Annotated in this window: 55 protein-coding genes and 2 riboswitches (1 of these 57 only partly in view); of the genes, 24 read left to right on the forward strand and 31 right to left on the reverse strand. The window is 61.0% G+C overall.

Annotation, left to right across the window (positions count from 1 at the left end):
* Window positions 1-153: 153 nt before the first annotated feature.
* The gene (locus Q0C28_RS06990) at window positions 154-291 is read left to right on the forward strand and encodes a hypothetical protein (RefSeq protein WP_293574144.1); all 138 of its coding nucleotides are present in this window, start codon (window positions 154-156) and stop codon (window positions 289-291) included.
* Between the two features lie 25 nt (window positions 292-316).
* Here the strand turns inward: Q0C28_RS06990 and Q0C28_RS06995 are convergent, their stop codons facing one another.
* On the reverse strand, window positions 317-619 hold the full coding sequence (locus tag Q0C28_RS06995) for a hypothetical protein (protein ID WP_293574274.1): 303 nt from the start codon (window positions 617-619) through the stop codon (window positions 317-319).
* 149 nt (window positions 620-768) lie between these two features.
* Here Q0C28_RS06995 and prfA point away from each other — a divergent pair, with 149 nt between their 5' ends.
* The 3 genes from prfA (at window position 769) to Q0C28_RS07010 (ending at window position 3,629) form a co-directional block, all read left to right on the forward strand.
* The gene (gene prfA, locus Q0C28_RS07000; protein ID WP_293574276.1) at window positions 769-1,824 is read left to right on the forward strand and encodes a peptide chain release factor 1; all 1,056 of its coding nucleotides are present in this window, start codon (window positions 769-771) and stop codon (window positions 1,822-1,824) included.
* 8 nt (window positions 1,825-1,832) lie between these two features.
* Window positions 1,833-2,684 (forward strand): peptide chain release factor N(5)-glutamine methyltransferase, encoded by an 852-nt coding sequence (gene prmC, locus Q0C28_RS07005; protein WP_293574146.1) that lies wholly within the window; start codon window positions 1,833-1,835, stop codon window positions 2,682-2,684.
* Between the two features lie 216 nt (window positions 2,685-2,900).
* Window positions 2,901-3,629: a DUF4167 domain-containing protein gene (locus tag Q0C28_RS07010; RefSeq protein ID WP_293574148.1), complete on the forward strand. Its 729-nt coding sequence runs from the start codon at window positions 2,901-2,903 to the stop codon at window positions 3,627-3,629.
* A 223-nt stretch (window positions 3,630-3,852) separates the two neighbouring features.
* On the opposite strand, the gene rsmA is transcribed toward Q0C28_RS07010, so the two are convergent.
* The 6 genes from rsmA to lptF form a co-directional block, all read right to left on the reverse strand.
* Window positions 3,853-4,698, reverse strand: a complete 846-nt coding sequence (gene rsmA, locus Q0C28_RS07015; RefSeq protein WP_293574150.1) for a 16S rRNA (adenine(1518)-N(6)/adenine(1519)-N(6))-dimethyltransferase RsmA — start codon at window positions 4,696-4,698, stop codon at window positions 3,853-3,855.
* Between the two features lie 84 nt (window positions 4,699-4,782).
* A complete protein-coding gene (pdxA, locus tag Q0C28_RS07020; RefSeq protein ID WP_293574152.1) occupies window positions 4,783-5,763 on the reverse strand; it encodes a 4-hydroxythreonine-4-phosphate dehydrogenase PdxA in 981 nt (326 codons plus the stop codon).
* Entirely contained in the window at window positions 5,760-7,040 is a 1,281-nt protein-coding gene (locus Q0C28_RS07025) for a peptidylprolyl isomerase (RefSeq protein WP_293574154.1), read from the reverse strand. Before Q0C28_RS07025 ends, pdxA begins: the two co-directional genes overlap by 4 nt.
* On the reverse strand, window positions 7,025-9,247 hold the full coding sequence (lptD, locus tag Q0C28_RS07030; protein WP_293574156.1) for an LPS assembly protein LptD: 2,223 nt from the start codon (window positions 9,245-9,247) through the stop codon (window positions 7,025-7,027). Before lptD ends, Q0C28_RS07025 begins: the two co-directional genes overlap by 16 nt.
* Window position 9,248: 1 nt before the next feature.
* Window positions 9,249-10,352, reverse strand: coding sequence for an LPS export ABC transporter permease LptG (lptG, locus tag Q0C28_RS07035; RefSeq protein WP_293574158.1), 1,104 nt, complete (start codon window positions 10,350-10,352; stop codon window positions 9,249-9,251).
* On the reverse strand, window positions 10,349-11,500 hold the full coding sequence (gene lptF, locus Q0C28_RS07040) for an LPS export ABC transporter permease LptF (RefSeq protein ID WP_293574160.1): 1,152 nt from the start codon (window positions 11,498-11,500) through the stop codon (window positions 10,349-10,351). The genes lptG and lptF overlap by 4 nt, the downstream gene beginning before the upstream one ends.
* Window positions 11,501-11,772: 272 nt before the next feature.
* Between lptF and Q0C28_RS07045 the strand changes: the two genes are divergently transcribed.
* On the forward strand, window positions 11,773-13,245 hold the full coding sequence (locus tag Q0C28_RS07045) for a leucyl aminopeptidase (RefSeq protein WP_293574162.1): 1,473 nt from the start codon (window positions 11,773-11,775) through the stop codon (window positions 13,243-13,245).
* A 20-nt stretch (window positions 13,246-13,265) separates the two neighbouring features.
* A complete protein-coding gene (locus tag Q0C28_RS07050; RefSeq protein ID WP_293574164.1) occupies window positions 13,266-13,730 on the forward strand; it encodes a DNA polymerase III subunit chi in 465 nt (154 codons plus the stop codon).
* A gap of 95 nt (window positions 13,731-13,825) precedes the next feature.
* On the opposite strand, the gene Q0C28_RS07055 is transcribed toward Q0C28_RS07050, so the two are convergent.
* The 3 genes from Q0C28_RS07055 to Q0C28_RS07065 all read right to left on the reverse strand — a co-directional run bounded on the left by Q0C28_RS07055 (window position 13,826) and on the right by Q0C28_RS07065 (window position 16,968).
* A complete protein-coding gene (locus Q0C28_RS07055) occupies window positions 13,826-14,407 on the reverse strand; it encodes a TIGR02281 family clan AA aspartic protease (protein ID WP_293574166.1) in 582 nt (193 codons plus the stop codon).
* A gap of 87 nt (window positions 14,408-14,494) precedes the next feature.
* Window positions 14,495-15,115, reverse strand: coding sequence for a MarC family protein (locus Q0C28_RS07060; protein ID WP_293574168.1), 621 nt, complete (start codon window positions 15,113-15,115; stop codon window positions 14,495-14,497).
* A complete protein-coding gene (locus tag Q0C28_RS07065; protein ID WP_293574170.1) occupies window positions 15,112-16,968 on the reverse strand; it encodes an ABC-F family ATP-binding cassette domain-containing protein in 1,857 nt (618 codons plus the stop codon). The genes Q0C28_RS07060 and Q0C28_RS07065 overlap by 4 nt, the downstream gene beginning before the upstream one ends.
* 151 nt (window positions 16,969-17,119) lie before the next feature.
* Between Q0C28_RS07065 and Q0C28_RS07070 the strand changes: the two genes are divergently transcribed.
* The gene (locus tag Q0C28_RS07070) at window positions 17,120-18,319 is read left to right on the forward strand and encodes a multidrug effflux MFS transporter (protein WP_293574172.1); all 1,200 of its coding nucleotides are present in this window, start codon (window positions 17,120-17,122) and stop codon (window positions 18,317-18,319) included.
* A gap of 139 nt (window positions 18,320-18,458) precedes the next feature.
* Entirely contained in the window at window positions 18,459-18,881 is a 423-nt protein-coding gene (gene ndk, locus Q0C28_RS07075) for a nucleoside-diphosphate kinase (RefSeq protein WP_293574174.1), read from the forward strand.
* Between the two features lie 124 nt (window positions 18,882-19,005).
* Here the strand turns inward: ndk and Q0C28_RS07080 are convergent, their stop codons facing one another.
* Window positions 19,006-19,350 carry a TfoX/Sxy family protein gene (locus Q0C28_RS07080; RefSeq protein WP_293574176.1) on the reverse strand — a complete coding sequence of 115 codons (345 nt, stop codon included), beginning with the start codon at window positions 19,348-19,350 and terminating at the stop codon, window positions 19,006-19,008.
* A gap of 265 nt (window positions 19,351-19,615) precedes the next feature.
* Here Q0C28_RS07080 and Q0C28_RS07085 point away from each other — a divergent pair, with 265 nt between their 5' ends.
* The gene (locus Q0C28_RS07085) at window positions 19,616-20,512 is read left to right on the forward strand and encodes a hypothetical protein (protein ID WP_293574178.1); all 897 of its coding nucleotides are present in this window, start codon (window positions 19,616-19,618) and stop codon (window positions 20,510-20,512) included.
* Window positions 20,513-20,648: 136 nt separating this feature from the next.
* Here Q0C28_RS07085 and Q0C28_RS07090 read toward each other — a convergent pair whose 3' ends face one another.
* Window positions 20,649-21,263, reverse strand: a complete 615-nt coding sequence (locus tag Q0C28_RS07090; protein ID WP_293574180.1) for a response regulator transcription factor — start codon at window positions 21,261-21,263, stop codon at window positions 20,649-20,651.
* A 365-nt stretch (window positions 21,264-21,628) separates the two neighbouring features.
* On the opposite strand from Q0C28_RS07090, the gene Q0C28_RS07095 reads away from it, so the two are divergent.
* From Q0C28_RS07095 to Q0C28_RS07115, 5 genes are all read left to right on the forward strand, one after another.
* Window positions 21,629-22,204, forward strand: a complete 576-nt coding sequence (locus Q0C28_RS07095; RefSeq protein ID WP_293574181.1) for a molybdopterin-dependent oxidoreductase — start codon at window positions 21,629-21,631, stop codon at window positions 22,202-22,204.
* A 26-nt stretch (window positions 22,205-22,230) separates the two neighbouring features.
* Window positions 22,231-25,047, forward strand: coding sequence for a PAS domain-containing hybrid sensor histidine kinase/response regulator (locus Q0C28_RS07100; RefSeq protein WP_293574182.1), 2,817 nt, complete (start codon window positions 22,231-22,233; stop codon window positions 25,045-25,047).
* Window positions 25,048-25,345: 298 nt separating this feature from the next.
* Entirely contained in the window at window positions 25,346-26,683 is a 1,338-nt protein-coding gene (locus Q0C28_RS07105) for an FAD-dependent oxidoreductase (RefSeq protein ID WP_293574184.1), read from the forward strand.
* Window positions 26,684-26,986: 303 nt separating this feature from the next.
* Window positions 26,987-28,726 carry an ATP-binding protein gene (locus tag Q0C28_RS07110; RefSeq protein ID WP_293574186.1) on the forward strand — a complete coding sequence of 580 codons (1,740 nt, stop codon included), beginning with the start codon at window positions 26,987-26,989 and terminating at the stop codon, window positions 28,724-28,726.
* Between the two features lie 171 nt (window positions 28,727-28,897).
* On the forward strand, window positions 28,898-29,500 hold the full coding sequence (locus Q0C28_RS07115) for an acyl-homoserine-lactone synthase (protein WP_293574188.1): 603 nt from the start codon (window positions 28,898-28,900) through the stop codon (window positions 29,498-29,500).
* 69 nt (window positions 29,501-29,569) lie between these two features.
* Here the strand turns inward: Q0C28_RS07115 and Q0C28_RS07120 are convergent, their stop codons facing one another.
* From Q0C28_RS07120 to Q0C28_RS07190, 15 genes are all read right to left on the reverse strand, one after another.
* A complete protein-coding gene (locus Q0C28_RS07120; RefSeq protein ID WP_293574190.1) occupies window positions 29,570-30,229 on the reverse strand; it encodes an adenosylcobinamide amidohydrolase in 660 nt (219 codons plus the stop codon).
* Window positions 30,229-31,029 carry an ABC transporter ATP-binding protein gene (locus Q0C28_RS07125; RefSeq protein ID WP_293574192.1) on the reverse strand — a complete coding sequence of 267 codons (801 nt, stop codon included), beginning with the start codon at window positions 31,027-31,029 and terminating at the stop codon, window positions 30,229-30,231. Before Q0C28_RS07125 ends, Q0C28_RS07120 begins: the two co-directional genes overlap by 1 nt.
* Complete coding sequence (locus Q0C28_RS07130; RefSeq protein WP_293574278.1) at window positions 31,026-31,997, reverse strand: iron ABC transporter permease; 972 nt, start codon at window positions 31,995-31,997, stop codon at window positions 31,026-31,028. The genes Q0C28_RS07125 and Q0C28_RS07130 overlap by 4 nt, the downstream gene beginning before the upstream one ends.
* Window positions 31,998-32,005: 8 nt before the next feature.
* Entirely contained in the window at window positions 32,006-32,854 is an 849-nt protein-coding gene (locus Q0C28_RS07135; protein ID WP_293574194.1) for an ABC transporter substrate-binding protein, read from the reverse strand.
* Window positions 32,855-32,899: 45 nt separating this feature from the next.
* Entirely contained in the window at window positions 32,900-34,813 is a 1,914-nt protein-coding gene (locus tag Q0C28_RS07140; protein ID WP_293574196.1) for a TonB-dependent receptor, read from the reverse strand.
* Between the two features lie 169 nt (window positions 34,814-34,982).
* Window positions 34,983-35,216, reverse strand: a riboswitch (cobalamin riboswitch).
* Between the two features lie 211 nt (window positions 35,217-35,427).
* Complete coding sequence (locus Q0C28_RS07145; protein ID WP_293574198.1) at window positions 35,428-36,435, reverse strand: iron ABC transporter permease; 1,008 nt, start codon at window positions 36,433-36,435, stop codon at window positions 35,428-35,430.
* Between the two features lies 1 nt (window position 36,436).
* On the reverse strand, window positions 36,437-37,381 hold the full coding sequence (locus tag Q0C28_RS07150) for an ABC transporter substrate-binding protein (RefSeq protein ID WP_293574200.1): 945 nt from the start codon (window positions 37,379-37,381) through the stop codon (window positions 36,437-36,439).
* 23 nt (window positions 37,382-37,404) lie between these two features.
* Entirely contained in the window at window positions 37,405-38,184 is a 780-nt protein-coding gene (locus Q0C28_RS07155) for an ABC transporter ATP-binding protein (RefSeq protein ID WP_293574202.1), read from the reverse strand.
* Window positions 38,181-38,561: a DUF1636 family protein gene (locus Q0C28_RS07160; RefSeq protein WP_293574204.1), complete on the reverse strand. Its 381-nt coding sequence runs from the start codon at window positions 38,559-38,561 to the stop codon at window positions 38,181-38,183. Before Q0C28_RS07160 ends, Q0C28_RS07155 begins: the two co-directional genes overlap by 4 nt.
* Before the next feature lie 100 nt (window positions 38,562-38,661).
* Window positions 38,662-38,873: riboswitch (cobalamin riboswitch) on the reverse strand.
* A 207-nt stretch (window positions 38,874-39,080) separates the two neighbouring features.
* Window positions 39,081-40,364 carry a TRAP transporter large permease gene (locus Q0C28_RS07165; protein ID WP_293574206.1) on the reverse strand — a complete coding sequence of 428 codons (1,284 nt, stop codon included), beginning with the start codon at window positions 40,362-40,364 and terminating at the stop codon, window positions 39,081-39,083.
* A gap of 3 nt (window positions 40,365-40,367) precedes the next feature.
* Window positions 40,368-40,931, reverse strand: a complete 564-nt coding sequence (locus Q0C28_RS07170) for a TRAP transporter small permease subunit (RefSeq protein ID WP_293574208.1) — start codon at window positions 40,929-40,931, stop codon at window positions 40,368-40,370.
* Between the two features lie 76 nt (window positions 40,932-41,007).
* Window positions 41,008-42,045: a TRAP transporter substrate-binding protein gene (locus tag Q0C28_RS07175; protein ID WP_293574210.1), complete on the reverse strand. Its 1,038-nt coding sequence runs from the start codon at window positions 42,043-42,045 to the stop codon at window positions 41,008-41,010.
* A 4-nt stretch (window positions 42,046-42,049) separates the two neighbouring features.
* Window positions 42,050-42,952 carry a putative hydro-lyase gene (locus Q0C28_RS07180; RefSeq protein WP_293574212.1) on the reverse strand — a complete coding sequence of 301 codons (903 nt, stop codon included), beginning with the start codon at window positions 42,950-42,952 and terminating at the stop codon, window positions 42,050-42,052.
* A gap of 92 nt (window positions 42,953-43,044) precedes the next feature.
* Entirely contained in the window at window positions 43,045-43,923 is an 879-nt protein-coding gene (locus Q0C28_RS07185; RefSeq protein WP_293574214.1) for a LysR family transcriptional regulator, read from the reverse strand.
* A 203-nt stretch (window positions 43,924-44,126) separates the two neighbouring features.
* Window positions 44,127-45,026 carry a LysR family transcriptional regulator gene (locus Q0C28_RS07190; RefSeq protein ID WP_293574216.1) on the reverse strand — a complete coding sequence of 300 codons (900 nt, stop codon included), beginning with the start codon at window positions 45,024-45,026 and terminating at the stop codon, window positions 44,127-44,129.
* 128 nt (window positions 45,027-45,154) lie between these two features.
* Between Q0C28_RS07190 and Q0C28_RS07195 the strand changes: the two genes are divergently transcribed.
* The 5 genes from Q0C28_RS07195 (at window position 45,155) to Q0C28_RS07215 (ending at window position 48,155) form a co-directional block, all read left to right on the forward strand.
* Window positions 45,155-46,060: a CocE/NonD family hydrolase gene (locus tag Q0C28_RS07195; protein WP_293574218.1), complete on the forward strand. Its 906-nt coding sequence runs from the start codon at window positions 45,155-45,157 to the stop codon at window positions 46,058-46,060.
* Between the two features lie 11 nt (window positions 46,061-46,071).
* Window positions 46,072-46,560, forward strand: coding sequence for a nuclear transport factor 2 family protein (locus Q0C28_RS07200; protein WP_293574220.1), 489 nt, complete (start codon window positions 46,072-46,074; stop codon window positions 46,558-46,560).
* Between the two features lie 37 nt (window positions 46,561-46,597).
* Window positions 46,598-47,104 carry a nuclear transport factor 2 family protein gene (locus Q0C28_RS07205; RefSeq protein ID WP_293574222.1) on the forward strand — a complete coding sequence of 169 codons (507 nt, stop codon included), beginning with the start codon at window positions 46,598-46,600 and terminating at the stop codon, window positions 47,102-47,104.
* 173 nt (window positions 47,105-47,277) lie between these two features.
* A complete protein-coding gene (locus Q0C28_RS07210; RefSeq protein WP_293574224.1) occupies window positions 47,278-47,556 on the forward strand; it encodes a hypothetical protein in 279 nt (92 codons plus the stop codon).
* A complete protein-coding gene (locus Q0C28_RS07215; protein ID WP_293574226.1) occupies window positions 47,553-48,155 on the forward strand; it encodes an NAD(P)H-dependent oxidoreductase in 603 nt (200 codons plus the stop codon). The genes Q0C28_RS07210 and Q0C28_RS07215 overlap by 4 nt, the downstream gene beginning before the upstream one ends.
* Here Q0C28_RS07215 and Q0C28_RS07220 read toward each other — a convergent pair.
* Window positions 48,148-48,984, reverse strand: coding sequence for a LysR family transcriptional regulator (locus Q0C28_RS07220; protein WP_293574228.1), 837 nt, complete (start codon window positions 48,982-48,984; stop codon window positions 48,148-48,150). The two genes, Q0C28_RS07215 and Q0C28_RS07220, sit on opposite strands and share 8 nt — an antisense overlap.
* A gap of 96 nt (window positions 48,985-49,080) precedes the next feature.
* Between Q0C28_RS07220 and Q0C28_RS07225 the strand changes: the two genes are divergently transcribed.
* The 4 genes from Q0C28_RS07225 (at window position 49,081) to Q0C28_RS07240 (ending at window position 53,323) form a co-directional block, all read left to right on the forward strand.
* Window positions 49,081-50,073 (forward strand): zinc-binding dehydrogenase, encoded by a 993-nt coding sequence (locus tag Q0C28_RS07225; protein WP_293574229.1) that lies wholly within the window; start codon window positions 49,081-49,083, stop codon window positions 50,071-50,073.
* Window positions 50,074-50,377: 304 nt separating this feature from the next.
* The gene (gene dusA, locus Q0C28_RS07230; RefSeq protein WP_293574231.1) at window positions 50,378-51,370 is read left to right on the forward strand and encodes a tRNA dihydrouridine(20/20a) synthase DusA; all 993 of its coding nucleotides are present in this window, start codon (window positions 50,378-50,380) and stop codon (window positions 51,368-51,370) included.
* Window positions 51,371-51,618: 248 nt separating this feature from the next.
* Window positions 51,619-52,461: a sulfite exporter TauE/SafE family protein gene (locus Q0C28_RS07235; protein WP_293574280.1), complete on the forward strand. Its 843-nt coding sequence runs from the start codon at window positions 51,619-51,621 to the stop codon at window positions 52,459-52,461.
* Window positions 52,462-52,522: 61 nt separating this feature from the next.
* Window positions 52,523-53,323: a hypothetical protein gene (locus Q0C28_RS07240; RefSeq protein WP_293574233.1), complete on the forward strand. Its 801-nt coding sequence runs from the start codon at window positions 52,523-52,525 to the stop codon at window positions 53,321-53,323.
* 345 nt (window positions 53,324-53,668) lie between these two features.
* Here Q0C28_RS07240 and Q0C28_RS07245 read toward each other — a convergent pair whose 3' ends face one another.
* From Q0C28_RS07245 to ccmI, 3 genes are read right to left on the reverse strand one after another with little or no spacing between them, the layout of a single operon-like run.
* Window positions 53,669-53,902 carry a DUF1289 domain-containing protein gene (locus tag Q0C28_RS07245; RefSeq protein WP_293574234.1) on the reverse strand — a complete coding sequence of 78 codons (234 nt, stop codon included), beginning with the start codon at window positions 53,900-53,902 and terminating at the stop codon, window positions 53,669-53,671.
* 16 nt (window positions 53,903-53,918) lie between these two features.
* Entirely contained in the window at window positions 53,919-54,392 is a 474-nt protein-coding gene (gene ruvX, locus Q0C28_RS07250) for a Holliday junction resolvase RuvX (RefSeq protein ID WP_293574235.1), read from the reverse strand.
* Window positions 54,389-55,639 carry a c-type cytochrome biogenesis protein CcmI gene (ccmI, locus tag Q0C28_RS07255; RefSeq protein ID WP_293574237.1) on the reverse strand — a complete coding sequence of 417 codons (1,251 nt, stop codon included), beginning with the start codon at window positions 55,637-55,639 and terminating at the stop codon, window positions 54,389-54,391. Before ccmI ends, ruvX begins: the two co-directional genes overlap by 4 nt.
* Before the next feature lie 321 nt (window positions 55,640-55,960).
* Between ccmI and Q0C28_RS07260 the strand changes: the two genes are divergently transcribed.
* On the forward strand, window positions 55,961-56,046 hold the 5' end (the start) of the coding sequence (locus Q0C28_RS07260) for a sarcosine oxidase subunit beta family protein (RefSeq protein WP_293574239.1). It continues 1,159 nt past the right edge of the window; 86 of the gene's 1,245 nt are visible here — the first part of the coding sequence; it begins with the start codon at window positions 55,961-55,963; the stop codon falls past the right edge of the window.

Genomic DNA, 56,046 nt, shown 5'->3' on the forward strand with positions numbered 1-56,046 from the left:
CAAAATCACTCCGGAGCAACTCGACCTCTTCGCAACCCTGAACCTGCCAAAACCGGCCTGACAGCCTGTTGTCGTCACACAAACGCCACTTCCGGGTGAAAAATATCAAATACTTACGCGATTAACTGTCGAACTTGGGGGCAGGATGGCGATTTGCTGAAGGTTTACGCCCGCTTGCGCTTTGGCCGTTCGGATCTGGGGGTGAACAATGCCCGCATCAACCAGTGGATCGGTGCCATGGATCTTCCACCGTCGGTCACGGACCCCGCGTCACTGGCATCGGATGGCTAAGGGCGCAGGTGGCGCCGCGCGCGGGTTATGAGCGGTCAAGCGGTGGCAGATTACGGCTGGTGGATTGCAGCAGCGGCTGCACCTCTGACGACAGGCAGCCGTTCTGGATTTCCCGCCACATCGGCACATTGAGCGACATCTGGCACTGGGCGGTGAACATGCGCCCATCGACCTGCAGGCAGGTGTATTCGCCCAGCTCTATCCGGGCACCGCTCTTGTCGGTACAATAGCAATCAATGGTCCGCCCGCCTGGGCCGATCACATCTGCCGTCGCGTGATCCGCGGTGCCAAAGCCGAACAGCCCACCGATCAGCGTGCCGACCAACATGGCGCAGATGGATCTGCCCCTTGTTTGCCTGTCGCAGGCCCCGCGCTGCGCGGTGATCACCGGGATATGAAGACTGGCATGTTTCATACGGCTAGCATATCACAAGACCACGCATCCGCCAAAATCACACTGAAATGGACCCCTCCCGCATGATCCCCGAAGAGCGCCTTGAACAGATTTTGCAGCGGTTTGAATACCTTGAGGCGGCGATGTCAGATGGGGTCAGTGGCGCCGATATTGCGGCGTTGGCCAAAGAATACTCAGAATTGCGGCCTGTCGCAGACCAAATCTCGGCCTATCGACAGCTGCAGGCCGATCTGCAGGAAGCAGAGCTGATGTTGCAGGATCCCGATATGGCCGAATTGGCTGAGGAAGAGCTGCCTGCGCTGCGAGCGGCCTTGCCGGATGCAGAACACGCCTTGCAATTGGCGCTGTTGCCGCGCGATGCGGCAGATCGCAAGCCTGCGATGCTGGAAATCCGTCCGGGCACCGGCGGCGACGAGGCGGCGCTGTTTGCGGGTGATCTGCTGCGCATGTACCAGCGCTACAGCGAGGCGCAGGGCTGGACGTTTGAAATCATTGAAGAGCAGACCACAGAACTTGGCGGGCTGAAAGAGGTGGTCGCCCATGTGAAGGGCGACAACGTTTTTGCCAGGTTGAAGTTCGAATCAGGTGTGCACCGGGTTCAACGGGTGCCGGTGACGGAATCTGGCGGTCGTATCCACACCTCCGCGGCCACTGTTGCCGTTCTGCCGGAAGCGGAAGAGGTCGACCTGCGGATTGATCCGGCAGATCTGCGCATCGACACGATGCGCGCATCAGGTGCCGGTGGTCAGCACGTCAACACAACCGACTCCGCGGTGCGCATCACCCATATCCCCACTGGCATCATCGTGGTCAGCTCTGAGAAGTCCCAGCACCGCAACCGGGAAATCGCCATGCAGGTCCTGCGCACCCGGCTCTATGATCTGGAACGCCAGCGCATCGACAGCGAGCGTTCTGCAGATCGCGCCAGCCAGGTGGGATCCGGCGACCGTTCCGAACGGATCAGGACCTATAATTTCCCGCAGGGGCGGATGTCGGACCATCGCATCAATCTGACGCTCTATAAACTGGATCAGATCATGCAGGGCGATCTCAATGAAACGATTGATGCGCTGACTGCGGATGATCAGGCCCGCCGCCTTGCCGAGATGGCGCTGTGAACGGGCCCATGACAGCGGCGCAGGCGATGGCCTCTGCGGCGGCACGGTTGCGCGCGGCTGGGGTCTCTGATCCGGCGCGTGATGCCCGCGTGTTGCTGGCCCACGCCGCCCGGATCGAGGCCAGCCGGGTGACCCTGATTGCCCCTGAAGAATTGGATCTGGATATCGCGGAACGCTATGATCAGCTGATTTCGCTGCGCGCCATTCGCGTCCCGGTCTCTCATTTGATTGGCGAGCGTGAGTTTTATGGCCGTCGGTTCAAGGTCTCGGGCGATGTGCTGGATCCGCGGCCGGAAACCGAATGCCTGATCGAGGCCGCATTGGCACAGCCCTTTGACCGTGTCCTCGACCTCGGGCTTGGCTCAGGCTGCATTTTGGTCACGCTGCTGGCAGAACAGCCTCTGGCAACCGGGGTTGGGGTGGATCTGAGCGAAGCGGCCTGTTTGCAGGCCAGCGCCAATGCGGTGTTGCACCGGGTGGAGGAACGGGCCGAAATCCTGCAATCCGATTGGTTTGCCTCCGTTGATGGCCAGTTTGATCTGATCGTGTCCAATCCGCCTTATATCGCCTTGGATGAAATGCCGACGCTATCTGACGAGGTGCGCCGCCATGAACCGGAAATGGCCCTGACAGATGGGGGGGATGGTCTTGGGGCTTATCGCGTGCTTGCCGCAGGTCTGGCCCAGCATCTGACCACCGAAGGTCGGGTTCTGTTGGAAATTGGTCCGACACAAGCGCAGGCGGTGCAGGCGTTGCTGGCAGATGCAGGCCTTGAGCAGATCCAGGTCATCCGCGATCTGGATGGGCGCGATCGGGTCGTTTCGGCCAGAAAGAGCGAAAAAACTGGGGGCGATCGGTGAAAAACCACCGATATTTGCAGATTTGAAAGAAAAAACCCGGATATTTTGATCCACCCCCTTGTGTGAGAGGGCGGAAAAGGATTAGTCAAAGGTGTCGCTTGTGAGCGAGGGCGTTTACCCCTCCCGGCGACGCCAAGCCCAAAATAGTCGATGATCCGGCGCCGTTTCGCGCCAATCTTGGATCAAGACAACTACAATCAAGGCTGACGTAGGCATATGAGATCGTCAAAATCACGTTCGCGTTCCAAGTCGAACCGGAACCGCCCTCAGGGGGCCAATGTTGTCAACCGTGTCTTCGACAGCTCCGGGCCCGAAGGCAAGGTGCGCGGCACCCCACAGCAGATCATTGATAAATACAATCAGCTCGCCCGTGATGCGCAGCTGAGCAATGACCGCGTTGCGACAGAGAATTTTCAGCAGCACGCAGAACATTATCTGCGAATGCTGAACGAGGCCCAGCGTGAAATCGAGGCGCGCCGCGAAGAGCAGGAACGCCAGAACCGCGAACGTCAGGCTGAGCGGGATCGCGAGCGCGCAGAACGGCTGGAACGTCAGGAACGTGAAGCAGCCCACCGCAGCGAAGAGGCCGCAGCCGCGCCGAGCGACACGGATGTTGTCGACCCGCGCGAAGGTGACAACGACAGCGGTCTGGTGGAGACACCAGAGCAATCCGCAGCTGATCAGGACGAGCCGAAACCGGCGCCAGCGCCTGCCCGCAAGCCGCGCAGCCGCAAACCAAAGGCCGATGCCACAAAGGATGCGGCCAAGGACGCAGGCAAAGACGCAGCCAAGTCAGAGGGCAGCAAAGCCGCCGCTGAAAAGCCAAAGGCGGCCAAAGCGGAAGGCGAAGGTGATACCCCCGCCGAGCGCAAGCCTCCGGCAAAACGCGCCAGCCGCGCCAAGGCAAAACCGCCGACCGAAGACGCGCCAGAAGCTGCAGAATAATTCGATTGCCCAATCAATGGATTGGCTGTCTAAAACAGAAAACCCGGCCTTTGAAAAAGGGCCGGGTTTTTGCATCTTGGATGTTCGGTCAGAAATTTAGGCAGATGCGTTGGTCAGGCAGCCCGGTCTAATATGAGTGCCCGGTCAAGGCCGCCCGGATTGTGGGATCTCGGTCGGTGTGATTGCGGGCTGGCCGAATCTTTGGCTGTCAAATTCCAGCGAGTCAGATTTCGGATTTGACCGATCTTGCCAAGGCGCAGAACGCCTCCAGACCAACCTGTTCGGCGCGCTCTGTTGGCGGAATGCCCGCAGCGACCAGGTGATCTTCGATCGCGGGGCTGACACTCTTCAGGCTGGCGCGCAGCATCTTGCGCCGCTGATTGAACGCGGCGGCGATAACCCGGTTCAATATACCTGGATCTGCGGGAAAACGCGGCTGCTCCAGCGCCGTCAGGTGAACAACCGCGCTATGGACCTTCGGCGGTGGGCTGAAGGCTTCTGGTGGCAGGCTCAGCACGATGCGCGCATCAGAGCGCCATTGCGCCAGCAGTGCGAGGCGACCATAGGCTTTGCTGCCCGGTTGCGCCACAATGCGCTCTGCAACCTCTCTTTGAAACATCAATGTCAAGCTCTGCCAGAACGGTGGCCAGGCTTTTGGCGTCAGCCAGCGCACCAGCAGTTCGGTGCCCACATTGTACGGGAGGTTGGCGGCAACGCGGATCGGTGGGCGCAGATGCGCCAGGGGGTTGACCTCCAGCGCGTCGCCTTCGATGACGTCCAGGCGGCCGGGGTAGGCGGCCGAGATTTCGGCCAATGCAGGCAGGCAGCGGCTGTCTTTTTCGACCGCCAGAATCCGGCGCGCGCCTTCGGCCAGCAGACCACGGGTCAGACCGCCGGGACCGGGGCCGATTTCCAGCACGTCACATCCGCTCAGATCGCCGGCTTGGCGCGCAATTTTTGCGGTCAGATTGAGATCCAGCAAGAAGTTCTGACCAAGCGATTTGCGCGCGGCCAATTGATGGGTCTCGATCACCTCGCGCAGCGGTGGCAGCGTGTCTATTGCGCTCATGTCAGGGCTCTCTTGCAACGGGGCGCAGGCGGGTGCCTGCGGTTTTCATGCCTCCGGCGGGGATATTTCGGGCAAGAGGAAGTTTCAAGGGGTGGCGCCCATCCGCTGCGCCAGGCGCAGGGCTTCGATCAGGCTGGTGGGGTTGGCGATGTCCTGACCGGCAATGTCACAGGCTGTTCCATGATCAGGAGAGGTACGCACAAACGGCAGCCCCAGGGTGACATTGACGCCGCGGTCAAAATCCAGCGTTTTGATCGGGATCAACGCCTGATCATGATACATGCAGATCGCCGCATCATATCGGGTCCGTGCCGCAGCGTGAAACAGCGTGTCGGCGGGATGTGGTCCGCTGAGGTCGTAGCTGTCGTTTTGCATGTCTGCGAGCAGGGCGTTGATCCATTCCAACTCTTCGCGCCCCATGGCGCCATCTTCGCCCGCATGGGGATTCAACCCAGCCACCGCGATCCGGGGATGTGCGATGCCAAACTGATCGCGCAGCCCGCGGGCCGTGATCTCAATGGTCTGGCGCAGCTGCGCAGGGGTCAGTTGATGTGGTACAGCCGACAGCGGGATGTGAATGGTGGCAGGCACCACCCGCAATTGCGGACTGGCGAGCATCATCACCACGGGCACGTCGCCGCCGAGATGGGCCAGAAATTCAGTATGGCCGGGAAAGGCAAAATTAGCCCCATCCATCAGTGCCTTCTTGTGGATGGGCGCTGTGCAAAGCGCGCTGGCCTGTCCGCTTTGAACCAGTTTGACACCAGTTTCGATGGCCTTGATGACGCCAGCGGCATTGGCTGGGTCGATTTGGCCCGGTTCCGCGGGCGCGGCAAAAGTTAGCGGATAGACCGGCAGATGCTCGGCACTGATGGATATGGCGTCTGCGGGCTGCTCCACTTGTTGCCAGGGGCAGTCTGCTGGAAGGTGCCGGGGGTCACCGATCCAGACAAAGGGGCAGCTGTCGCGCAGTGTTTCCCAGGCTTTGACGGCCAGTTCCGGGCCAATCCCCGCAGGCTCCCCACAGCTGAGCGCGATGGGCTGGCGTGCGGTTTTCAGGCTCATTTGAAGTCAATCCGGGCGTCGGCCTTCAGCTGCTCCAGGAGGCTATCGGAGAAAGCTCCGAGGCGCTGCTGGGTCAAGGCGTTGCCAATGGCCTCGCGGCTGGCTTCGGCGTTTACGGTTGCGGTGCGGCCACACATCATCAGCACCATCAGCGTCTGGCCATTGTTGCGGGTCAGCGCGGCGGAGGTCTCATTTGGGTCGAGCTTGGCCAATTCGATCGCGACGTCCTGCGGAATGGCCACAGGGGCCAGGCTGTTGCGCTCCAGCACCGCGGGGTCCTGACCGAATGCCACGCCATAGAGATCATCACAGGTATCAACCTGGGCCATGACTTCGGCGGCGGTTTCCAAGGCTTCGGGGCTGCGACCACCCGGGATCAGATAGGTGGCATAGTCAATCGCCGCATAGCTCGGCGCGGCGCCAACGGTTTCGCGCAGGTCACGCAGCTGAAACAGGGCCACAGCCCCATCCAGCGGCAGGGGGGCGGTCACTTGACCGGGGTTCAGCTCCAGAACAACCTGCTGCAGCTGTGGCGGCAGATTTGTGAGTGGCATCCACGGCAGTCGCCCGCCGGAGGCGCGTGTCTGAGTGGCCGAAAACTGGGTCGCGGCCTGTGCAAAATCAGCCAATGTGTTGATCTGGGCCACTTGCAGCGCGATCTCTTCGACCTGGGCTGCATTTTCCGCGTTGATCGGCATGATCAGCTCGGACAGCAGCACCTCGACGCCACCGGATCCTGACAACCCCATGGCACGGTCGATTTCTTCCTCGCTCGGCCGCGCCTGTCCCAGATAGCGGGAGGCGATATATTCGCGCCAGGCCAGGCCCACGCGTGAGAAATCTCGCAGGGTTTCCTGCTCCACGCCGTTTTCGGCGAGCACGCGGACAAACTCTTCGAGCGTGAGATTGGCGCGAGAGGCCAATTCGGTCATGCCCTCGACGACCTCTTCGTCGGTTGGCGCGATCCCGGCCTGGGCCAGGATGTCTTCTTTCAGGCGGTCCAGGATCAGATCTTCGCGGGCTTTTGCAACGGGATCACCGGGTTCGCGCAGCAGCGTCAAAAAGCGGGTGCGCTGCTCCAGTTCGAAATTCGTCACCACGCCGTCATTGACGGTGATGGCCGGGGAAAACAGCCCCTGCGCCTGGGCGGCGCCGACCGGGGGCAGGACAAGAGCGGTGGTCAGGCCAAGTGTCAGGCCAAGTGTCAGGCCAAGCGCGATGGCGCCTGCGCGTTGCAGAAAGACATGTTTGAAACCGGGTGTCAGATGTTTTTGCATGATCGCCTGTAACTCTTGCTGCCGCTGTCTACGGAGAAACCGTTTAACGCGATGGTAAAGCCGAAATCGGTGGTCGGCTCAACACTTGTTGTTGATGTATAACGACGGTTTACCGAAAGATCGACCGTCACGCATTCATTCGAATAGACCAGCCCAAGGCCCGCACGGGTGGCGCGGGCGTCAGAAATATCATAGCGCAGATTGGCGCTGGCGGTCCAACCGGGCGTGACCTCATAGGAGCCATCAAACCAGAGTTCGGAGGTTTCCTCGGATCGGCCCTCGGCTGGGTCGGTGCCCAGCCAGAGATAGGTGCCGGTCAGCGTGCTGCGTTTGGTCATCCAATCGCCGCGAACCTCGGCCTTGGAAAAGTTCAATGACCCGTTCAGCAAGCCGCGGGTAGAAATCGCCAGATCGTTGTTCAGCCGCAGCTGCGCGGCCATCAGCAGATCAGAGGAGGTGCCGCCAAGGCCCGAGCTTTTGGTGAAGCGGCTGTCGCTGTCTTCGCGAAAGACCTGACCAATGGTGGCGGTGGCCTGCCAGCCGCTTGGCGCGTAGCGGGCCCAATTCAGCCCGTAAACTACAGTGACGCCATCTTCACGCGCGTCGGTGGCCGGAAAGCGCGACAGCTCCAACAGATTGCCACGGTCGAATTCGACAAAATTGCTTTCATCATTGGGCACGGCTGTATTGCCGATATCTGTCCAGCCGATCTGCAGGATGGGTTCGATGAATTGACGCGCGCCATTTTGCTCGCTGCGCGCCATGGGCAGGCGGAATGTGATCGCGCTGCGCGGGCTGAACCGGGTGCTGTTGCCGTCAAAGGCGCTGTCATCATAAACCCGGAAGGCGTCAGCCGCGGCCCCCAGCGCCAGTTCGGTGACCAGCCCATTGGTGAATTGCCAGTTGCGCTGCCAGTCCAGATCGAGCGTCGTGCGCCCCACATCACGCCCGCCCGGATCTGTCAGCGTGCCGCTGATATCAGAGGTGCGGTTGTGTCCGTGGGTCTCCAGCGACAGGCGCAGCTCACCGCCGACCCCGTCGGGAAAGAAGCGACGCTCGTAATAGACATTGCCGATGGACGAGGGGATCAGGTCCTGATTTTCGCTGTCGCGCAAGGTCTTGTAGGAAATCGCACTGGCGCGGAACAGGCTGTCGCGTTTGACCCGCGACACCACCACTTCTGAGCGCAAGCGGTCCAGGTCTTCGAGGCCGTAGTCGACCAGATAGGCATCGTCAGAGACGCTTTTGAAATCAAACCGGAGGTTGAAGTCATTGGGCAAGCCAAATGCACCCTTGGCGAAGACATATCCGCGTCCCTCACCGGGGTAGAGATCATCGCGTGTGTAGGCGCCGTTGATCTCCACATCGCCACGTCGGAATGCCTGCCGATAGCGCAGGTCCAGCGTTCTGGTCCGCGACGACAGGTAAGGGGAAATGGTCAGGTCGCGATGGGGGCCAAGCGCAAAGAAATACGGCACTTTGATCCCGGTGCCGAGATTGGAGGTGGTGCGCAGAGACGGGATAAGAAACCCACTGGCGCGTTCCAGCGTGGGATCAGGCAAGCGAATGGCCGGGAAATAAAACACCGGGACATCCATGACGCGTAATTGCGCGCTTTCGAGGTAGAGTTGTTTTTCCTGCTGGTCGTGGGTGATACGTTCTGCCCGGATCTGCCAGAGCGGGGGGCGTCCGTCATTGCAGACATGGCAGGAGGTGACGGCCGTTTTGTAGAGTTGAGTGTATCGACCGCCAACACGGGTCATCTGCAGAGAGGCAAGCTGCAATTGCTGCTGAAACACCATGCGCGCGCCCACAAGCAGACCATTGCGCATGTCGCGGTCAAGTTCCGCAGCGCTCGCCAGAATGGTGATCGTCTCGCCTTCGTCGATGCGGATCGGACCCTCGATCTTCAGGGCGCCTTCGGTTTGATCAAAGGTGATTTTCTGCGCGGTGAGCCGGGTGGTGCCCTGAAACGCCTCAACATTGCCCTCTGCCACCAATGTACGCTCTGGCGTGATGAACAGCTTATCCGCCACCAGAATGGCGGGTGCGCTTGGTGCATCGACGGTTGCACTGCCAAAGGCCCGTTGTTGCGGCAACTGTGGCGCGGTTTGGGGCAGGATCTGAGCGTGCGCGGATATCGGCAGCGCGCTTGATGCGATCGCGAGAAAAGGCAAAACAGTGGAAAGACGCAGGGCGCGGCGCATGTTATCCGTCCTCGGCATGCAGCAGCAGACCCATGGTCAGCAGGATGGCCGCAATCGGCGGCGCCCAGCCAGCCAGGGCAACGGGGATTTGACCGTTTTCGCCCAGGATCTGTGCAAAATTTCTAAGAAAATATAGGCTAAAGCCCAGAAGGACCGCAAAAAGAACCGCCAGTCCCGTGCCGCCAAACCGTGCATGACGCATGGTGAAGGCCGCTCCGACAAGCACCATTGCAATCAAAAACAGCGGCCGGGCCAATTCGACCTGCAGCCAGACCTCATATCGTTTGGTGGAAAACCCGGCCTCTGCCAGATCATGGATTGTTGCGGGCAAATCATAGACCGACACCCCGGTTGCAGTTCCCAGCGTTTCGCGGATCCGCTCAGACGTCAGCGTGGTGGACAGCCGCAGATCGGCATGCTCGGTGGCGTTGGTTTCAGGATTGACCCCCACCACCAGCGGCCAGACTTTTGCCTTGGTCAGCAGCCAGTCGCCATTGTCCAGCGCAGCGCGTTCCGCCACGGTCTGCCGAATGGGACGGCCCTCGGGTCCGTAGGACAGGATGGTCACATCATAGAGCGTGATGGCCTCTGCATCGCCGCTATAGCCGGTGGCGTGGATCACAGATTGCCCCTGGCTGCCCCCCTGTCGCAGCCACAAACCTTCCCCTGTGAGCGAGAGCGCGGCAGGCCCGCCATTTCGGTAGGTGTCTGCCAGCGTTCTGTAGTAGTTGGAGGTCGCCGCGACAATCGGGTTCAGGGTGCTGACTGCCAGGACCCCAATCAAAGCCGCGAGCAACACAGGGGCCGCCAGGGCCCGGATGCCGGATCGGCCAATGGCCCGGGTCACCACCAATTCACTGCTGCGCGCAAGCCCCACGAACAACACGATTGTGGTCAGGATCATGATCAGGGGCAAAAACTCACTGAGCGCGGCGGGTGCGTTTAGCAGCGTCAGCCCAAACAGCTGCCCAAATGACAAATCCTGCGCATCAAAGCGGCGGATCTGTTCATTCAGGTCGATCAACATCACCAGCGTCAATAAAACCGCGCAGATGATGGCAAACCACTGCAGGAACCGACGCGCATAGTAGAGATCCAGGGTCACGCGGCGCCCTCCTGCGGTTCGACCGGCTGCGACCGGCGCTGGGCCAGCAGCGCACTGATCGGACGGGCGGCCAATTGCAGGAACAGGACACCCACGGCGAGACCCACCAGCGTCGGCACATAGATCAGTGGCCAGTAGTTGGCATTCTCCAGCACCGGTTCAGATACCACTCCGCGCAAACCTTCGACAAAAATCAGCAGCACAAAGGCCAGCAGCGCCTGACGCCAGACGCCAAAGCGTGAAAAACCACCCATCATCAACGATGCAAACCCGATCAGCGTGACCGCGACACAGACGAAGGCGCGGGCAAACCGCAGATGCAGCTCTTCAGCCAGAGCACCTGCACTATAGGGGCCTGCCGCGACCAACTGGGGCATTTCAAACAGCAACTCAGTGCTCGGAATGGCGCGGATGTTGCGTGTTTTTGCTTCTGCTTTGCTGGCCAGGCTGCTGATATCATAGGAGAAGTCAGAAAAGATCGTGGAGGAGAGCTGCCGCGTTTGCGTGTCGATGCGCTGGGCCATGCCATCTACCATCACCAAATGGGTGCGGCTGTCATCACGCACCAGATAGGCTTTGCCGCCGGTGTAGGTGACAATCTGGTCGGGATCGCGCCGGTCGGACAGGAACACATCGTTCAGCGTACCATCAGGATCGATGCGCCCAATATAGAATGTCACTCCGCGTGCAGGGTGCAGAAAATCCCCCTCGCTGAGCAGTTTGGCGGTGACATTGCGCGCCACTTCAGACTCCCGCTGATCCAGCGTCGCGATGGACACTGGCAGCAGCACATGGGTCAACACTGACATCATCATCGCGGTGATCAGCCCGAAAACCAACGCTGGTTTGGCCATCTGCCAGGGGCTGGTGCCCGTCGCGCGCAGAACCGTCAGCTCGCTTTCGTTGTTGAGCCGGTTGGTGACCCAGACAGAGGCCGCAAATGCCGCCACCGGCAGGACCATGCGGATCAGATTGGGCAGCGAAAGCGCGGTGAATTCAAAAAACACCAGCGCGGATTGGCCATCCCCTATCAGCCGGTCAAACAGCACTACGGCGCGGTTGATCCAGAACACAGCCACCAGAATCAATGCAAAGAAGCCGAAAAACAGCAGGTATTGGGACAGGACATATCTGTCGTAGCGTGACACTCGATCCCCCCAGACCTAACTGCCTTCGTTTTTTGGAGACCTTAGAGGATTTGTTGGCCGGGGAAAACTGCAATTTAGCGGCGTATCGCGCGGCGGTGCCCAATGGGCAAGGCTTGGCCGGTTTGGCGCCGCTGGCACGTCGTGGATTGGTCCAAAGGCTGGGTTATCGCGCTGCGACATCAACGGTTTGCTGCAACTGCCCCTAGTCATCGGCCCATCAGCAAGCTACCTGTTGGGGGAAATGATCTTGTCCGCATGAGGAGCCGTTGCAGATGCGTCCACTGACCCCGACCCGTTTTGTTGAGTTTGACCCCAAAACCCTGTCAGAGCTGGAAGGGCGCGCCGTGGTCCAGATCACGCCAGAGGGCACTTTGGGGCAGGCGGCACGCACGGCAAACCGGCTGACCAAAGGGGCCATCGCGCGGCTGGTCGAGGCCAAATCCTTTGAAAAAACCAAAGCAGGCGATGTGATTTCCCTGGCGTGGCCTGCGGGGATGAAGGTGGAGGCGCTGGACGTGCTTGTGACCCCGCGCAAGCTCACCGCGACGGAGGCCCGCAAAGCAGGCGCAAAACTGGCCGCACTCGGCGGCGGTAAAACCATCACCGTGCTCGCAGGCTCGATGGTCAAGGCCGCAGATCTGGCGCTGGGCATGGCGCTGCGCGACTACCGGTTTGATGCGCACAAAAGCAGCCAGGACAGCACCGTGGGCGAAATCGTCATTGCCCACAAGAGCCCGGCTGAAACCGAAACCGCGTTTGCCCCGATGGCAGCCGTGGCCGAAGGCGTGCACATGACGCGCGATTTGGTCAATGAACCTGCCAACGTGCTGACCACGACAGAATTTGCCAACCGGCTTGTCGAGATGGAGGCGCTGGGTCTTGAGGTCGAGGTGCTGGAAGAGGCAGAGCTGGCCGAATTGGGCATGCGCACGCTTCTGTCGGTGGGGCAGGGGTCTGACAGCCCCTCGAAGGTCGTTGTGATGCGCTGGAACGGTGGTGCCGCCGATGCCGCCCCGTTGGCTTTGGTGGGCAAGGGCGTTGTGTTTGACACCGGTGGCATTTCGCTGAAGCCCGCCGGTGGCATGGAAGACATGACCATGGACATGGGCGGCGCTGGCGTGGTCGCTGGCACGATGCGGGCGCTGGCGCTGCGCAAGGCCAAGGCCAATGTGGTTGGTCTGGTCGGACTGGTTGAAAACATGCCATCGGGCAATGCCACCCGTCCAGGCGACGTCGTGACCTCCATGAAGGGTGGCACGGTTGAGATCATCAACACCGACGCCGAAGGCCGTCTCGTGCTCTGCGATGTGATGTGGTACGCGCAGGAGCGGTTCAAACCCGCAGGAATGATTGATCTCGCCACACTGACTGGCGCGATCATCATCGGTCTGGGCCACGAAAACGCGGGCGTGTTTTCCAACGACGATGGCTTCTGCAACGCGTTTCTCAAAGCGGCCGCCGCAGAGGGGGAGGGCGCTTGGCGCATGCCACTTGGCAAGGCCTATGATGATCAGCTGAAATCACGCATCGCGGATATGAAAAACGTGGGCGGGCGCCCGGCAGGCTCGATCACCGCGGCGCAATTCCTGCAGCGTTTTGTGAAGGATGGCACGCCTTGGATCCATCTCGACATCGCTGGTGTGGCCTCGGTCAAATCCGCAACCGACTACGCGCCCAAAGGCGCCACCGGCTGGGGTGTGATGGCGCTGAGCCGGATGGTCCAGGACCTCTATGAGGACCGCTGAGTGCAAAGCAGAGTGATCTGATGGGGGCTGTTTACTTCTACCACCTGACGCGACGGTCGCTGGCTGAAACCCTGCCTGTCCTCTTGGACAAGGCCATGGGTGCAGGCTGGCGCATCGTCGTGCGCGGAAAGGATCAGGATCGGATCACCTGGCTGGACGACCGGCTGTGGCTTGGCCCCGAAGATCACTTTCTGCCGCACGGCGTGGCAGGTGGCCCCCGTGATCATCTGCAGCCAGTGTTGTTGACCACCAGCCTGGAGCCGATCGCACAGCGCCACTGTTTGATGTCCGTGGACGGTGCAGAGGTGGGCGCGGGCGAGGTGGGCGATCTGGAACGCGTGTGCATCCTGTTTGATGGCACCGACCCGGACGCCGTGGCGCATGCGCGGACGCAGTGGAAAGCGCTGACAAACGCGGGATGTGCGGCGCAGTATTGGTCGGAGGAATCCGGCAAATGGGAGAAGAAGGCCGAGAGCGGCAGCTGATCGACTCTTGCAGATGGCATCACGCTGAAGAGGTCGTGCCCGCCGTAGCCCGGACCACTATGCCGCGCCCAGGTCTGGCCCCATATGTGCTCGGCTTATCGTGTCAGGACCATGGCGCCATTGCGGATCTCGATGCTCGACCACAGCTGCAGATAGTCCATGCCGAGCAGCGATTGATCCATCTGCCCCTGATTGACCGACACGCTGAGATTGCGATCGGTGATCCCGCCCAATGACATCGCAGAGACCCGGGTGCGAGCGGTGCGGACCTCGCCATTTGCGGTGCGCGCGCGGCCGACAAAGGCCAGGTTTTCCGGTTTGATCCCGACCCGGCGCGCATCAGCTTCGTTCAGCACCACGGAGGTTGCGCCGGTGTCGACCAGAAACTGCACCGGCACATCGTTGACCTCCACCGTCAGATAGTAATGCCCATCGGCAGAACGCGGGACATCAACACGCCCTTCGTTCAGCAACACGGTCTGCTGTGGGCGCAGCGTGCTGCGAATATCCTCCCACAGGCCAAAGGCCGCGATTGCCCCAAGAAAGATGAAGCTCCAAATCGCCAGCTGCTGAACGGTTTTGCCAATCCCCTGGCGGTTTTGCACAAACACCCACGCACCAATCGCCACCAGCAAAATGGCCAGATATATCAGCTGCGCGTAGTCGTCGCCTGTCACCGCGTGTCTCCTGTGCTTGGTCTTGTGCCAGCGCAGAATACATAGGGTGGCGCACCAGCGATTGCGAGGGCCGGTGCGCCCATCTGATCAGCTGGCAAAGCCAAAGGCACGCAACCCATCCAGCACAAACTGGACCGACAAAGCGGCCAACAACATGCCCAGCAAGCGCGTCACGACAGTGATGCCTGTCTTGCCCAGCAGCCGCTCCAAGACGCCGGAAAACAGACACAGGATCAACAGGATAGACAGGACCGCAAAGACCACGCCCATCACCATCGCAAAGCCGTAGATCCCAGGCTGCTGCCCAGTCAGCAGGATCACGGTTGCAATGGATCCTGGCCCGGCAATCAGCGGGATCGACAGTGGAAAGACCGACGGGTCTTCGAAATCGTCTTCTTCGCTGCGGTCCTCGCGCCGTTTGTTGCGTCGTTCAAACAGCATGTCCAACGCGGTGAGAAACAGCAAAACGCCCCCGGCAATGCGAAACGCCGCCATGGAAATGCCGACAAACCCCAGTACCGCCTCGCCAAGGGCGGCAAACAGCGCCAGCAAACCCATCGCCGTCAGCGTGGCCCGCAGGGCGATGCTGCGTTTTTGCTGTGGACTCATCCCTTGTGTCATGGCGATGAAAATCGGTGTCAGCCCAATCGGGTCGATGATCACAAATAACGTCACAAAAGAGGTGATCAGAAAAGCGGTGTCGATCATTGCGCTTCTGCCAGTTCCAGTTTTTCCAATGCATCCATCCACAGACCTTCCGCGCGGATGAGCGCCTCGAGGCATTCGGCGTGTTTTTTCTGCCAGACTTCGATATCGGCGGCCTTGCCACTTGCGTAGAGTGTGGGATCGGCCAGCTTTTCATCCAGCTTTTCGCGCATTTCGGTCAGCTTTTCGACACGCGTTTCGGATTTGCGCACCTCAGAGCGCAGCGCCAGCAATTCGTCGCGGCTGGCCCGTTTGGGTTTGGCGGCAGCTTTGGGCGCGGTCTTTTCCACGGGCTTTTCGCGCGCCAGCAACATATCGCGATAGCTGTCCAGATCCCCTTCGTATGGTTTGACCGTGCCGTTCGACACCAGCCACAACCGGTCCGCCACCAAAGACAACAGATGCATATCGTGGCTGACCAGAATGACCGCACCGGAATAGGCCGTCAGCGCCTCCACCAGCGCCTCGCGGCTTTCGATGTCCAGGTGGTTGGTCGGCTCATCGAGGATCAGCATATGCGGCGCATCAATGGTGGCGATCAGCAGCGACAGCCGCGCTTTCTGGCCGCCTGACAAACGCCCGACTGCGGTTTCGGCCTGCTCTGATCCCAGGCCAAACCCTGCCAACCGGCTGCGCCACCGCGTCGGCGTCTCCTCCGGGCGCAGGCGGCGCAGGTGATCCAGCGGCGTTTCATCCACATAGAGTTCATCGACTTGATGCTGCGCGAAATAGCCGATCCGCAGCTTGGCCGAACGTGTCATGGCACCCGCCATCATCGGCAGTCGATCCGACAGGAGTTTGGAAAGCGTGGACTTGCCCTGTCCGTTCTTACCCAAGAGCGCAATCCGATCATCCTGATCGATGCGCAGGTTCAACCGTTTCAGAACCTCCACCTCACCATAGCCGGTGGTGCCGCCCTCGATATGGATGATCGGCGGCGACATCTCTTCGGGCTCGGGAAACGTGAAGGCGCGCATCGCCGCTTCCTGCGGGGTGGAGATCGGCTTCATCTTTTCAATCATCTTCAGGCGGGACTGCGCCTGCTTGGCCTTGGTTGCCTTGGCCCTGAAGCGATCAACAAAACTCTGCAAATGGGCGCGACGGGCGTCCTGCTTGCGCGCCTCCGATTGCGCCGCTGCAATCCGCGCCGCGCGGGTTTCTGCGAATGTATCATACGTGCCCTGGTAAAGCGTCAGCTTGCGGTCCTCCAGGTGCAGGATCGAGCCCACCGCCCGGTTCAGCAAGCCGCGATCATGAGAGATCACCAGCACTGTATGGGGGTAGGAGGCCAGATAGCTCTCCAGCCAGAGAGCGCCCTCCAGATCGAGGTAGTTGGTCGGCTCGTCCAACAGCAAGAGATCTGGCTGCGCAAACAAAACGCCAGCCAGGGCCACGCGCATGCGCCAGCCACCGGAATAGGCCGAACAGGGCCGGCTGTGTTCGTCATCGTCAAACCCTAACCCCTTGAGGATCGAGGCCGCCCGCGCAGGGGCGGACCACGCGTCGATGTCCACCAGTCGGGTCTGGATCTCGGCAATGCGGTTGGGGTCGCTGGCGTTGTCTGCCTCGGCCAGTAATGCGGCACGTTCGGTGTCGGCGGCCAGCACCGTGTCAAGAATGGTCACTTCTGACGAGGGCACCTCTTGTGCCACGCCGCCGATGCGGGCGAGGGACGGAAGAGAAATATCGCCGGTATCCAGCGTCAGCTCTCCGCGGATCAACCGAAACAGCGTCGATTTGCCGGTGCCGTTGCGACCAACAATCCCCACCTTGTGCCCGTCCGGAATGGTGACAGAGGCATGTTCAATCAGCGGGCGGCCTTCGACCGCATAAGAAATATCTTTGATCCGTAGCATGGGACCCTCTGTTGTCCAATCCACAGCAGCGGTCAATGGCAATTGCATCGCGCGCCGGGTTCCTGACCTTGCCCGTAGCTGCCTTGGCGCCAGTAGACAAGCTCTCAGAGCGTGATAGGTCTAGGGGATCGATTTTGAGAAAGCTTATTTTATGCGCCCTGCAGGCCACCATCCGCGTCTGGTCACTCTGATCGTCAGCAGCGCTTTGTCGGTGCTGGCGCTGAACATGTTCTTGCCATCGCTGGCCAACATCGCCGCCGATTATAGGGTGAGCTATGCGCAGGCGAACCTGTCGGTGGCAGGGTTCTTGCTGATTTCAGCGCCCATGCAGCTCCTCATCGGGCCGCTGTCCGACCGATATGGGCGACGTCCGGTGCTGATCGGCGCTGCGGCGCTGTTCACTGTGGCGTCCATCGGAGCGGCTCTGGCTCAGACGATCATCTGGTTCCTGCTGTTTCGCCTGCTGCAGAGCGCGGTGGTGGCGGGCACGGTGGTGCCCCGCGCAGCCATTCGCGACATGTACGACCCGACGGAGGCCGCGCGCACCCTGGGTTATGTCACCATGGCGATGGCCGTGGCCCCCATGCTGGGGCCGATGTTGGGTGGGGTTCTGGACAGCCTGTTTGGCTGGCGCGCGTCCTTCTGGCTCTATTCGCTCATGGGGGCGCTGGTTCTGGCCCTTGTGTGGGTGGATTTTGGCGAAACCAATACGTTGAAATCCGGCACCTTCCGGCAACAGATGGCCCTTTACCCGCTGTTGTTTCGCGCCCGCCGGTTCTGGGGCTACAGCGTCTGCATCGCGTTTGGCGTTGGCGGGTTTTACTGTTTCATCACGGGTGCGCCGATGGTGGCCACCGCGTGGTTTGATCTCAACACGGCTCAGGTCGGGCTGGGCATTGGCATCATCACCGGCGGTTTTGTCGTCGGCAACTATGTCTCGGCGCGATTGGTCCGGCGGCTGCCCTTGCTGACCTTAATTCTGGCGGGGCGCGTGTCATCCTTGCTTGGGCCGCTGCTGGGCCTCGCGGCCTTTGGTCTCGGGCTGGGCAATGTGGCGGTGTTTTTTGCCTCTGCGGTGCTGGTTGGATTTGGCAATGGTCTCACCGTGGCCAATGCCAGCGCTGGGTTGATGTCGATCCGCCCGGAACTGGCAGGCAGCGCCTCTGGCCTGTCGGGCGCCTTGGGTGTTGCGATTGGTGCGCTGCTGACCTCTGCCACTGGCAGTCTGGTCACAGAGAGCAACGCGCCTTTTGCGGTGTTGGGCCTGATCGTCTTGTGCAGTGTGATCGCTCTGGCTGGCGCGCTCTATGTGCGCTGGGTCGATCTGCAGGAACCGGCCACCACGGTGTAATTTCCGCTGCAACGCCGCCCGGACAAACATCCCCCTTCCCATATCGGCGCAGCCATGTTAGGCGGCGCGAGACTGCCATTGGCTGCCAAAGCGGCTTGTGGCGACGGATTGTTCAACACCTCAATTAGGAGATCGCCCGATGGCACTGGAACGTACTTTCTCGATCATCAAGCCCGATGCAACCCGCCGCAACCTGACCGGCAAAATCAACGCCAAGTTCGAAGACGCAGGTCTGCGCGTTGTCGCACAAAAGCGCATTCACCTGACCAAAGCTCAGGCAGGTGAGTTCTACAAAGTGCACGCAGAGCGTCCGTTCTACGACGAACTGTGCGAATTTATGGCGTCTGCTCCAATTGTTGCGCAAGTTCTGGAAGGCGAAAACGCCATCGCGAAAAACCGCGAAGTCATGGGCGCCACCAACCCAGCCGACGCCGCTGCAGGCACCATCCGCGCCGAGTTCGCCGAATCCGTTGGCGAAAACTCCGTGCACGGTTCCGACGCGCCTGAAACGGCTGCAGTCGAAATCGCATACTTCTTCTCCGGTCTGGAACTGGTCGGCTAAGCCACAGGTTCCGTCATGAGACGAACAAGAACCGCGTCAGAGCTTCTGGCGCGGTTTTTTTGTATATTCGGCAGAGCGATCCCGTTTGAACTGGCTTTGCCCTCTGCCGGGTTCAGTGCAGAGCTTAGCGGCGGGCAATGACGCCGATGTCATCAAGGGCACGCTCCAATGCGGAGAGATCCTGGTCGAAACTGCGGGCTTTGATCGCATCGAACCGCTGTCGCAGCGCTTTCTTCTCGTCGCCTTTGCAATCATTCCACGGCCGCCCCTGTAGCCCCATCACCAGCACATAGTAGCCGATGAAATGCGGCTTGGTGCCGTTTTCCAGCAGTTTCGCATAGGCCGCATCAGCACCAAGCTCTCGCAGCGCCTCTGCAGAGGGGATCCCCGCCGCGTGGCAGGCGCTTTCAAAGGCTGGGCCCAGGTTGCGGATCGAAGAGACCGGTGTTGTGGTTGCGTGATTGGTCATGGGGTCAATCTTACCCGCCCCGGCAGCGGCTGTCATCCGTCCCGCGCAACCCCGCGAATGCAGCTGGGGTGTGGTTGCGGTGATGTGCCTGTCGTTTGAATTTCCGCCCCTGCGCAACACCTTCCGATATATGCATTTTGCCATTTCCACCCTGACGTTGCGGCACCTATACTTTTGCGCAGGTTTTATGAACCCTCCGGATAGAAGACTGTGTTCGCCGAACGCCGTAGGCTGAACCTACGGCAACTAAGCGGGGGGCAGCGACATGATCTATCCGATTGTTTTGGCAGGCTCATTGCACCAGACCTCTTTGACACAATCGCCCGCTGCGGGATCGAGCCACGCTGCCTTACCTTCTCATCTTCAACCACGCGGCGATGGCGAAAGCCCGTTTCAGGACTTGCTGCGCGCCTTGCACCGCAATCTCACCGCACCGCCAACATTGGTCGCTGATCACCGCGATCGCGCTGTGTCGTGTCGGCAATTGCAGGACATCGGCGGCGTCGGGCAGTTCGTCCTTGAGCCGACACAGGGGGGCTCGGCCGGGGCGATTTGTGCGGCGATGACAGCGCTGCAGGAGTGGAGCAGCGTGACCGCCGATGATTTTGTTCTTGTGGTGCAGCTGTGTCGCGGCGGTGCCCCCGCGCAGGACATGACCCCTTTGATCCAGGAGGGGCAGCAGGCGGCGTCCACGGGGGCATTGGTGGCCGCTGGCACGCGCCGCCTCGGCCCAATGGGCCACTATGGCTGGTTGCAGCTTGCCCCCACGTCGGAGGCCCAGGGCGAGCTGCACGCTGTGTCGCGCCGGTTTGATGCGGCACCGCCTTTGGGCAGTGCACCGGCCAATTTCAACGGGGTCTGCGGCTCTGGCTGCTATCTGGCACGATGGGATGTGCTGCAAAGCGCGCTTCACGCCATGGGTGATGCGGCGGTGTCCCTGGCGCGCAAAGCTGTCCGGTCCGGCCTGCACCACCGGGGTAAGGTGCTGCTGGATCAAAGCGCGTATCGACAGCTGCCCGACACCCGATTTGAACGTGCCGTCCTGCCGAAGCTTATCGATAGCGGGCGACTGTTTGCTTTGCCGCTGGACCGCGTGGGCCAGGCTGTTGACACGCATCGCACTGCATGGGCGACCGACCGAGTTCATGAACCCAGCCATTAAGACCGGCGATCAAGGAGCCTGGTGAATAAGAAGACTGGCGACGACGGCAGGCAACCGTATTCGACCGGCGGCAACCCTGTCGGTGGGCTCCAAAATGCTACATAAACTTCGGCGTGAAACTAACTGACATAAAAGGTTAAAAAAGTCCTGCCTCTTTCGCCGTCAGCGCAGCCTGCGTGCGGTTCTTGGCGTCCAGCTTGCGGCACAATGTGCGCACATGGAGTTTGATCGTGACCTCTTGCAGGTCCAATTCCCGGGCGATTTCCTTGTTCGACAGTCCGCGGCACAGACCATCAAGCACCTCAATCTCACGCGGGCTGAGCTTGTCTGCAAGGGGATGGGCAGGGGCCTCTTCTTCTTGGCGCATCAGATCGACGGGCACGTAGATTTCACCCGCGCTCATGAACCGCACAGCATTCAACAGCGATTGCGCCCCCATGGTTTTGGGGATGAACCCGATGGCACCGGCATCCAGCGCATCTTTGGCGATCTTGGCAGGCGCGCTGCCCGACAGGATGGCCACGCCCTTGCCGCCATTGGCCTCCAGCGCGGTGTTGAGCCCGGTCAACCCACTCATGCCCGGCATGTTGTAGTCCAGCAGCACCAGATCAAACGGGCCCTGATCGGCGATTTCTTTCAACGCGGATGGTAAATCGATCGCAGAAGTCACGGTCGCGCCACCTTCGGACGTCAGATATGCTGAGATGGTTTCTCGGACCATATCGTGATCGTCCGCCAATAGAATGCGCATGTGGGCTCCTGTCATACCTCAGACCTGTTCATTTTAACGTGACATTGGTTACGGATTTGTCAACGTGCAGATGCAGATACCAGCGTGGCATCGCCTCTTAAATTGCTCTCGGTCTGTTTGGTGCTGCCTGAGCGAATTTTATCGTAAAAATCGATGACCTTATGTAGATTATCCCCGTTGGTTACCAATCCTACATGAATCTTAGGCAAGCTTTAGGATGTCGGCGGATGGTGTGCACGTGGCGCATATGGCAGACGCGGGTTTTTTGGTTACGGTTTTGGCCATCCGGGACGCCCAAGCCATATCGAACGTCATATTGCCTCTGCGGCCGCTGCAGGTCACTTTTCAGGAAAAGGAAGGCAGACATGGTTAGCCGGATACGCTGTTTTATTTCATCGCTTGGGGAGGCACGCCCTCCGACCCTTGCTTCGACGCCCCATTTGGCGCGCGTCTTTGCGCTGGTTGGTCTGCTGGCCAGTGCCTGGGCGATTGCGCTGCCAACGCAGGCTGCGGCCTCTGAACCCGTGGTTTTGACGCTGACGGTCCCGGGCGACACCGTGCAACAGCATGATTTCTCGCTTGATATGCTGCAGGGCCTGCCCACCACAGAATTCGAAACCACCACGATCTGGACCTCTGGGCCGCAGCGGTTCACGGGGGTCAGCCTTGCGGCGCTGCTGCAGCACATCGGCGAGGAAGCCGGACAGGACGGGCTGCTGCGGGCGCGGGCGATCAATGACTATGCGGTCGAAATTCCACTGTCCGATGTGGCCGCCGGGGGGCCGATCATTGCCTATCAGCGCAATGGCGCCATTATGTCTGTGCGCGACAAAGGCCCGCTTTGGGTGGTTTACCCCTATGACAGCAACGAAGGGTTCCAGACCGAAGCAATCTATTCCCGCAGCATCTGGCAACTTGAAGAAATCACGGTAATGCGATGAATTTATTCGATGAAATAGGGGGCTAGGTGCGATTTCAGGAAAACCCTCTCCTGTCGCGCAGCCTATTGTTGACCGTTGCGCTTGTGCTCGTGTTGCTCGCGGTGCAATCCGTGCGGCTCGGCCGCGAGGTCCTGGTGCGCCTGGACGGGCTATCCACCGCTGCAACCGACAGCCTGCAATGGACGTTGTCGCAGGCCGAAATCGAACATCTGCGCCTGGAAACAGAGGTCCTGGCCGCCAAAAAAATCGAAGACCTGGCACAGCTGCGCCGCTCCTTTGATATCGTCTACAGCCGCGTGGCCACCATTCGCGAAAGCCGTACGTTTGCGCTCGTCCGGGATGCACCTGAAAATCGCGATATCCTCCCCAGGGTGGTGCAGCGGATCGACCGGTTGGTGGCCTATATTGATGGCCCGGACGAGGCGCTGCTGTTCGGTCTGCCCCGCGTCAGCGAGATTTTGCAGGAAAACCGCAGCGATCTGCGCAACCTGGCGCTTGCCGGGCTGACAGAACACGCCAAGGCCAGCGAAGAAAAGCGGCTGAATTTCTTTGCCTTGTTGTCGCGTCTGGCCTGGGTGGTATTGGCGTTATTTGTGGCGCTGACCCTGACAGCGTTGATGATGGGGCGGCTTTATCAGCGCGGCAAGCGTCTGGCGCTGCGCACCCGCGAGGCGGTGGCCCGGATGCGCGCCATGGTGTCATCGTCGCTTGATGCCATTTTGGTGGTTGATCACGAGGGCCGGGTGCAGGAATTCAACGGTGCGGCTGAGACGATTTTTGGCTACACCAGCGCCGAGGCCATCGGTCAGGACATGGCAGAACTGATTGTGCCGGATCACCTGCGCGAGGCCCATGATGCGGGTATGAACAGCTATCGCAGCACCGGCACCGAACGGGTCATCGGTCGCGGCCGTATTCAGCTGGAAGCCAAGCGAAAATCTGGTGAGGTGTTTCCTGTCGAACTGTCGATCAGCACCAGCCAACCGGGCGACAGCGGGCCAGAAAAAACCGTGTTTGTCAGCTACCTGCGCGACATTTCTGATCGCATCGCCGCGGAAAAGGCGCTGACACATGCCCGGGACGAGGCTTTGGCCGGGGAGCGGGCGAAGGCGGAATTGCTCACCGTCATGAGCCATGAAATGCGCACACCGTTGACAGGTGTGCTGGGCGCGCTGGATCTTCTCGACGGAACCGAGCTGACGGCGGCGCAGCGCAGCTATGCGGGGTTGATCCGTGAGTCCGGCGATCGGCTCATGGCGCATGTGAACGACGTGCTGCAGCTGTCGCATCTGGAAACCGGGGTGGAGAACGAAAACCAGCGGGTTTTTGATCTCGAACGCCTCGCCGCCGAAGTGGTTGAGTCCCACCAATCCAATGCAAGAGCGGCCCGTAACACATTGGAGTTGCGCTGTGATCTCGGTGCCCATGCCATGGTTCTGGGCCGACCGGTCGCGCTGCGGCAGGTCTTGATCAACCTGGTCGAAAATGCGCTGGATTTCACCGCCGATGGCAGTGTCAGCGTGGATCTGATGCGGCTTGGTGGTGGCGACACGGTCGAAATCTATGTGGCGGACACCGGGCGCGGCATCGCCGAGGAGGATCTGGATCGGATTTTTGAAGATTTCATTCGTCTTGATGCCAGCTACGCCCGCAGCAGTGAGGGCACCGGCCTTGGTCTTGCGATCACGCGGCGCAGTGTCGAGGCGATGGGCGGCGAAATCTCCTGCGAGAGCGAGCTGGGTGAGGGCAGCCTGTTCACCATCACCCTGCCGCTGCCGGCCGGGATGCAACCTGCTGGGACTGGAACGGATCAGACATCTGGTCAGCGGCGCAGTGGCTTTGGCTCCGAGATTACGGCGCGCGCAGGGATACCGGAGACAGGTGCTCCCTCTGGGTCGAGCGCGTGTACACCGGGTCAGTTAATACCGGGCCAGTCTAAACCGGACAAGTCTTCGATGAGCGGGTTCTCAGCGGCGCAGGGTGCGGGTGCGATGCCCTCAGCCTCCGTAAATCACGCCGCGCGCGCACACCAGACGGCTCCTCACGGTCAAGCGCGCACCGGATCAGGCCATCGCATCCTCGTGGTCGAGGACAATGAAATCAATCGCATCCTGGTGGAAAAGATGCTGACCAAGCTGGGCCATCACGTAACGCTTGCGCCCGGCGGCGCAGAGGGTGTCGCAGCAGCGCGGCAGGACCAGTTCGATCTGATTTTCATGGATGTCAGCATGCCAGAAATCGACGGGCTGGAGGCCACGCGCCAGATCCGCGCTGGTGGTTACGCTGATGGCGTCGATATTGTCGCGCTGACAGCGCATGCAGGCGCCCAGGATCATGACCGGATTCTGGCAGGTGGGCTGGCCGAAGTGGTGACCAAACCCATCAGCCTGGAGCGTCTGGAAGAGGTGATTGGCCGGCGCGTGTCCGGTGATGCCCCACGCCGCAGCCATATTGGTGGCGTGGCGCTCTGCGATATCCCGGGGCTCGATGATGAGGATCCTGTCATCGCGGTCAAGTCCTCCAGCGTAGTCGTGCAAACCTCTGATATTTCGCAATTCTTCGGGGCGTTGGGACAGGAAAAGGGACGCATGTTCCTGCAGCAATATCAAGGCGATATGGCGGCACTGTTGGGGGATCTCGGCGCAGAAACCAGCCTTAGCGCGGCGCAGCGGGATGAGGCTCATCGCCTTGCCGGATCAGCGGCGGTGCTTGGTTTTTCGGACCTGCGGCAGGCTCTTTTGGATGTTGAACACGCGCCACAGGATCAGGCCGCCGATCTGTCAGGGCTCCAGGCAATTTGGCAATTGGCCGAGCAGGAGATTTCCCGCCATCTGGCGGCCTAGCATCCGCAGGCCCAATCCGTTCACACAGCGCCGCGGGCCACAACCTGCGTTGCCAGCCCGGCAGTACGATCAACCAACCCACTCTGATCCGCGCCAAAGATCTGCATCTCATGCTGAAATATCGCTTGGGTCTCGGTCGATGATTGGTCAATATCCAGATAACTGCGCAGCGGTCAAAATGGTGGGGCGCCAAGCAGCGATCAAAGCCGATGGTGGTAGGCAACCCGCACAAACCAAAGATAAAACCCACACCGCTGCGATCAATCATGCTGATCCATCACCACAAAGGGGCGCACAGGTGACGCGACTATACGAGCCACTGGCCTACACCGACCGTCCAATCCAGGATCGATACTGGTCGCGGTTCCTGCCGCAGGACCCCGATCAGCCGCCGCCACTAACCGGGCATCAGCAGGCCGAGGTCGCCATTATCGGCGCCGGATACACGGGCCTGTCCGCCGCCATCCAACTGGCCGACGCGGGTGTGGACGTCGCGGTGTTGGACGCCAATGGTCCGGGTTGGGGCGCGTCGGGGCGCAATGGCGGGCTGGTTTCTGTTGGCAGTGCCAAGCTGGAGGACGCCCGTATTCGCCAGACCTATGGCGCGGCCGACGCTCAGGTGTTTTTTGATGCAGAGCGCGCCGCCGTGTCATTGGTGGAGACCTATATCGATCGTTTTGATCTGGACGTGGACCGCCATTCGCGGGGCTATACCTATCTGGCGCATTCCCCCGCCGCAGTTGGTGATCTGCACGCCTATGGCCGCGAATATTCGGACCGTTACGGGCTGGACTATGAATATATTCCAAAGGCAGAGATGCCCGCCCACGGGTTGAACAGCCCCGATCTGCATGGGGCGGTGACGCTGCCCATTGGTTTTGCGCTCAACCCGATGAAATTTGTACTCGGGCTGACCGGTGCGGCGCGCCGGGCGGGCGCGCGGCTGGTGCATAACTCGCCGGTCAGCCGTGTTGAACAGCACGACGGGCAGCATCTCCTGGTCACCCCAAACGGCAGTCTGCGGGCAAAAACGCTGCTGATCTGTACCAATGGCTACAGCGCGGACACCGTGCCATCGGCGCTCGCAGCGCGGTATTTGCCGGTGCAATCCAACATCTTGGTCACTCGTACTCTGCGAGAGGCGGAGCTGGCAGCACAAGGCTGGACCAGCGACCAGATGTGTGTCGACAGCCGTCGGTTGCTGCATTATTTCCGCCTGCTGCCGGACCGGCGAATGCTGTTTGGCCTGCGCGGCTCGGTCCGGGTCAACGAGCGGTCCATGCGTGCGACCGAGGCTCGGGCGAGGGCGGATTTCGATCGGATGTTCCCGGCCTGGCGTGATGTGGAAACGGAGTATTTCTGGTCAGGTCTGATCTGTTTGACCCGCAGCTTGGTGCCATTTGTCGGGCCAATTCCCGGGCTTGCGCAGGCTTATGCAGGCCTCGGTTTTCATGGCAGCGGTGTCACCATGGCGCCTTATGCCGGGGCCTTGCTGGCGGATCTTGTTCTGGGGCGGCAGGCGCGGCCTCATCCGGATCTGATGAAACGGGCTCCCAAACGCTTTGAACTGGGTCGTTGGCGGCGCGGCGCCTTGCCCCTGGCATTTGCCTACTATGGGCTGCGCGACAGGATGTGATGGCGCCGCCCTCACACGCATCTTGCGACTGCTCAGGACCTGGTGCGCGCCGTTGCGGAGTATTCGATCACGGTTAGGTGAGCGGGGCCACGTTCTGGCCTGAACCCGCAATTCCCATGCAGAACCGCCGCCGTTTCCATACATGTTACCATGAAACAACGCGATTTTTAGTCAAAAAGCCACTGTTCACGCTCCGCGAGATAAACCATCATAGGGGCACAATCCGTATCGATGCTTTGAAAGGTGTTCGACGTCAGTACAGTGACGAGGAAACGGGGTCGTGGCAGTAGCAGGAAATCGGCAATGATGACGATATCGTCCAGTTTAAGGCGAGTTGTGGCCGCGCAGAATGAGCTGGTGAAAGAGGATCTGCCCTCGCGGTTTGCCTCCATCTCCATCGTGTCTCTTGTTTCGCTGTATTATCTGACGCTGGGCCAGATTGCCGTCGTCTATGGTGTTTATATCCTTGTCGAGTTGGTTGGCCTGCATGTCTACCGTCGGCTGCGCCAGCAGGTGACGATGAACAGTGTGATTTTGTTTGTGGTCTCGGCCTTTGTCGGGGTTTGGACCTTCAACACGATTCCGCTGCTGCTCTATCTGCATGAGGATGGATTCTCTAAAGTGATGGGGGCCATGCTTCTGGTGATCGCGCTCAATCACTGTGTGGTTGCGCGCTCGCACTGGATGTTTTTCGGCCTGCTGACGGCCTTGCCCATCATCAGCGTCCTGATCTTTCTGGTTGGCAGCACCATCTGGCAGATCGGCAGCCTGACAGAGCTGATCATCGCGGCAATCATCTTGCTGATTGGTGCGGCCTACACGCTGTTTGGGATCTGGACGCAGCACCGCATGGCCAACAATCTGCGTGATGCCCTCGCGGATGCGCAGGCCGCCAGCGAAGCCAAAAGCCGGTTCCTCGCCTCTATGAGCCACGAAATTCGCACGCCGCTCAACGCGATCTGCGGCATGTCGGAATTGATCGCAGAGGGTAAATCAGACCCGGATGCCAACCGCGAACATGGCCGTTTGCTGTTCAGCTCGGCAACCGCATTGACCGGTATTCTGGATGACATCCTGGATCACGCAAAAATCGAAAGCGGGCAGGTCGAATTGGTCTGCTCCACCGCGAACCTGCGGGCGGAACTGACATCTGCGGTCGATATGTTCCGCTTTTCCGCCCATGACAAATCGCTGGATCTGGGGCTGGTCATTGCCGACAGCGTTCCCGACTTTGCCAATTGCGATATCCTGCGGCTGCGCCAGATCCTGTCCAATCTGGTCTCCAACGCCGTCAAATATACCGAAACCGGCCGTATTGATGTTGATATCTTTGCCGAACCCTCGGGCCGTAAAACCCGGTTGATCGTGCAGGTGAAGGACACCGGTCGCGGCCTGTCGGCCGAGGATCTGACCCAGTTGTTTTCTGATTTCTTCCGCGCCGAAAACAGCAACGCCCCCAGCGTACCTGGCACGGGGCTTGGCCTGTCGATTGCCCGGCGCCTGGCGCGCAAAATGGGCGGCGATCTGGTGGTGGAGAGTGAGCTGGGCAAGGGCAGCACCTTCACCCTGACCTGTGATATCTGGGCGGCAGAGATGGTGGCTACTCCAGCGGTTGCCGCCACCACACAGTCCGCTGAAAGCGATGACCTCGGCGTCAAGAGCCTGCTGGTCGTCGATGACACAGCCTCCAACCGGCGGGTGGTGCGGGCGTTCCTGCAGCGCTTTGACGTCGAATTGCTGGAGGCGGAAAACGGCCGCGAGGCGCTGGATATTCTGGCCACGAAACAGGTGGATCTGATCCTTCTGGACATGCGGATGCCGGTGATGGACGGCAAGGAAATGCTGATCGAATTGGCCAAGGCACCACCGGAAACCGCGCAGACGCCAGTGGTGATGCTGACAGCCAATGCCGCGACCGAGGACCGCGAAACCTATCTTGCGCTTGGCGCTTCGGGATATATCGCCAAGCCGGTGCGCAAGAATGTTTTGTTGCAGGAAATCAACCGCGTTGCCGCCGCCGCGGCGCCGCGCGTTCCGTCCTGACACTGCCCTGATCCCATCCCAATCTCAATCAAATGACGCTGCGCTACGGGTCGACGCCGGGGCAGGGCGGTGGCCTGTTGGTTTACGCTTTCTTCACCCTTCTATGAAAATTTTTACACAACTTTTTGGAAGGCGCCCCGCGGGGCTCAATTGTGAAGGTGGCAGAACGCCATGCAGTCGACCCATATTACATTTGACAATTTGAACCAGACCGGCGGGTTGTTCACGCAATTGCTGCGGGCCCGACACCATCATTTTGTGGAGCTGCATGATTGGCAGCTGCCCAATGTGCGGGGCATGGAGTTTGACCAATATGACACGCCCGAAAGCGTCTATTGTGCCATCCACGACGACGATGTTGTGTCCGCCGGATTCCGACTGACACCAACAACGGCCCAAAGCATCAATGCCAGCTACATGTTGCGTGATGCGCAGTTGGGCCTGTTGCCGGGCCTGCCGCAGACGGTCTTGGATGATCCGGCGCCGCGTGATCCGGGCATCTGGGAAATCACCCGTGTGTTTGTCTCCGACAACCTCAAAAGCCGCGACAGGCAGCGGGTGCGCCGGGAAATGGCCGTCAATCTGGCGCGACTGGCGCGGGCGTGGAATGTGCAGTCATTCCTTTGCCTGACATCCGTCACGGCCGCGCTCTTGACCCTGAAAGTCGGGTTTGATCTGTCCCCTGCCGGTCCAAGGTTCGAGGTCGCGGGCGAAACCTGCCAGGCCTATCGCTTGCAACTGGCCGCCAACACAGCGCGCAGCCAGGCGGCCTGAAGCGAACACCTTTGGGGGCTTGCGGGAGCTCACTTAATTTCAGCTATGCAGGCCAGACCAGCGGCCGCATCAGCCCTGTTGTGGCTGCCTGCCACTGCCTGCCATCCAGTCGGCGCAGGCTGTTGCCACGGCCTCATATGTTGCTTTGCCAATCGCCTCTCCGATGGCTGTGTGCAACCCGGCATAGGGCTGCGTTCCGGTCGGGGCCGCCACTGCAACGCAATCGGTGCCGGTGCCCGTGGCGAGGCCCGAGCGCAGCATGAGACCTGCGTCGATCACCGCGGCGGTGCGCGCTTGCACCACAAGGCTCATGGCCTCGATCAGGGCGGCGTCGGTGATCCCCTCGGACAGCTGCAGGGCGATATTGATCGTGCCCCAATCCCGCCCGCTGTGATCCAGCCGATGGCCGATCCGTTCCGCATTGGACAGACCCACGGTGGCCACCACATGAGCGGTTATGCCCTCGACCTCGGCCCGTGCTTCGGTGAATTGGCGCACATCGCGAGAGGTCAGGAAACCCACGGCTTGGGCCGCGCCCCGTTGGTGCAGCTCCGCCTCATACCAGGTCGCAGCGTCCAGTTCCGGGGGCAGATCGCGGTTGCGCACTTCCCGCCATAGGATCTGCTGCGCACGCACCAGCCCCGGTCGGTTGACCGCCCAGCTGAGCACTGTCATCTCCTGACCAAGATCAAAAGTCAGCCAGGGCCGCTCCAACGTCAGATGTCCCATCACAGCACCTCAAGCGGTTGAAACACAGGCCCCTGTGCGGTCTGTTGGTGCCAGACCGAAATGCCAAAGGCCTGCGCCATTAAATCAGGCGTCAACACCGTATCAGGCGGCCCATCGGCCAGCACGCCATGGTCCCCCATCAGGATCAACCGGGTGCAATGGCGCGCAGCCAGCCCCAGATCATGCAGCGACACAAAGGCAGATCGCCCCTCCTGCGCCAGCCGGGCAAAGATCTCCATCGTGGCGATTTGATGCGCCGGATCCAGCCCTGCGGCCGGTTCATCCGCCATCAGCAGCGGGGTGTCTTGCGCCAGTGCCCGCGCGATCAGCACGCGCGCCTGCTCGCCACCAGACAGGCGCGAGGCAGCCCGGTGGCGCATCGGCTGCAGCCCCATCTGGTCGATGGCTTGGTCCACCTTCGCCTGATCCTGCGGTGTCAGACGCGCGCCTTGCGGCAGATGCGGCAATCGGCCCAGGGCGACAAGCCGCTCAACCGCGATGGGCCAGGCGATTTCGCGCGCCTGCGGCATCCAGGCCACCGCGTGGGCCCGGTCGGCGGCTGTCAGCGCGGCAAGCGAGCTGTTACCTTTGGCAGCGATCAGCCCCAGCGCGGCCCGCATCAGGGTGGTTTTGCCCGCCCCATTGGGGCCCAAGAGCCCGACAAATTCACCGGGCTGGATGTCAAACGAGACATCGCGGAACACATCGCGTCCGCGCAGGCTGACAGAGAGGTTCTGGATCGACAGGTTTTCAGCTGGTGGGGTGTGTGCAGGCTGCTCTGATGGTGATGTCGCGCTCATACCTGGCCCCTCCGGGTTTTGTAGATCAGATGCAAAAACAGCGGCGCCCCCACCAATGCGGTCACCACACCCAGCTTCAGATCACGATCGGGCAAGATCAGCCGCACCGCAAGATCCGCCAGCTGCAACATCACCGCACCGCCAAGCGCCGAGGCCCAGAGAAGCCGGGACGGCTGGCCGCCCACAAACGGGCGCAGGATATGGGGCACGACCAAGCCGATGAACCCGATTGCACCGGCCACTGCGGTTGCGCCGCCAACAATGCTGGCGGTGCCCAGCACCAACAGCAGCCGCAGTCTGGACAGGTTGATCCCCATGGTCTGCGCTGCGTCTTCTCCCAATGTCAGGGCGTCCAGCCCACGGCCCAGCCGCAGCAGGATCACCGCCCCCCCGCCGACAAAGGGCAGCGCAATCGCCAGATGCACCAAAGAGCGATCCGCCAGGGACCCCATCATCCAGAACACAATCTCGCTGGCGGCAAACGGGTTCGGAGAAAGGTTCAAAACCAGCGAGGTCAGCGCGCTGGCCATGGCTGAAATCGCGATGCCCGCAAGGATCAAGGTCAGCGATCCGCCCTGCGGACCGGCCAGCAACAACACCAAAAACACGGCGACGAGCGCGCCGGCCAGCGCCGCCAGGGGCAGGCCAAACAGCATCGCAGCGGCCAATCCGGTGTTCAGCGCCACAACCGCGCCCAATGCCGCGGCCGCCGATACGCCAATCAGCCCCGGTTCCGCCAATGGATTGCGTAGATACCCCTGCAGCGCGGCACCGGCCAGTCCGAGGCCCGCGCCAATCACCGCCGCCAGAAGCGCGCGGGGCAGGCGGATTTCCCGCATCACCAGCGTCAGCGGTCCATAGCTGTCATCCACCAGGGCAGCAAAACTGTCGCGCCAGTTCACCTCTGCGGGCCCGACGCCCAGCGACAGGCCAAAAAGCACCACCACACAGGTGGTCAGCATCGCCATCAGCCGTGTCACTGTGCCCTGTCCCTTTTGGTGAAATGGCGCCGTTCAACCGCCAATCTGTCTATGGCACGCAGGACATGTGGCGTGCCACAGACCCAATCGGCTTGTCTTATCTGACCCGTGGTCTGCGGCGTTGACAAGTGGCGCAGCACCGGATGGGTCAGGTTTTCTTCGCTGCGGGCGGGACTGTCGTGGGGCGTGTTGGCCACCAACATGTCCGGCTTTGCCATCACCAGCTGTTCCAGTGGCAGGCGGGCAGGGCCGGTATAACCCAGTTCACTCGCAATATTGGCAAAGCCCGCAGCCTCCAGAATTTGGCCCGCCAAGGTCTGCGGCCCGGAGGTGTAGGTGTTCGCATCATAAAGCGCCGCACGCGGGCGCCCTGCGTCGGCGTCGGTGCCTGTCCTGCCAGACGCATCGCCTGTGTTTGCTCCCGCTGCATTCACTTGGTCGAACGCCGCTAGCTGCTGTTCAAACTCCGCCACCAGCTCCTCGGCGGCGTCACGACGGTTCAGCGCCGCCCCCATTTGCAGCAGCCGGGCCGCCACATCCTGGAGCGAGGTCGCTGGGTCAAACACTGCCACCGGCACCCCAAGCCGTCGCAACATGGCGGTGGTGGCGGGCGCCGAAAACGTGCCGGTGACCACCAGATCTGGCTGCAGCAGATAAATCTCCTCTGCCAGACCGTGGTTGATCGGATAGCCCTGCGCGACATCGGCCATGGCCGAGGCGTCGGGATCGCGGGCGATGTAGGACACCGACACCAGTTGCCCGGGCTTGGCGAGCATCATCGCCAGCTGATCGGTGCAGAGGTTCATCGATACCACACGAACGGGATCCGCCATCACTGTGGACATCGTCCATAGCCATGTCAGCGCAATGAGGATCCCGCCACGCATGATTTAGAACGCCGCCCGCAGCCCGACGAAGGCCGCGCGCCCCCGTCCGGCATAGCCCCAGACGTCGGATTGGTCCTCGTCAAACAGATTGGTGATGCGCCCTGTCAGCGTCAGCCCGTCACGCAGCTCATAGTCCGCAGACAGGTCCACCGTGGTGTAGTCCGGCAGCTCTGCGGTGGCGAAACTGCCGAAGAACTGAGTGTCGAATGTGCCAGCCACATGATGGATGTTTGCGGTCAGCCCGCCACGGTTGTCTTCGGTCCGCCAGGTCGCGCCGAGCAACAGCTCGTGCCGGGGGCGGCGGGTTTTGACAGTGCCATTAGGATTGGCCGCATCCAGATAGGTATAGGTCAGACCCAGATCGAGCTGGTCGGTGGCTTCCAGATTGGCGGCCAGTTCGACGCCGGTGCGACGGCTGTCGCCGGCTTGGTTGCGATAGGAGAACACGCTGGCGCCGGTGGTGGGATCGCTGCTCTGCAGGAAGGCTTCGATCTCGCCGGTCAGTGTTTCATCGAAATAGGTCACATCGATCAGACCGCGCCCCTGCAGAAACGGCAGGGTCACCCCAATGTCAAAGCTGCGGTTTTCCTCCGGCTGCAACGCGGCGTTGCCGACATAGGTGGCGCTGCCGAAGGTGTCATTGGCAAACAGCTCGAAATAGGACGGGTTCACGATGCCGGTGCCCGCCGAGGCATGCAGGCGAATGCCGCTGCCTGCAAACAGATAAGAGGCGCTGGCCGTCCAGCTGGTGGCATTTTCAAAGGCGCTGTTGTTGTCGCGGCGCGCGCCCAGCTGCACATCCAGACCATTGGCAAAGCGGCCGCGATATTCCAGCGCAAGCGAGGTGGTGCTGCGGCGGTAGGCCGGATTGGCGCTGCTGCTGTCGTCTTCCCACTCCAGCATGGCGTTCACCAAATGGTTGGCCTCCGCGGCGCGCTCGCCGTTCAGGCCAAAGCTCAGCAGGTATTTGGCTGCATCGGTCTGGGTTTCGGTGGGCGCAAAGCCGTTGAAGGAGAAATCATAATCCGTGCGTTCAAACGACAGGCGATGCGACAGCCGCCCATTGAGGCTGGTCAATTCACCCCAGATCTGCACCAGCTGTTCGTCGCGATCGCTGAATTGGCTCGGATCATCAACCACATAGCCTGTTGGCAGGCTGGCGGCGCCATTGGTGCGGTCGGTGTCGAAATATTCATCCGAGGCGCGCAGGTTGACCCCGACCTTAGAATCGGGCGTGAGCTGGTAGTCGCCTTTCAGCTGCACGGTGTTGCGGCGAATGCGGTCGTCTTCGCCGCCATCGCCGGAGGCATCAAAACCGCCGTCGTTGTCATGCGCAAGGCTGAGCGTCAGCCCGCCTTTTTCCGAGCGGCTGGAGACAATGGCAGAGGCGCGATGGCCGTCGCTGCCCACTTCGACACTGGTTTCATAGCTGGTGCCAAGCCCGCCGGTTTTGGTGATGATATTGATGACCCCGGCAGAGGCATTGGAGCCATAGAACACGGATTGCGGCCCGCGCAGAACCTCAATCCGGTCGATGGTGGCTGTGTCGAGACCGGACAGGATGTATTCGCTGTCGCCCCCGGCGATTTCGACCCCATCGATCAGGATCAACGTGTGGTTGGCTTCGCCGCCACGGATGCGCACCTGCGTGCCACTGCCACCTGCGCTGCTGACAGAGAGGCCAGGCACCGCGCGCAACGCGTCCTGCACAGAGGTGATGCCACGGTCGGTGATCTCCTGGCCGGTGATGACAGAGGCCGCGCGGCCATAGCTGTCTTCTGCAATAGGAGTCAGCCCGCCCGAAATGATGATCGGTTTCAGGACGAAAGTTTTGATATCATCGGTGGTGTCCGCCGCCGATCCGAGTGCGGGTGCCGCGGCCATAGCTGCGGCGAGAGACAAGTTGACCTTGCGCATGTTCATTCCCCTGATTTCATTCTCAGACCACTCACGCCTGTGGCGCAAGCCATCTTGCGACCGGATCTGGCCGCGATACTGCAATAGGGTCCTTGGAACGCGTCGGTCCCGCAGACGGTGAAACTGTCACCACCACGGAAGACCGTTGTCGCCAGCGCGCCCCGCGCCCGAACAGGGTGAACATCCTGGCAGGTCTCCTGACTCGCGGGTCGAAGCTCAGCCGCACCTTCCCACCCATGGGGGCACCCATCGGGCTGACCCATCGGGCAGTGGTATATCGCCGCCTTGCTCTCCGCTCACAGTTGCGGGGGCAGTCACGGGTTTGGCGCCTGTTTGCAGCACCGCACCGTGTTCCCTTTTACCCGAATGGTTTCCCACCCGGACCAGAATGTCTGGCAAATAGCCAAAGTCAAAAACACCTGTCAAGCGCGCCCGAACCGGAGCGGAAATATTTTGGCAATTCAAACGGAAGGCCGCAATCAAACGTAATTATAACAGTATCTTACACGTCGTTATTCAGGCGGAAATCTATGCGCAAAACACCGGTTTTACACGGCTATTGCCAATAGCGATGTCGCTTTGTCCACAATTGGATGGGCCATTTGCGACATGGCTCAGTGGCGCTTCTCACTCAGCAGCAGCGCAAAGACAAAAACCGCCCCCAAAGAGGTGGTCACGATGCCCACTGGCAGCTCTTGTGGGGCCAGCAGCAAACGCGCCGCCAGATCCGAGGCGGTCAGCAAGATCGCCCCAACCAGCGCGGCGGAGGGCAGCAGATGGCCATGCAACGGCCTCACGATGCCACGGGCCAGATGCGGCACCATCAGGCCGACAAAGCCGATGACCCCAGCCACGGACACAAAGGCTGCGGTTGCCAAGGCGGAGATCACAAAAGTTGCGATCCGCAGCCGGTGGACCGGCACGCCAAGGCTCTGGGCGGTGCGGTCCCCGGCCAGCAGCGCATCGAACCACCGTTGCCGCCAGAGCGCAAAGACAAAGATCAGCATCAGCCCCACCAGCACGAGGGGCAGGGTCTCCCAGCGCGCCAGGCCCAGCCCGCCCAACATCCAGAACACCACCGAATGCGCGGCGCGGTTGTCGCCTGAGAAGATCAGATAATTGGTGATCGCCGCAAACAGGAAAGACACGGCCAAGCCCGATAGGATCAGCTTTTCAGGGGCGCTGGTGCGCAGCCGCTGCACCAGCAACAGCACCACGCCCGAGGCAATCATGCCGCCCACAAATGCGGCCATCGGCAGGGTCCAGAACCCCAGCACATCGCCGGTCACCGTGATCACAAACACCGCGCCCGCAGCAGCGCCAGAGGAGAGGCCAAACAGGAAGGGATCCGCCAGATCGTTGCGGGTGGTGGTTTGCAGCACCACACCAACCAGGCCCAGTCCCGCACCGATGATGGCCGAAAACAATGCCCGCGGCAGGCGCAGGTCAAAAATGATGCGATCCATCGGTGAGGGGTCCGCCACTTGGATCCCCATGCCGGTTGCGATGGCCGAAAAGACATCCGCAACGGGAATGGGGGTCGTCCCGTGCAAAACAGACAACAGGAGAAGGGTGGCCAGAACGGCCACCCCCACTGTCATACGCAGACCAAATTGGCCCATCTCAGAACAGGCCCGGATGCATGGCTTCGGCCATTTTGGCGATGGCATCGATGTTGGCTGGTCCTGGGGTCAGCTCTTCGTAGCGCAGGCCAATCCAGTTTTCGTTCTTCACCGCATCGACATGGGCCATGACGGGATGATCCTTGAGGAACTGGAAGGTGTCTGCGGCGCTGTTGCCACCCTGATAGTCCAGCAGCACCAGGAATTCCGGGTTCGCGGCCGCCACGGTCTCCCAGGAGCTGCGGCCCCAGCTGGTGTCCATGTCATGGGTGATGTTGGTGCCGCCAGCGGCCGCAATCATCGCGTCGGGGATGGCAAATTTGCCCGAGGTGAAGGGCGCGTCAGCCGGACCATCCAGCAGGAACACGCGCGGTTTGTCGAGCGATGCGGTCTTTGCCTCGATGGCAGCAAGCTGGTCTTTCCAACCGGTGACAAGCGCCTCTGCCTTGTCCGAGACATCCATCACCTGGCCAAGCCGCAGAACATCGTCAAACAGCAGATCCATGCTAGCGACCGGGCGGTTGTCATGCTGGTGCACGCAGCTTTCGGTCAGGACCATGGTTTTGATGCCAAAGGGTTCCAGCGTGTCGGGGGTCACGTCACCGCCGGGCTTCATGCCATAGTACCACCCTGCAAAGAACATGTCGGGCGTTGCCGCCACCAGGTTTTCAACGGTGGGGTATTTTGGGGCCAGCTCGGGGATGTCACCGCGCAGCTCGTCAAAGTCGGGGCTGGTTTTGTACCAGCCGGTGATGCCGGTGAGCCCGACGATCTTGTCTTGCAGACCAAGCGCAAAGGCCATGTCCGTCATATTCATGTCATGGACAACAATGCGTTCGGGTGTCGCGTCGAACACCAGTTGCTCGCCGCAGTTGTCGACCACGATTTCGGCAGATGCAGCGCTCGCAAGACCGAGCAGAGCCGCTGATGACCAGAGCAGTTTCATAAAAGGATCTCCATTCAGGATAGTTAGGGGTGAATGTCGGTTTTTCGGATATCAAGCGCGGGGATCTGCCGCCCGTTGTGGGGCAAAAGCAGGTAATCCACGCCAAATGTGTCGCGCACGGCCTCAGGCGTCAGCACCTCTTCGACGGGGCCAAAGGCGGTCAGCCGGGCCGATTTCACCAGTGCGACATGGGTGGCAAATTCCGGGATCATCACCAGATCATGCAGGATCGTGACCACCGTGATGCCGAGACCGGCAATCAGCGACAGCATCCGTCCCTTGGCGTCCGGATCCAGGTGGTTGGTGGGTTCATCCAGGAACAACAGCTGCGGGCGCTGTGCCAGCGCGCGGGCGATATGGGCGCGTTGCTGCTCACCGCCTGACAGCTGGCGCATCGGCTTTGTCGCCAGATGGGACAGGCCGGTCAGCTCTAGCACCCGGTTCAAGGCGCTGTCATGGGTTTCCTGGCTGTGGTCCTGCCGGATCGGGATCTGGCCCAACACCACATAGTCGCGCAGCGACAGCCTGCCATCGGGATCGGATTGCTGCGATACCACCGCAATGCGGCGGGCGCGTTCCATCGCCGATAGGCTGCGCAGGCTGGTGCCGTCGATCTGTACATCCCCCAGCGCGATGTCCACCACGCCGGACAGCAGGTTCAGCAGCGTGGTCTTGCCCGCCCCATTGGGACCGGCAATGGCCAAAACCGCGCCCTGTGGCAGCTCAAAGCTGACATCACGCAAGAGCGGATCGCCATTCAGCGCATAGTATTCCAGTTGGCTTGCTTTCAGACCTGCTATCACACCGCACCTTCCTCTTGGTTCACATAGCTGGATGCGCGGGGCAGGGCAGGCAGCCGAGCCAGTGCCTTGCCATCCAGAGCCGCCGGGCGTTCGCTGTTGCTGGTCCAGCCGCTGTCGCTGTCGGCATATTGATGCGAAAACGCGGCCAGAGCAGAAATCTCCTCGGCGCTGCCGATGCCCCCAAACAGATAGCTGGCCTTATCCGGTGCCTGCAGCGCGACGGCCGGCGGAAAATCACAGCCTGCCAAACAGTCGACGGCGCGAAACCGGGTGCCCGAAGCCACCTGTTGCGACAGTGCGGATTTCAGCTGACGCGCAGCGCGGCTGCCATGGCAGCGACTACAGATCAAAAGGGTTTGTTCAACTGCACCAGCCATGAGGATCCTTGCTCGCATTCAAGCGCGGATCGAAGGTGCCTTTTGTCTCATTACACGAAACACGTGCCATAAAGCCTCCTTCCAAGGCGCCCCGCCTTGGGTTGGTTGACGTTTCGATGGCAGGTCTCCTGACTCGCGGGTCCTTGCTTGGCTGGCCTTCCCGGGGTGTCCCAGTGGCGTGTTCAGCCGCGCTCTCCGCTCACAGTTGCGGGGGCAGTCACGGATTTGGCGCCTGTTGGCTACAACTCACCGTATTCCCTTTTCATCCCAGAGGCTCAAGCGCTCTTGGGAACCATCGCGAGTTTGATCCACAAATTTCCCGAGCCTGTCAATCCCAATCGCACGCCCGGCGGCTGCAACGCTGACCTTACGGCAGCCACCCGACGGCCCCCACGCGCGGGGCCTGCCCAATCGTTAGGCAAAAGGCGCGCGCAATAGAAAACGGGCGCCATGGGGGCGCCCGTTTTGTTCCAGATCGAAAAGCCATCGTCAAAGCGCGCCAGCATGGGGCGCGCGCCGTCAATACACCAACGAGGGCAACCAAAGCGCCAGCTGCGGCATTGCCAACAACAAGGCCAGCATCACGAACATGGTGACAACAAAGGGGATTGCGCCTTTGATGACGTCAATCATCGGTCCGCCTTTGCGAATGCCCTGCACCACATAGAGGTTGATCCCAATCGGGGGCGTGATGAGGGCGGTTTCCAACAGGACCATCAACAGGATCCCAAACCACACAGGGTCAAAACCGAGGGCCACCACAATCGGAGTGATCAAAGGCGCCATTGTCAGCAGCATCGACAGTGTTTCCATGAAGCAAACTATCAGGATGAGAACCGCAACGATCATCAGCATGGTCTGCATTGGGCTCCAGCCCAGACCAGTGACAAAATCGGTCAGGGCCTGGGTCAGACCGATAATGGACAGCACGAAGTTCAAAAATACCGCCGCGATAATGATCAGCATGATCATGGCAGTGGTACGCATGGTTCCTTCGATCGCTTGCCGCATCATGGTGAGGGACATTTTGCCATTCACCGCCGCCAGCAGCATCGCGGCCACAACCCCCAGAGCGGCGGCTTCGGTTGGTGTCGCAAGCCCGGCATAGATAGACCCCACCACCACCATGAAGATACCAAGCGGCGGGATCAGCGACGGCAGCGCGCGGATCCGGTCCCCCCACGTGTGACGCAACCGCTCTCCGCCCCATTCCGGCTTGATCATGCAGGCCACCACAACCGTGGCCATGAACAGCAGTGCCAGCAGGAAGCCGGGCAGGAAACCCGCCAAATAGAGTTCAGGAACCGAGGTGTTGGTGAGCAGCCCATAAAGGATCAGGTTGATCGATGGCGGGATCAGAATGCCCAGCGTTCCACCCGCTGCGACGGTGCCCAGAAAGAGGCGTTCATTGTATCCCCGTTTCTTGATCTGGGGCACCGCAACCGTGCCGATAGTGGCAGCCGTGGCCACAGAAGAGCCTGAGGTCGCCGCAAACAGCGCAGATGATCCGATATTGGAATGCATCAGCCCGCCCGGCAACCAGCCGAGCCACTTCACGATGCCATCATACATGCGTTCGGTGATGCCCGCCCGAAGCAAGATTTCACCCATCATCACGAACATCGGGATCGCCACCAGCAAGAAATCGGTGCTGGTCTGCCACGCCATGTCAGAGATCGCCCTATGCAGCGGCATGGGGCTGTCGGTCCATTGCAGGATCAGGCCAAGCCAGCCAAGCGACGCTGCAATGGGCACCGCCAGCCCGATCAGGGCCAGCAGAATAAGCAGTGTTTTGATCAACATGGCTTACACCGCCTCATCTTCGATTTGCTCATCCAAGGATTTCACGCCAATCAGGTTTTGCACCCCCGCCTCATCGCCCCGCAGATGTTGCCGGATGGCCATGATCGCAATCAGTGCGCCGGAGAAGACGAAGAAGATCCAGCCGAACAGCCAAGGGATCTGCGGAATTGCCAGCGGGACGCGCATTGGGGTGATCGAGCGCGAGCCATTTTCCAGCGTATCGCCCACCATGCTCCAGACCATGACGACCACCACCAGGGCAAAACCGCTCAGCAGCAGAAGGCCCAACAGGTTGATATAGGGATGCAGCCGTTTCGGGATGGTCCCCAGCAGCGCATCGACCCGGATGTGGGCCCGTTCAAACAGCGCAAACGACAGCGCCAGAGATGTGGCCACACCAAAGGCGTAGCCAGAGAGTTCATCCGCCCCGCCAAGAGACACGTTGAACAGCTTGCGCAAGAACACTTCTAGAGTAACGAGGATGGCGGAGAGCACGATCAATGTGCCACCAAGCCAGGTCATCCACAGGCTGAAGCGGCGCGCTCCGGTGAAAAGCGTATCTAACATTTCGGGGGACCTTTTAGTCTGCTTGTGTGGGGCGGACTGTATGCAGCCGCCCCACCTGTCTGATGTGATGCGCGTGTTATTTTGCTTCGGCGCTCAGACCAAGAATTGGGCCAACCGTCGCGTTCCAATTGTCGGCGCAGTCCTTCCCGCAGCGTGCTGCCCAGCGGGCCAGAACGACGTCTGTGGCGATCTGATCGCGCACTGCAAGGTCTGCCTTTGTGGGCTCCACCAGCACCATGGACCCTTGGTCGCCGATCTCACATGCGCCGCCGGTGATGCAGGAAATGGCGACATCATCTTCGGTTGCGGTCTCGGCCCACATGGCATCGGTCAGCGCGGCAAATTCGGTTTGCAAAAGCGCCTGATCTTCGGCCGACAGGCTGTTCCATTTGTTCATATTCATCGCGCCAAAGGCCAGACCCCAACCAACCCGCAGCGTGTAGGCGTGGGTTGCGACCTGGTTCCACTTGGCGGTGTAGGCCGACATGGTGCCGGTGATGGCACAATCCACCACGCCTTTTTCCAGCGCCGGGATCACCTCGGAGAAGGCGACGGTCACCGAGGTGCCGCCAACACCTTCGACAAAATCGCCAAGGGTGGTGGAGTAGACACGGATTTTCTTCCCGTTGAGATCAGCAATGCCGTTGACCTCACCGTTGCACCAGAGCGTCTGGCTCGGGAAGGGATAGAGCATCAGCAGTTTGGCGTTGTAGATATCGGCAAACGCCGTCTCGAGCGTGTCAAAATAGGCGTCGGACACCTGCCGCTGTGTTTCGATGTCTTGCGTCAGGGTCGACAGATCCGCGCCTTCAAAGATGGCATTTTCCGCAGCAACATAGCCCGGCAGGCCAAAGGCGAAATCGAACACGCCGTTCTTGACCAGGCGCATGATTTCAAAACCTTTCAATCCCAACCCGGATTGCGATTGGATCTTGCCCACGATCTTGCCGCCCGAGGCCTCATTGAGGCGCTGATTGAAGAAAGGCTCTTCATGTTTTTGATAGTTTGTCAGGCTGGACCACGTGCCGACGGCATTGAGCACGACGGGTCCATCCGCCAGCGCTGAGGTGGCCATGAAGGCCAAGGCCCCTAGGGCAGTTGTCACTGTCTTCATTGTCTCACTCCTTGTTGGTTTGTTTTTTGTATATTGATGTTTCGGCATCTTCGGCGACGTCCGTGATCAGCATGTATCCCGGTGCATGAGTGATGCAGATTGGTGGCCGCGCCGCCTGCAACACATTCTGCGGGGTGACGCCACAGGCCCAGAACACCGGTATCTCGCCGGGCTGAATGTCCACCGGGTCGCCATAGTCCGGGCGCTGCAGATCCGTGATCCCGATCTGCGCCGGGTCGCCATAGGCAATCGGAGCCCCATGGGCCTGCGGGAATTTGGCGCTGATGGCTATGGCCTCGTCCAACTGGTGTTCCGGAATGGGGCGCATGGACACCACCATCTGGCCCGCAAAATCGCCCGCCGGTTCCAGATCCAAACTGGTTCTGTACATGGGAACATTGCCGCCGGTCTCAATGTGGCGCACCGGAATGCCCGCCCGTACGAGAGCCGTTTCAAACGTGAACGAACACCCCAGCGCAATGGTGACCATCTGGTCATTCCATAGATCAGAGATATCAGTGACCTCGGCTGTCAACTGGCCATCGCGAAACACCCGGTATCTGGCAACGTCGCTGCGCACATCGATGTCCTCGCCCAGGGTCGGCAGCATCGGATCGCCTGTATCGCTGACCCCGACCACGGGGCAGGGCTTCGGATTGCGCTGGCAGAAGCGCAGGAAATCAAGCGCGTAGACCTCGGGCAGAATGGCAAGGTTGCATTGCAGCTTGCCCGCGGCCAACCCTGCTGTTGGGGCATCATGCGCGCCGATACGGATCCGTTTGCGGATCGCGCCGCTCGACAGACCTGCGGCCTCAGATACAGGACCTGCTACTGGGTTGGACACTGGGCCTGATACCGGGCCAGATACTGGGTCTGCCGTTTTCGCTGTGTTTACGTGCCGTGCCATGCTGAACCCTCGTGTGACGGCTCAAGCATCACACAGGTTGCTGCATTCAATCAAATTATCATTTTCTATCACTGGTGATAAGAAACCTGAAACTAACAGCGCTGGGTCTGGTGCCATTCTTGGGCGATATCACGCGCGATTTCGGCGCCGGTTTCCACAAGAACGCTGCGAGGCTCGGCCAGATAAGAGGCGGTGAACTCGAGCGGGGGCAACATAAATCCGGGCGAAAACTCCTCAATTTCATCAGCGCTCAGATGATGCGCGGCCAGAACGCGCGGGTAAGGTCCCACGGCAATTCCTGCTGCGATCATTTTCAGGCTGGCCGACAGCGACGCCGAGCAAAACACCCGCGATTTTGGCCCTACCCGCCGCGCCAGCTCCGAGGTCAGCTCACGGTAGGGGCGGGTTTGCTTGGAATAGGAAATGATGGGGATTGTGGACAGATCAACTGCGCCAAGCTGTTTGGATTTATACCAATGAATATCAAATTTTGGCAGTTCCACGTTCTTGACCGAGTATTCCGAAACTGGCCCCATCAGAAAGGCTAGGTCCAGCTGCCGCTCCAGGATCGCCGCCCGCAAATTCATGGAAATATCAACGGTGAGATCAATATTGACCCGCGGGTAGCTGACGTTGAACGCCTGCAGAAACGACGGCAGCCATGCTTGCGCGATGGTCTCTGACGCGCCGATGCGAAACAACCCCTCGGTCTCCGCAGGGTTGGCAACGCGATGTTTGATCTCTTCTTCCACATACAGCAGCTGTTCGGCATAGCCCAACAACTGTTGTCCCTGTTTGGTCAGCAGCAGACCACCCGGGCCGCGATCAAATAGTTTGGTGTCCAGTTCATCTTCGAGCGTGGCAATCCGGGTGGACACCGCAGGCTGAGACAGGTGCAATCGATCAGAGGCCTTGCGAAAGCCACCAAGCCGGGCGACCCAGAGAAATGTGCGCAATTGTTCAAACGTCATGGCTATTCACACCATTGATCACAGAGCGCCGCAATTGATTTATATCGTTGGATCGTGCGCAGGTCCGAGCTTTACCGCAGTGTCCGCCCCATCGTCGCATCCATATTGGATTTGTGGGCCCCATCGCAATGCACTGTTATATTGAGGTTTTTAGGAGCGGGGGCTCGGCTCAATCCGGATCTTGGGCGAGCTGCGATACGGTGTTATCGCAGTGCTATACTGTCCCGGAGGTGGTCCATGAACAATCGCAGCGGCATCATGGTGCGGTATTCGCGGGGGAAATAGACGTAGATGCCTGGGGTTTCGGAAAGGTGGCTTTCCAGCACTGGCACCAGTGTCTGAGCCGCAATATCCGGCGCCACATACTCGCGGAACGTATAGGCGAGCCCCAACCCTTGCCGGGCCAGATCAACGGAGGCGGGCAGGGTGTTGTTGATCAGGTTCCCGCGCACATCGACCGAATAGGCACCCTCGGTGCCCTGAAATTCCCACGGTGCGATGCGCCCGGAGGAATGAAAGCGATAGCGGATGCAGTTGTGCTCCAGCAGCGCGCGCGGGGTTTGCGGCGTCCCGTATTGGGCCAGATACGCCGGGCTGCCCACCACAGCCAGAGGCATCGGCGGGGTCAGGCGTATCGCAACCATGTCCTGCGCGATCTTGTCACCGATCCGAAAGCCTGCGTGCAGTCCTTCGTCAACCAGATCGGTCAGCGCGTCGCTGATCGAAAACTCCAGCTCGATCTCCGGATAGGCGGCGCAGAACGCAGGAAGGGCCGGACTGATGAACAGGTCATAGACGTGATCCGCCATCGCCAGTTTCAGACTGCCCCGTGCCGCGTGGCCGCTGGTGCGCGCACTTTCCACCGCGTCGCTCAACTGGTCAAAGGCAGGACCTGCGCCCCGGATCAGGGCACGGCCTGCCTCAGTCAGGCTGACGGAGCGTGTGGTGCGGATGAACAGCGCCGTTTCCAGCTGATCTTCGAGGGTTTTCAATTGATGGCTGACGGTCGAGGGTTTCAGGCCAAGCGCGTCTGCGGCGGCCCGTAGGCTGCCGTGGCGGGCAATGGCGGTGAACACTTCGAGCGTGGCGAGGGGCAGGCGCATTGGGGCTCCTTTGGTATCATTGTTAGATACTATACATGAAAGAAGTGAAAAGAAGGGGAATTATCAAAAATCGGGTGGAGCCATAGGTTCCTGTCATCACAGCAACGCTGATCCGAAAGGACCACCCAATGACCCTCATCAATCTGCAAAACACCCCCACCCGCAAAGGGGTGAGTGAACGCGCTGTGTCCTTTGACAGCAACGGTACGACGTTGAAGGGCTGCCTTTACACGCCAGAGGATGCCAAAGCTCCGCTGCCCGCGGTGATCGTCACCGGCGCCTGGACGACGGTAAAGGAACAGATGGCCGGCACCTACGCGCGTGAGCTGGCCGCGCGGGGCTTTGCCGCATTGGCCTTTGACTTCACCGGTTGGGGCGAAAGCGACGGTGCACCGCGGTATGTTGAAGATCCGGTTGTCAAAACCGCCGACATCCAGTCCGCTGCCCGCTTTCTGGCCTCGCTGGAGGATGTTGACAGCGCCCACATCTCAGGCCTCGGGATCTGCGCCTCCTCGGGCTACATGGCCGCAGCCGTTGCCGACAGCGAGACCTTGCGGAATGTCGCGCTGGTCGCACCCTGGCTGCATGACGCAGCGATGGCCGAGAGCATCTACGGTGGTGCTGAGATGGCGGCCTCTCTGATTGCCGCGTCCGAAGCCGACGGCGCTGCCGAAACCGTCCTGCTGGGCGCATCCACCACCGACGAAAACGCGGTCATGTATCAGGCCCCATATTACACCGAGGAACAGCGCGGCCTGATCCCCGCCTACGACAACAAGTTCTCGGCGGCCTCGTGGAAACCCTGGCTGACCTATGACGCCCAGGCCAGCGCCGACCGGCTGAGCAAACCGATGCTGATGGTCGGCTCGCCCGCGATCGCGCTGCCCGCTGGGGCCGCCGCCTATGAGGCCCGCACCAACGCCCCGCTGGAAAAGCTGTGGTTGGGCGAGGATGTAACCCAATTCGACTTTTACGACCGCAAAGACGCGGTAACCGCCGCCGCCGATGCCGTGGCCGATTTTCTCAACGCTTGAAAGGACGGATCATGAAAACGCTGATCGCCACCACACTTGCAGCCACCTTCGCTGCCGCCATGGCCATGGCGGCTTCCCCCGAGGACAACATCAAAGTCGTGCAGGACTTCTTCGCAGCCTACGGCGCGAATGATCTCGACGGCATCGCCGCGGTTATGGATGAAGACGTGCAATGGCACATTCCCGGCCGTCATCCGCTGTCTGGGACCAAGACTGGCCGCGATGAGGTCTTGGCCTTTTTCGGCCAATTGGGCGTGGCGGGTTTCAAGGCCGAGCCGATCTACTTCGGCGCGGATGACACCCATGTGATCGACATCCACCGCGGCTGGTCCAATGCCGATGGCAAGCCCAACGTCGATACGATCTGGGCGCTGGTCTACCGCATCGAGGATGGCAAGATCGTTGAGGCCACCAATCTCAGCGCCGATCAGGACGCGGCCAATACATTCTTCTGGTCGCAATACGATCTGGCCCCAGTGCCCGACCGTCTGGCCAAGTAATGCCGCCGGACACGCCTCAGATACTGGAGAAACCGACATGACCAGAACTCTACTCGCCACATTTGCAGCCGCAACCTTGATGGGAGGTGTGGCCTTGGCCGACCAGACCGAAATCACCAGAACACTCACCGATATCGCCGCCGGGGCAGACCGGCAGGATTGGACCCGTGTACGCGGCGCTTTTGCGGACACAGTCACAACCGATTACACCAGTCTTTGGGGCGGTGCCCCTGTCGTTCAGTCGGCAGATGATTTGGTGGCCAGCTGGGCAGGCTTTCTGCCAGGCTTTGACAGCACGCATCACATGGTGACCAACCATTCTGTCACGCAGCTGTCGGAGACCAGCGCCATGGCGGAGGCAGATTTCACTGCCACCCACCGGATTGACGACGACCTTTGGGTTCTGGGCGGGCGCTACAGCTATGCGCTGACCAAGTCGGGGGCGCAGTGGCAGGTCACGTCACTGACCATGACCGCGCTGTGGGAAACGGGCGACCGCAACCTGACAGCCATCGCCGCAGAACGCGGCGCGACCGCTGACTAAGGCCGCCCCTGGTGAAACGCCCGCGTATCACCAGGGTTCTTTCCTCATTGGACAGACGACACATGACCTTCACAGATATCCCGGCCTTCATCGCCGACTGATTCGCGCGGTTCGACAGGCTTGACCCCATTGACGCCTTTTTGCCGGACCTGCACCCGCAGGTGACATGGGACATGCCCGACGTCGATCTGTCCCTGAGCGGTCACGCGCGGGTCCGCGCTTGGTATGATGGCATTCTGGAGATCTTCCAGCGCCCGACCGAACACCATGTCAGCAACATCCGCGTCAGCGACGGCACAGCCTCCTTTGAGGTGCTGCTGCGTGCCCGGACCTTTGATGGGCAGTTGATCGAGGCTCGGGTGCGCGAGGACTGGCGCTTCGACATCCGGCCCGATGGCCGCCCTCTGATCACCCATTATTCCGCACAAACACTTGAAGAGGCACACACATGAAAACCCTCGTCCTGACCGCCCACCCAGATTTGGGCAAATCCCGCATCAACCGCGCCTGGTTTGATGCGCTCACACAGGCTGACAGCGTGACCACACGCGACCTTACGGCCATTGGCGGCTCCGAGATGCGGTTTGATATCTCTGCGGAGCAGACCCTGCTGCAGGCTCACGACCGGATCGTGTTCCAGTTCCCATTCTACTGGTACTCCGCCCCGCCGGTTATGAAAGCCTGGATGGATCAGGTGCTTAGTTATGGTTTTGCCTATGGCCCCGGCGGCACCAGGCTGAAGGGGCGCGAGTTCCTGATCCTGGTGTCAACGGGCGGACCTGCCGACAGTTACCATGCCGGTGGCTACAACAACTTCTCGATGGACGAGCTGTTGAAACCTTTCCAGCAGACTGCGACGCTGACCGGCATGACCTACCTGCGGCCTTTCGTGGCCCATGGCATGGCGGTCGCAACGGTGGAGCAGATCGATGCCACAGTATCGGATATGCTGGCCCATTTGACCGACGCTGAGCTTGATCCCAAGATCAAACAGGCCCGCCTTCTGAAGGCACTGGAGGATGATCCTGTCAAGGCGGCGGCGGTCAGCTGATCGCCATGAAGTCGATCAGCTTGCGGACGCGGGCGGGCAGGAGGCGGCGGCTGGGATAAACCGCGAACATATCGCGGGACGTGGGCTGGGCATCAGCGACGCTCACCTCCCGCAAGCCATCTGCCACCATGTCACGTGGTAGAATGGCGATCCCCATGCCCCTGCGCGCCGCGCCTGCCACCATGTCGAGCGTGTCAAACTCATGCGTGATGTTATGGGGTTTGATTTGGGCACCGGATTGCATCAGCCAGGGCTGGCGCGACACCAGTGCGGGCAGCGCCAGCAGGTGATCCAGTGCGATCGGCCCGTCGATGCCCTGCGCATCAATGAAGCTGTCACTGGCGCAAAAGCTGTAGGTCAGGGTCCAAAGCTTGCGTGCAACCAGCCCAGATTCCTGCAAAGGGCCAACACGGAAGGCGAGATCGACGTTGTCGCGGAAGAAATCCAGAATGGTGTTCGAGGTGGTCAGGTCGATCCTGATGTCCGGGTTTTCGGCTGCGAAGTCCAGCAACAGCGGCCCGATCCGGTCCTGTACCGCCATCGGGGGGGCAGTGATGCGGATCGTATGGCGGGTGGTATCCTCGGTCAATCCGGCCACGCTCTGAAGCGCTTCGATCGGGTCCTGGCACAGATCCAGCAGGCGACGCCCTTCTTCAGTCAGGCGGACCTGACGGGTGGTGCGTTCGAACAGTTTCACGCCCAGATGATCCTCCAGCTCCGCAATGCGGCGGCTGGCACGAGACAGGGGAATGCCGATCCGGGCGGCGGCCTCAGAGAAGTTGAGATGCCGGGCAACGGCGGTGAAGAGGGCGAGGTCGTTGTATATCATTGTTGCATATGTAGGATTATCAATCCCAAAATGCGATATTATCATGCGTTTGGCCCATGGCTAGTTTCTTCGTAAGTATTCAAACGGAGAACCTCCATGTCCCACGCTATCGTTATTCCTGAAATCGGCGCCCCAGAGGTCCTGCAGTCGCAGGATATGCCCACGCCCACGCCCGGCACGGGTGAGATCTTGATCCGCAATCACGCAGCAGCGGTCAATTTCATCGACACCATCATTCGCCGGGGCGAAATGCCCGAAGGCATGATGCCGGATCTGCCCCATGTGCCCGGTGTCGAAGGTGCAGGCGTGGTCGAGGCCTTGGGCGACGGAGTTGACGGGTTTGCAATCGGTGACCGTGTTGCCTGGATCGGTCCGATCGGTGCCGGAGGTTATGGCAGCCATGTCATCATCGGCGCGCCCTATGTCACGCATCTGGCCGAGACGATCGACTTTGCCACCGCCGCGGCCGTGCCGGTGAATGCTGTGACGGCCTGGCACATGCTGGTCAATCTGGGTCATGCCAGACCTGGGGATTCAACTTTGATCCACGCGGCTGCAGGCGGTGTCGGCACGATGGCGGTCCAGATCGCCAAACACCTTGGTCTGACGGTCATCGCTTCCGTCAGCACGGGAAAGCTGGACTATGCGCGCAAGCAGGGAGCAGATCATGTGATCGACTACCGCCAAGAGGATGTGGCAGCGCGGGTCAAAGACATCACCCAAGGGCGCGGCGTTGACCTGACCCTGAACCCGATCTCGGGGGAGAGTGTGACATCCGATCTTGAGGCTCTGGCCCCGTTGGGCACGGCTGTGATTTTCGGTTTTCTGGCCGGGCCGCCGACTGGCACCTTTGCTGAGGATTTGACCCAGCATTTTCAGAAATCCGTCGCTCTGCGCGTCAGTGATATTTATACTTATTTCGGTGATCGCCCGCAGGCCTTCAGCGCGGATCTGAGCCATGTGTTAGATCTGCTTGGTCAGGGTATCTTGCGCCCACAGGTCGAGGCGCTCCCGCTCACTGACGCTGCCGAGGCGCATCGCCGCCTGGAAACGGGCCACACCACCGGCAAGCTGGTTCTGACGATCTGAGGAAAGCGACCTTGGCCCTGCACTGGCCAAGGTCGCGAGGGGCTGTCTTGGTGGCGTGGTCCTGGCGGTCAGTCCTGGTGGTGTGTGTCATGGTGCCAGTTCTGAGATCTCTGAGGCCCAGCACGATGGATATGACGGACCCATTCGGGGCCAGGAACGCGCTGCATTGGGCCACTGTTTGTAGGCTTTGGATGTGCTACACCGTAGCACGCTCGAATCGAGAACCTCCGAAAATCTCCGGAAATACGGTGAGATCAGGGGGAATCATGCGGTGCGCAGCCTGGGCCTGAATGGAGTGAACGCTTTGAATAATAACGCACAAAATGCAGCGCGTTTAAGCGTGGCGCCGATGATGGACTGGACGGACCGGCACTGTCGCATGTTGCATCGGTTGTTGAGCCGGGAGACCTTGCTTTACACCGAAATGGTCACCGCTCCAGCGTTGGTGCGGGGCGGGGCGTTGCATTTGTTGGACCATTCGCCACAGGAACATCCCCTAGCGCTGCAGCTGGGTGGGTCTGATCCGCAGGAGCTGGCGGAGGCCGCGCGTTTGGGCGCGCGGGCAGGTTATGACGAAATCAACCTCAATTGCGGCTGCCCCAGCGACCGGGTGCAATCGGGGGCTTTTGGCGCGGTCTTGATGAAAACGCCTGAATTGGTGGCCGAATGCGTGGCTGCGATGCGTGAGCGGGTCGATGTGGATGTGACCGTCAAATGCCGCATCGGTGTGGACGATCAGGATCCGCAGGCGGTGTTGCCCGGATTTATCGCAGCTGTGGCGGAGGCGGGCTGTGACCGGCTGACCATCCACGCGCGCAAAGCCTGGCTGAAGGGGCTGAGCCCAAAGGAAAATCGCGATATCCCGCCGCTTGATTACGACATCGTGCATCAGATGAAGGCGGCGTTCCCCCATCTGCATATCTCCATCAACGGTGGCATCACCTCACTGGCGCAGGCGCTGGAACACCTGGATCGTGGCCTGGACGGGGTGATGGTCGGGCGCGCAGCCTATCATCAGCCCAGCGATATCCTCAGCGCTGCAGACCCCGAGATTTATGGCTGTGGCGCGCGCCGTGATCCGGTGGCCGTGGTGGGCGAGATGCTGGAATATATCGATGATGAGCTGGCAAAAGGCGCCCGCTTGCATCAGATCACCCGCCATATGCTGGGGCTGTTTGCCGGGCGTCCCGGCGCGCGCAACTGGCGGCGGGTGCTGTCGGAGGGTGCAAACCGGCCTGGTGCCGGGCCGGAGCTGGTGATGCAGGCGCTGGAACAGGCGACGGGCCTTGCGGCCTGACACGCGCCTTTGATGCAGCATGGGGCTTTCGCCGCGCAGATCGCGCGTGGTGACGACGCGGTCCCGCAGCGGCAAGTGGAAAAAACCTGTCCGGTGGCGATCTTCTCCTATATCAGCCAGAGCGGCGGGTGGTGATAGCCCCGCCAGACAAGACCGACCAGACACGACCGACCAGGCCAGACCGACCAAGCGGGCGCAGATGGCCCGACCGAAGGAGAGCGCAAATGCAGGCAATGATCCCCCCTTTGATGAGCGATCTCGCTCTGGCCGGTGCGCCCGCGATCTGGGCGCAGATGGCCGGTCTGTTGCTGGTCACCGGTGCGGTTGCCGGCGTGTTGGCAGGCCTCCTTGGGGTCGGGGGCGGCATCGTTCTGGTGCCTGCGTTTTTCTACGTTTTTCAGACGCTTGGCTATGGTGGCGACCAGCTGATGCAGATGTGTCTGGCGACCTCGCTGGCGACGATCATCGTGACCTCGGTGCGCTCGGTCTTGAGCCACAACAAAAAGGGCGCGGTCGACTGGCAGATCCTGCGCAGTTGGGGGCCGGGCATTGCCGTTGGCGCCATCGTCGGCGTCACAGTCGCGGCCTCGTTGCGGTCCACGACGCTGCAGGCGCTGTTTGGTGTGCTGGCGTTGATCATCGGGCTTTACATGGCCTTTGGCCGGGCGGAATGGCGGCTGGGTCAGGAGATGCCCAAAGGTGCGCGCCGCCTTGTGCTGTCGCCTGTGGTTGGCGGGCTGTCGGTGCTGATGGGCATTGGCGGGGGTAGTTTCGGCGTGCCGCTGATGAGCCTTTTTGCGACGCCCATCCACCGGGCGGTGGCGACGGCGGCGGGGTTTGGCGTGATCATCGCGGTGCCGTCGGTCATTGGCTTTCTGTTTTTCCCAATCGACGCTGCCGCGCGCCCGCCATTCACGGTTGGGGCGGTCAACCTTGTGGCTTTTGTGGTGGTGATTGCGATGACGCTGATCACCGCGCCTTGGGGCGTAAAGCTCGCCCATGCGATGGACCCAAAACCGCTGAAGCGGGTTTTTGCGGTTTTCCTGATCCTTGTGGCGCTAAACATGCTGCGAAAGTCGCTTGGGCTCTGATCGCGCTGTGGTTGCTTGATACAGTCGCCGCGATAGACCCGCAGTTTCAAGAGGTGTGACGATGGCATTGCAGCAGTACCAAGACCGGGGCTGGTGCGCATTCGAGTTTGATGCGCAGACCTTTGCCTGGGCGCAGCAGGCCCATCGCGCCGGTGTGGCAGCGCTGCGGGATCCGGCCAATGCGGAGTGGCTACAGTGCGAAGGCACCTGGTTCATCGGAGTGGATGCCTTGCCCAACGATCAGACCGGTCAACTGCCGGATGGACCGCCCTTGGCCGGTGCGGCGATCACGTTCATCCGCGACCATCTGGGAGAGATCCCGCCGTTGCACCCGGCGCAGGTGTCTTCGGTGTTTCCAGGCTATCCCCGTCCGCGACCCGGAGAGGGTGAGGCGGCGTTTCGCTACCGGGTGAAACGGGATGCCGCCCATGTGGATGGGGTGAAAATGTATGGCGAGCACCGCCGTCGCAAGGTCGAGGAGCCCCATGCCTGGGTGTTGGGTCTGCCGCTGAATGCTGCCAGTGCGGGAGCGTCGCCACTGGTGATCTGGGAAGGCAGCCATGTGATCATGCGCGCGGCCTTTGCTGCGGCCTTTGGCGACCGTCCGCGGGCTGAATGGGCGGATGTGGATGTGACCGATGCCTACACGGCCGCGCGGGCCGAGGTGTTTGAGACCTGCCGCCGCATCACTGTGACGGCCAAACCGGGCGAGGCCTATCTGATGCATCGTCTGTGCCTGCACGGGGTTGCCCCGTGGGAGGAGGGCGCGACAGCTCCGGATGAGGGGCGCATGATTGCCTATTTCCGTCCGGAAATGGCAGATTGGACCGATGCGGCCACGGGTTGGATTTCTGCGATCTGAGCCCGCGGCCACAGGGCTGTGGGATCATTGGCGCGGGAGGTCGCATGTTAGGTCAGCGATGCTGTCCAAATGTTTCGCGTGCGAAACAATGGGTCAGTAGCTATTCCGCATGATTATCAGTGTGTTAAAGGTGCCTGCGCTCGGATGAGCCTGATTTTGCCTGCGCCCACAACTTGTTGCGCCCATCGCGCAACGCTTGCCCATATCCTGACAGGGCGCGCGCCTGCACCGCCACAGGCGCATCACAGCGAGAGGATTTGACCTGCCTGCTCGAGGTTGCCCAGAGGGTGTGCAGCGCATCGGGGGGATTTTTCAGAGGAGCTGGGGCTGCAAATGCCCCGCGCGTCAGCGGCGTTTCAGCCGAGCGCTGCGGCCCCCGCGGCGTTTGGTGAGGTCACTGGCGCGGGCGGGCAGCTGTTCCAGCAGGCTGGCCCGTTCCTCGTTGGTCATCTTCGACCAGCGGGTGATTTCATCGATGGAGCGATAGCAGCCGGTGCAGATGCGCGCCTCGGGGTGGACCACACAGATCTGAATGCACGGGGATTGCACTTCGTCGCGTTTCCAGACGTCTTTGCTCATGGGTGGTGTTCTCACGTTAGCCTGTGTTCAGATGGCGCATCCGATCCAGCGCCCCCTGCAGGATATAGGACGCTGCCACATGATCGATAACCTCAGAGCGACGCTTTCTGCTCGTATCGGCCTCCAAAAGGGCTCTTTCTGCGGCAACTGTGCTCAATCTTTCGTCCCAGAAGCCAATCGGCAGGTCGGTCAGATTGGACAGGTTGCGGGCAAAGGCGCGGGTTTTTTGACAGCGCGGGCCTTCGCTGCCGTCCATGTTGCGCGGCAGTCCTAAAAGAAGCGCGCTGATGTCGCGGGTCTTCACGATCTCGAGCAGTTTTTCGGCATCAAGGGTGAATTTCTTGCGCCGGATGGTTTCCAGCGGGGTGGCCACGGTGCCCATACGGTCGGACACGGCAATGCCGATGGTCTTGTCGCCCAGATCCAGCCCGGCGATGGCGCAGAAGCTGGGGAGGGCGGCGGCAAAAGCCTCGAAGTCGTCGTAGATCATTCTGTTATTCCTGCGCGTTGCGCGGCGGCGGTGATCGCGGCCAGCGCATCGGGGGTGTCGGCAAAGACCTTTTGGGCCTCGGCGTAGATGGCGCGGGCGCGCTCGGTCTCTTGCAGCACGCTGAGCGCGCCGATCAGCTGGGCCCATTCCTGCGGGCTGCCGCCGGTGGTGGCGAGCCGGTCAGACAGCCCCTCGACCATGCCACGGATCATGGCGGCGCGGTCCTCGGCGCTCATGTCCTGTGCGGCGGCGATGTCTGCGTCGCTTGGCCCGGAACCGGCAGGACCACGACCCGGAATGGGCGCGCTGCCCGGTTCGATTGGAGTATAGTCGACCCCGGCGCGAAAGGCGATTTCTTCGATCTGCGCGGTGATGGCGGTGACCCAGGGCGCTTCGGCGGGGCCCATGGCGAGGGTTCCGCTCCAGACCTCATAGGCGATGTCGGGACGGCCGATCTGGGCCATCATCAGGCCCCAGTAGTAGCGGGCGCCACCGTCAAAACGATCCAGCGTCAGCGCCATGCGCAGCGCCTCTTCGGCCTCGGGAGAGACATAGCCGCCGGTGGCCATGATCTGCAGCTCGGCCAATTCACCGAAATCGCGGGCTTCGACATCACCGGACATGATGCGGATGAAATTCGCCTTGGCTTCGGCGGCGGCGGAGAAATTGCCGAGGTTGCCTTCGTGTTGCACCAAAAGCGCCTGACCCTGCGCGTCATTGGCGCGGTTTGCGGCGGTGCTGCGCAGTTGCTCGACCAGCTCGAGATAGCCGGGTTCGACCTCGGGCGCGGGCCGCTGTGGTGCCTCTGCCTCGGCTTCGCTCTGCGAGGGACGGGAGGCGGCGCGTTCGGCGGCGGCGGCAATGCGCAGCTCCAACCCCATGTCGGCATAGCCCGGCGCGCCCAACTGGCTGTAAAGCCCGTAGACACCGCCCGCCAGCGCCAGCGAGACCAGAGCCGCCATGACGCGGCTGGCCCCTTTGGGTTGCGCGTTGCCATCGGAGGCCGCTTGCAGCTGGGCATCGGCGGCCAGAATGCGGCGGGACACTTCGGTGCGGATGCGTTCGGCGTCGGCTGGCTGCAACACGCCACGGGCGAGATCCTTTTCGACCTCGCGCAGTTGCTGGCGGTAGACATCCAGATCATAGGCCGCGGCCGGGCCGCCAGGGTCGCGCCCACGGATCAGCACCAGGGACAGCAGCGCCGCGGTGGCGAGGGTGATTAGGCTGATGACAATCCAGAACGTCATGATGGCTCCCGCAGTTTGCCATCATGTATAGGGGGCAGCGGTCGGAAAAAAGACCTAACTGCTGCGGCGCACTGTCCTGATTGGTCGTGATCTGTCCTTGTCGTCCCTTAACCGCGCTCTCTCGTGCGCAACGGATTGTCTATTGCGCGGGGCAGGGCAGAGGCAACCTGCGAGCCATCGGGGGAGAGGGGGATGTTTTGTTGGATTTGCGACAGTTTGGGCAGACATGTCGCAACCATACATAAATGCGACGATAAACGGCGCAGGGCGCAGAGGGCTCTGGTGCATATCCAATGGCAGTCACGAACCATCGGATTCGCCATGAAACGTTATTCTGCCTTTGCTGTTGCGCGTGAAGCGCTCCGCTATCACACCGGATGGGAACGCGCCTGGCGCTCCCCCGAGCC

Origin of the sequence: Phaeobacter sp. (assembly GCF_022825805.1) — a bacterium.
Lineage (GTDB): Bacteria > Pseudomonadota > Alphaproteobacteria > Rhodobacterales > Rhodobacteraceae > Phaeobacter.

Excerpts from the sequence above, each read along its gene's own strand:
- Q0C28_RS07195 (WP_293574218.1), top strand. The coding sequence starts at position 45,155 with ATGACCCTCATCAATCTGCAAAACACCCCCACCCGCAAAGGGGTGAGT.
- Q0C28_RS07140 (WP_293574196.1), bottom strand. The coding sequence starts at position 34,813 with ATGCGCAAGGTCAACTTGTCTCTCGCCGCAGCTATGGCCGCGGCACCC.
- Q0C28_RS07115 (WP_293574188.1), top strand. The coding sequence starts at position 28,898 with ATGCAGTCGACCCATATTACATTTGACAATTTGAACCAGACCGGCGGG.
- Q0C28_RS07185 (WP_293574214.1), bottom strand. The coding sequence starts at position 43,923 with ATGACGTTTGAACAATTGCGCACATTTCTCTGGGTCGCCCGGCTTGGT.
- prfA (WP_293574276.1), top strand. The coding sequence starts at position 769 with ATGATCCCCGAAGAGCGCCTTGAACAGATTTTGCAGCGGTTTGAATAC.
- ccmI (WP_293574237.1), bottom strand. The coding sequence starts at position 55,639 with ATGACGTTCTGGATTGTCATCAGCCTAATCACCCTCGCCACCGCGGCG.
- Q0C28_RS07165 (WP_293574206.1), bottom strand. The coding sequence starts at position 40,364 with ATGTTGATCAAAACACTGCTTATTCTGCTGGCCCTGATCGGGCTGGCG.
- Q0C28_RS07120 (WP_293574190.1), bottom strand. The coding sequence starts at position 30,229 with ATGGGACATCTGACGTTGGAGCGGCCCTGGCTGACTTTTGATCTTGGT.
- Q0C28_RS07090 (WP_293574180.1), bottom strand. The coding sequence starts at position 21,263 with ATGCGCATTCTATTGGCGGACGATCACGATATGGTCCGAGAAACCATC.
- Q0C28_RS07205 (WP_293574222.1), top strand. The coding sequence starts at position 46,598 with ATGACCAGAACTCTACTCGCCACATTTGCAGCCGCAACCTTGATGGGA.
- Q0C28_RS07050 (WP_293574164.1), top strand. The coding sequence starts at position 13,266 with ATGGGGGCTGTTTACTTCTACCACCTGACGCGACGGTCGCTGGCTGAA.
- Q0C28_RS07070 (WP_293574172.1), top strand. The coding sequence starts at position 17,120 with ATGCGCCCTGCAGGCCACCATCCGCGTCTGGTCACTCTGATCGTCAGC.
- Q0C28_RS07125 (WP_293574192.1), bottom strand. The coding sequence starts at position 31,029 with ATGAGCGCGACATCACCATCAGAGCAGCCTGCACACACCCCACCAGCT.
- Q0C28_RS07170 (WP_293574208.1), bottom strand. The coding sequence starts at position 40,931 with ATGTTAGATACGCTTTTCACCGGAGCGCGCCGCTTCAGCCTGTGGATG.
- Q0C28_RS07110 (WP_293574186.1), top strand. The coding sequence starts at position 26,987 with ATGATGACGATATCGTCCAGTTTAAGGCGAGTTGTGGCCGCGCAGAAT.
- Q0C28_RS07065 (WP_293574170.1), bottom strand. The coding sequence starts at position 16,968 with ATGCTACGGATCAAAGATATTTCTTATGCGGTCGAAGGCCGCCCGCTG.
- Q0C28_RS07135 (WP_293574194.1), bottom strand. The coding sequence starts at position 32,854 with ATGTCCACAGTGATGGCGGATCCCGTTCGTGTGGTATCGATGAACCTC.
- Q0C28_RS07160 (WP_293574204.1), bottom strand. The coding sequence starts at position 38,561 with ATGGCTGGTGCAGTTGAACAAACCCTTTTGATCTGTAGTCGCTGCCAT.
- Q0C28_RS07150 (WP_293574200.1), bottom strand. The coding sequence starts at position 37,381 with ATGAAACTGCTCTGGTCATCAGCGGCTCTGCTCGGTCTTGCGAGCGCT.
- Q0C28_RS07235 (WP_293574280.1), top strand. The coding sequence starts at position 51,619 with ATGAGCGATCTCGCTCTGGCCGGTGCGCCCGCGATCTGGGCGCAGATG.
- Q0C28_RS07190 (WP_293574216.1), bottom strand. The coding sequence starts at position 45,026 with ATGCGCCTGCCCCTCGCCACGCTCGAAGTGTTCACCGCCATTGCCCGC.
- ruvX (WP_293574235.1), bottom strand. The coding sequence starts at position 54,392 with ATGATCTACGACGACTTCGAGGCTTTTGCCGCCGCCCTCCCCAGCTTC.
- Q0C28_RS07095 (WP_293574181.1), top strand. The coding sequence starts at position 21,629 with ATGGTTAGCCGGATACGCTGTTTTATTTCATCGCTTGGGGAGGCACGC.
- pdxA (WP_293574152.1), bottom strand. The coding sequence starts at position 5,763 with ATGAGCCTGAAAACCGCACGCCAGCCCATCGCGCTCAGCTGTGGGGAG.
- Q0C28_RS07175 (WP_293574210.1), bottom strand. The coding sequence starts at position 42,045 with ATGAAGACAGTGACAACTGCCCTAGGGGCCTTGGCCTTCATGGCCACC.
- Q0C28_RS06995 (WP_293574274.1), bottom strand. The coding sequence starts at position 619 with ATGTTGGTCGGCACGCTGATCGGTGGGCTGTTCGGCTTTGGCACCGCG.
- Q0C28_RS07200 (WP_293574220.1), top strand. The coding sequence starts at position 46,072 with ATGAAAACGCTGATCGCCACCACACTTGCAGCCACCTTCGCTGCCGCC.
- Q0C28_RS07220 (WP_293574228.1), bottom strand. The coding sequence starts at position 48,984 with ATGATATACAACGACCTCGCCCTCTTCACCGCCGTTGCCCGGCATCTC.
- Q0C28_RS07225 (WP_293574229.1), top strand. The coding sequence starts at position 49,081 with ATGTCCCACGCTATCGTTATTCCTGAAATCGGCGCCCCAGAGGTCCTG.
- rsmA (WP_293574150.1), bottom strand. The coding sequence starts at position 4,698 with ATGAGCGCAATAGACACGCTGCCACCGCTGCGCGAGGTGATCGAGACC.
- Q0C28_RS07010 (WP_293574148.1), top strand. The coding sequence starts at position 2,901 with ATGAGATCGTCAAAATCACGTTCGCGTTCCAAGTCGAACCGGAACCGC.
- Q0C28_RS07210 (WP_293574224.1), top strand. The coding sequence starts at position 47,278 with ATGCCCGACGTCGATCTGTCCCTGAGCGGTCACGCGCGGGTCCGCGCT.
- Q0C28_RS07060 (WP_293574168.1), bottom strand. The coding sequence starts at position 15,115 with ATGATCGACACCGCTTTTCTGATCACCTCTTTTGTGACGTTATTTGTG.
- lptD (WP_293574156.1), bottom strand. The coding sequence starts at position 9,247 with ATGCGCCGCGCCCTGCGTCTTTCCACTGTTTTGCCTTTTCTCGCGATC.
- ndk (WP_293574174.1), top strand. The coding sequence starts at position 18,459 with ATGGCACTGGAACGTACTTTCTCGATCATCAAGCCCGATGCAACCCGC.
- Q0C28_RS07130 (WP_293574278.1), bottom strand. The coding sequence starts at position 31,997 with ATGGCGATGCTGACCACCTGTGTGGTGGTGCTTTTTGGCCTGTCGCTG.
- Q0C28_RS07025 (WP_293574154.1), bottom strand. The coding sequence starts at position 7,040 with ATGCAAAAACATCTGACACCCGGTTTCAAACATGTCTTTCTGCAACGC.
- Q0C28_RS07085 (WP_293574178.1), top strand. The coding sequence starts at position 19,616 with ATGATCTATCCGATTGTTTTGGCAGGCTCATTGCACCAGACCTCTTTG.
- Q0C28_RS07240 (WP_293574233.1), top strand. The coding sequence starts at position 52,523 with ATGGCATTGCAGCAGTACCAAGACCGGGGCTGGTGCGCATTCGAGTTT.
- Q0C28_RS07245 (WP_293574234.1), bottom strand. The coding sequence starts at position 53,902 with ATGAGCAAAGACGTCTGGAAACGCGACGAAGTGCAATCCCCGTGCATT.
- Q0C28_RS07045 (WP_293574162.1), top strand. The coding sequence starts at position 11,773 with ATGCGTCCACTGACCCCGACCCGTTTTGTTGAGTTTGACCCCAAAACC.
- Q0C28_RS07145 (WP_293574198.1), bottom strand. The coding sequence starts at position 36,435 with ATGGGCCAATTTGGTCTGCGTATGACAGTGGGGGTGGCCGTTCTGGCC.
- Q0C28_RS07215 (WP_293574226.1), top strand. The coding sequence starts at position 47,553 with ATGAAAACCCTCGTCCTGACCGCCCACCCAGATTTGGGCAAATCCCGC.
- prmC (WP_293574146.1), top strand. The coding sequence starts at position 1,833 with ATGACAGCGGCGCAGGCGATGGCCTCTGCGGCGGCACGGTTGCGCGCG.
- Q0C28_RS07180 (WP_293574212.1), bottom strand. The coding sequence starts at position 42,952 with ATGGCACGGCACGTAAACACAGCGAAAACGGCAGACCCAGTATCTGGC.
- Q0C28_RS07080 (WP_293574176.1), bottom strand. The coding sequence starts at position 19,350 with ATGACCAATCACGCAACCACAACACCGGTCTCTTCGATCCGCAACCTG.